Genomic DNA, 45,599 nt, shown 5'->3' with positions numbered 1-45,599 from the left:
CAGCTTATTCCTTCAGGCTATCGGGTCGGGCATGAGCCTGCATCCCTGCAGGCCACGCCCTCTCGGCGCATCCCTGCGCCTCGCCCCGGCCTTCCGGAAACGCTTCGGCGATTTACAGCCGGACCGGGGCATCGCTGTAAGGCATTTATAACCCTGATGGCACATACATTGCTTTAGGTTTGAAAATTACTGGGGATTTCTCAGCCCACGGGGAGAGGGAGAAAACATTAAAAAAGGCAACTTACGTTGCCTTTTTGCTTTTATTTTGCGTCGGTCGCCGTGCCGTTAGCATGCCAGTCAAACACGCCGAACTCGAAGCCCTTCAGGTCGCCCTTCTCATCCCAGGACAGCGGCCCCATGACGGTATCCACCTTATTCGCTTTCAGCCATTTGGCAATTTCCGCCGGATCGGCTGACTGGTTCAGGCCCGCCTGCAGCGACTGCAGCGCCGCGTAGGTGGTCCAGACGAACGCGCCGCTAGGATCCTGTTTCTTCGCCTTGATGGCATCTACGACAGGTTTGTTCGCAGGGACCTGGTCATAGTTCTTCGGCTTGGTCACCAGCAGGCCTTCGGCTGATTCACCCGCAATGTTAGACAGGGACACGTTCGCCACGCCTTCCGGGCCCATAAACTGGGTTTTCAGGCCCGCCGCGCGCGCCTGGCGCAGGATCTGGCCCATTTCCGGGTGGTAGCCACCGTAGTATACGAAGTCGATGTTCTCTTTCTTCAGACGCGCCACCAGCGTGGAGAAGTCTTTCTCACCGGCGGTGATCCCGTCGAAGAACACCACGTCGGCATTGGCTTTCTTGAGGTTGTCCTGCACTGAACGCGCCAGACCTTCACCGTACTGCTGCTTGTCATGAACGATGGCAATGCGCTTCGGCTTCACTTTTTCGACGATGTATTTCGCCGCGGTTGGGCCCTGATCGGAGTCCAGACCGGTGGTGCGCAGGGTCAGCTTGTAGCCGCGTGCGGTCAGCTCCGGCGCGGTCGCCGCCGGGGTGATCATCAGGATACCTTCGTCTTCGTAGATGTCAGACGCGGGCTGAGTTGAAGAAGAGCACAGGTGGCCGATAACGTATTTGATCCCGTCGTTCACCACTTTGTTCGCGACCGCGACCGCCTGTTTCGGGTCACAGGCATCATCATATTTTACGATCTGCAGCTTTTCGCCCTTAATACCGCCTTTGGCATTAATGTCTGCAACCGCCTGCTCGGCACCCGTGAACTCCTGGTCACCGTACTGCGCTACCGGACCGGACATGGCGCCAACCACAGCCACCTTAATGTCTGCCTGCGCCATGGTGCTGAATGCCAACGCGATACATCCTGCCAGTAACGCTTTACCCTTCATGTTCATCCTGAGATTCCCCATTATTATGGTTATTACGATTGTTGTGATGTTGTTGTGCAGCGCTTTATGTCAATTATAGGTGTGCTGTTCGCGCTTTTTCAGCATACTCTGCTAAAACATACCCGATTTTTATGATATTGGAATAGCTAATTTGAAATGAATATATGCCAGGCCCGGCCGGGATTTCTGCCGGGCATGTGGCTTTAACGTGTCAGCGAGGCGGAGATAATGTCCAGCGCTTTACGGAACTGCGCTTCAGGAATAGTCAGCGGATAGAGGAAACGAATCACGTTGCCGTAGACGCCGCAGCTCAGCAGAAGCAGCCCTTCCTGCAGCGCCCGCTCCTGCACCTGGCGAGTGAATTCCGGCGAAGGATGCCCCGTTTGCGGGTCGTTAAACTCCACCGCCACCATCGAGCCCTGCGCGCGAATATCCGCGATATACGGGCAGTGTTCCTTCGCCTTGTTCAGCACCTCCACAAGGTGATGGCCAAGATGCGCCGAGCGCGTGCAGAGATCCTCTTCTTCAATCACGTCGAGCACGGCATGCGCTGCGGCAATCGCCAGCGGGTTCCCGGCGTAGGTCCCGCCCAGCCCGCCCGGCGCGGGCGCATCCATCACCTCAGCACGGCCCGACACCGCCGAGAGCGGCATCCCGCCCGCCAGGCTTTTTGCCATGGTGATCAGATCGGGCTTCACGCAGTGGTGCTCCATCGAGAACAGCTTGCCGGTACGGGCAAAGCCGCTTTGCACCTCGTCGGCAATCAGCAAAATGCCGTGGGTATCGCACAGGCTGCGCAGCGCCTGCATAAAATCAGCGGGCGCGATGTTGAAACCGCCCTCTCCCTGCACCGGTTCGAGAATAATCGCCGCAACCTGGTCCGGCGCGATATCCGCCTTAAAGATGCGCTCCAGGCTTTTTAGCGCTTCCGCCGTGCTGACGCCGTGCAGTTCATTGGGGTACTGCGCGTGATACACCGAGCCGGGGAACGGGCCGAAGCCGATCTTGTACGGCGCAACCTTGCCGGTCAGCGCCATGGTCATAAAGGTGCGGCCGTGGAACGCGCCGCCAAAGGTGATAAGGCCGGGACGGTGGGTATACGCCCGGGCAATTTTGACGGCGTTTTCAACCGCTTCTGCTCCCGTTGAGAAAAAGGCCGTTTTCGCCGGGCCGTCAATTGGCACGCGTGCGTTGATGCGTTCGGCAAGCGAGACATAGCCTTCATAGGGGACAATCTGGTAGGCCGTATGGGTAAAGGCGTGGAGTTGTTTTTCGATGGCGGAAATGACTCTGGGATGGCGATGGCCGGTATTCAGCACCGCGATCCCCGCGGCGAAGTCGATGTACTCGTTGCCCTCGACGTCCCACACCGTGGCGTTGTCGGCTTTATCGGCATAGAAGTTACACATCACGCCGATGCCTCGCGGCGTCGCCTGTAAACGCCGGTCGTTGAGTTCGTTGTTTTTCACCCTGTCCCCCTGAGAAAGTCGCCTGCTTAGCGCATCAGTAAGTGTTTGCCAGGGGGAAGGAATTCGCCAGAGCGGGGGATAAAAAAACAAAACCCCCGGACTCTCATCCAGGGGTTCTCGATGTACTTCGCGAAAATTACGCTTCGATAGCGGCGCGAAGTTTTTTCATGGCGTTCTTTTCAAGCTGACGAACGCGTTCCGCAGAGACGCCGTAGCGGTCGGCCAGCTCCTGCAGCGTGGACTTGTTGTCTTCGTCCAGCCAGCGGGCGCGGATAATATCCTGGCTACGTTCGTCGAGGCCTTCCATCGCATGGGTCAGCTTGTTCGCGGCCTGATCTTCCCAGTTGTCCTCTTCAATGCCGTCGGCAAAGTTAGAGGTTTTATCCTGCAGATACAGAACCGGTGCCATAGGCTGGCTGTCAGATGCGTCGTCGTCGGAGGACATATCAAAGGTCATGTCCTGCGCGGCCATACGGGATTCCATCTCACGCACGTCTTTGCTGGAAACACCCAGCTCGCGCGCCACCATTTCCACTTCATCCTGATTGAACCAGCCCAGACGCTGCTTGGTTTTACGCAGGTTGAAGAACAGCTTGCGTTGCGCTTTTGTCGTGGCGACCTTCACGATACGCCAGTTGCGCAGCACGTATTCATGAATTTCTGCTTTGATCCAGTGCACGGCGAAGGAGACGAGTCGCACACCCACTTCCGGGTTAAAGCGACGCACAGCCTTCATCAGGCCGATGTTACCTTCCTGAATCAAGTCCGCCTGCGGCAGGCCATAGCCCGCGTAATTACGAGCAATGTGAACAACAAAGCGCAGGTGAGACAGGATCAGCTTTTTCGCTGCTTCCAGATCGCCCTGGTAATGCAGCTTTTCAGCAAGCTCCTTTTCTTCCTCGGCCGTCAACATCGGCCAGGTGTTCGCAGCCCGGATGTAAGATTCCAGGTTACCAACAGGGGCTAAAGCTAAAGTTTGCATTTCTTTGGTCATTCATTCCTCTCAATGTTTCTTCTGGTCCAGGCTGTCCCCGTCAGGCAACAACCATGCCAAAGCGTTTGAGCAACGAGATTAGCATTCACTCTTTTATCAGACAGTGATTTTATCCACAAGTTCCAGGTGCAACGGTGAATAAATTACGCACAAAATGTGACATGAAGATGATACTGCGGGAAAGAGAAACAGGGACATCTTTCCCTGCAGAGCAAACACCTCGGTGCAGGGAAAGATTATATCACGCTTTTATTAGTCGGGAGTAAAGTGACGTAAATGTTGAACGGTTGCCAGCCAGGCTGCCACCCACCCAATCATCGAGCACACCAGCAGCAGTAACAGGCACTCGTCGAACCCTAAGCCGCTGATATTAAACTTGGTTCCGAAAACCTGCGCCACTTCCGTTACGGCAGACGAAAGCCGCATCACCAAAATTTCTGATAATATCAGTGAAAGAAATGCGCCGGAAAAACCGAGCAACGCGCCGCCATAGAGGAACGGACGGAGGATGAAGCCATCCGTCGCACCAATCAGTTTCTGCACGTTGATGGTATCGCGGCGGGCGAAGATGCTCAGACGCACGCTGTTACCAATGACGAGGAAGACCGCCGCCACCATCAGCACGCCAATCATCGCCGCGACGCGGCCTACCAGCCCTGTCAGAGCAGAGAGACGCGCAAACCAGCTGTCATCCATGCGCACTTCATCAATGCCCTTAATGCGCGTGATGCGATCGCGCAGGGTGTTAAGCGAATCGGTCCCCTGGAAATCCAACTTCGGGATCACCACCGCCACGGCGGGCAGCGGGTTCTCTTCGAGCATGTCCAGCGCGCCGCCAAAGCCAGACCAGTTGCGGAACTCGCCCAGCGCGTCTTCACGGGAGAGATAGTTGACCTTCTCCACCCCCTGCTCGGCCTGAATTTGCCCAACCACCTGCGCCGCCGCGTTATCGTCGAGCGCTTTATCGAGATAGACCGTGATCTGCGGGGACGGATAATACTGTGAGGCCGCCTGGTTGACGTTTTTATAGACCATATAGCAGACGCTTGGCAGCGTCAGAGAGATGGCAATCACCATCACCGTCAGGAACGTCGCCAGCGGTTTGCTTTTCAGGTCCTGCAGCGCGCCGTGGAACGCGTAGCGCACCTGCTCGTTAAACACGTTGGTTTTGCGGGAAGCAGGTTTTGGCGCGGCCTTCTGGCGCTTCGGCGCATTACGATTGCCGTCACCGCCGCCCTGCGGCTTACGGAAGCGGTCAAACCGGTTCCCGAACTGCCGAATCTGGTTTATTGCATCACGCTTATTCACCGTGGCCTCCGTGCAAATGACCGTCGCTCAGGGTCAGCATGCGGTACGAACGACGGGAAATGAGTCCGATGTCGTGCGTCGCCATCAATACGGTGACCCCCACGCGGTTAAACTCCTCAAACAGACGCAAAATCCCTTCTGACAGGGCATCGTCCAGGTTACCGGTCGGTTCATCCGCCAGCAGCACGGCAGGCTTGTTCACCACCGCGCGAGCGATGCCCACGCGCTGCTGTTCACCGCCGGAGAGCTGGATCGGGAAGTTCTTCGCTTTGTCCAGCAGCCCGACCTTATCCAGCGCCGCGGAGACGCGACGGCGGATATCGTCATAGCTGGCACCGGCAATAATCAGCGGAATGGCCACGTTATCGAAAACGGTGCGATCCATCAGCAGGTGGTGATCCTGGAAAATCATGCCGATCTGACGACGCAGGAACGGCACTTCGCGGTTTTTCAGGCGGCTGATCTCATGGCCGCCGAAAAAGATTTTCCCGGCGCTTGGCCGCTCGATCCCACAGATAAGCTTGAGCAGGGTACTTTTCCCCGCGCCGGAATGGCCGGTCAGGAATGCCATCTCGCCCGGCTGCAGGTGGAAAGTGACCCCCTGCAGCGCTTGTCTCCCACCGAGATAGGCCTTGCTGACGTGTTCAAAGCGAATCATTGTTAGTCCTCTCGGGCAAATAATGCCTCAATAAAGTCGTCCGCCTTAAACGGACGTAAATCCTCAATACGCTCGCCCACACCGATGTAGCGGATTGGAATGCCGAACTGGTCGGCCACGGAGAAGATCACCCCGCCTTTCGCGGTGCCGTCCAGTTTGGTCAGCGCAATCCCCGTCAGTCCTACCGCTTCATGGAACAGCTTCGCCTGGCTGATGGCGTTCTGTCCGGTGCTGGCATCAATGGTCAGCATAATTTCATGCGGTGCGTCTTCGTCCAGCTTCTTCATGACGCGAACGATTTTCTTCAGCTCTTCCATCAGGTGCGATTTGTTCTGCAAACGCCCTGCGGTATCGGCAATCAGCACGTCCACGTTGCGCGCCTTCGCCGCCTGGATGGCGTCGAAGATCACGGATGCGGAATCCGCGCCGGTGTGCTGGGCAATCACCGGAATATTGTTGCGCTGGCCCCAAACCTGCAGCTGCTCAACCGCCGCCGCGCGGAAGGTATCCCCCGCCGCCAGCATCACCGATTTACCCTGCTGCTCGAACTGACGCGCCAGCTTGCCGATGGTGGTGGTTTTACCCACGCCGTTCACGCCGACCATCAGAATAACAAATGGCGTTTTGCCTTCAATATTAAGCGGTTCGTCAACTTTTGCGAGAATTTCACCCATCTCGTCTTTCAGCAGGCCGTACAGCGCTTCGGCGTCGCGCAGCTGTTTGCGGCTCGCTCCTTCTGTCAGGTTGGCGATGATCTTACGGGTGGTGTCCACGCCGACGTCCGCAATCAGCAGCTGTTCTTCCAGCTCTTCAAAGAGATCGTCGTCGATCTTCTTGCCGCGGAACAGGCTGATAAATCCGGAACCTAAGTTTTCTTTGGTTTTCAGCAGGCTGCGCTTCAGGCGGGCGAAGAAACCTTCTTTGGTCGGTTTTTCCTGCTCCTGAACGCTCTCTTCTTCCGGTTCTTCTTCCACCGGCACGACGATGACCGCGTCTTCCGCGGCTTCCGCCGCCAGCGCCTGGGCTTCTAGCTCTTCGTCGGTCAGCTCTGGCTCAAGCGCCGCCTCTTCTTCCACCGCCTCAACAATTTCAACGGTTTCCGCTTCGGCCTGCCACTCTTCGGCTGACACCTCTTCGGCCTTCACCTCTTCCGGCAGCGGCAGCTCTTCGTGTTCAATAACGGCCTGCGGCGCGTCGGCAACGTCTTCAACGACAACCGGTTCTGGCTTCTCGCTCTCCTGAACCTGCTCCGTGACTTCAACCACCTCTTGTGCAAAGGATTCAATCTCTTCTTTGCTGTGCGCCGTTTCTTCCGCTTCGACTACCGCGGCGGTTTCTACAGGCGTTTCAGGCTGCGACGGCTCTTCAACGGCTTGTTGCTCTTCGGTTTTCTGTTCTGTTTCTTGCTCTTTTTCACCGAAGCCCAGCCAGGAAAAGAAGCCACGTTTTTTTTGTTTTGCCATCTGCGACTACACTCCTCGCGGCGCTATATACATGGAAGCTAAAAAAATGATGAAATAGTCTAACACTTTACTTAATTGACATCACCGCCCGCAATCGCAGGCCAATTGTTAACAGAGCTTTCCTGAGATGAAGAAACCCAACCGCGCCCCGGCCGGTCAAATTCGTATTATCGGCGGTCAGTGGCGAGGCCGGAAATTACCGGTGCCGGATAGCCCCGGTTTACGCCCTACTACCGACCGCGTGCGCGAGACGCTGTTTAACTGGCTGGCCCCGTCAATGGTAGACGCCCGCTGCCTGGACTGCTTCGCCGGAAGCGGCGCGCTCGGGCTGGAAGCGCTGTCGCGCTATGCCGCCAGCGCGACGCTGCTGGAGATGGAGCGCGGCGTGGCGCAGACGCTGCAGCAAAATCTGGCGACGCTGAAGGCGAGCAACGCGAAAGTAGTGAACACCAACACGCTGAGTTTTCTTACGCAGAAAGGCACGCCGCATAACGTGGTGTTTGTCGACCCGCCGTTCCGCAAGGGGCTGCTGGAAGAGACGTTATCCCTGCTGGAGCAAAACGGCTGGCTGGCGGATGATGCATTAATTTACGTTGAAAGCGAGGTGGAAAACGGTTTACCGCCGGTTCCCGCTCACTGGGATCTGCACCGCGAAAAGGTCGCCGGTCAGGTTGCCTATCGTCTTTATCACCGTCAGGCACAAGGAGGCCCCGATGCCGGTACTGATTAACCTGGGACGTTTGCTGATGCTGGGCGTCTGGGCATTTTTACTGCTCAATCTGGTGCACCCGTTCCCGCGCCCGATGAACATTTTCGTTAACGTGGCGCTGATTTTCACCTCGTTCATGCACGCCCTGCAGATGGTGATGCTGAAAAACGGCCTGCCGAAAGACGGCCCGCAGATGACCGGCTGGCAGCAGCTGCGCGTGTTTATCTTCGGCGTGTTTGAGCTGCTGGTGTGGATGAAGAAGTTTAAGGCGCAGGTGAAGAAGTAAGGTGCGCGCTATCGCCCGGTGGCGCTTCGCTTACCGGGCCTACGGAACCCTGCAGGCCGGGCAAACGCAGTGCCGCCCGGCGTTACCGCTCCGGTGCAAACCCTTCAAATCGCGACCCTTTGTAGCTCAGCGCCCCTTTCTCCCCCACCGTCAGCTGATGGTACTGCTGCGCCTCCAGGCGGAAGGTCATCTCGAGGCCGCCCGTTTCCGGCTTAAAGCTCGCCTCATAGCGCATTGCCGCGCCCGCAGGCTTCACCTGCTGCTGGCGCGAGCGGCGGTCGTTGAGCGGTTTCTCGCGTTTGTTCGTCACTACCACGCGCTTTTGCACCAGCGGTGCGGCATCGTTATGCGCCTTTTCGCGGCGCTGCTGCACGAAACGGAACGAGGCGGCAATGACGATAATCGCCACCACGATAATGAAAAACAGCGGCATCTTGCTCATTGAAAAATCCCATCAGATTATGCGGAATTCAGGATACCTTGCCTTCCCCGCCATTGCCAAACGCCCGCCCGCGTCACTACACTGGATCAGAAACTGATTATTCAGACTTAACAGATACAGGGAGTTAATATGCTTTGGTCATTTATCGCTGTCTGTTTTTCCGCATGGCTTTATGTCGATGCGTCGTACCGTGGTCCCACCTGGCAGCGCTGGCTGTTTAAACCCGTCACGCTACTGCTGCTCCTGCTGCTTGCCTGGCAAGCACCGATGTTTAACGCCGTCAGCTACCTGGTCCTCGCCGGGCTGTGCGCGTCCCTGATTGGCGATGCCTTGACCCTGCTGCCGCGCCAGCGCCTGCTGTACGCCGTTGGGGCATTTTTCCTGTCGCATCTGCTGTATACCATCTACTTTGCCAGCCAGATGACGCTCTCCTTCTTCTGGCCGCTGCCGCTGGTCCTGCTGGTAATTGGCGCCCTGCTGATCGCGGTGATCTGGTCACGGCTGGAAGAGATGCGTTTGCCGGTCTGCACGTTTATCGCCATGACCCTGGTAATGGTATGGCTGGCCGGTGAACTGTGGTTCTTCCGTCCGACCGCCCCGGCGATGTCCGCGTTTTTCGGCGCCGCGCTGCTGCTGGTCGGCAATATCGTGTGGCTGGGCAGCCACTATCGCCGCCGCTTCCGGGCGGATAACGCGATAGCCGCCGCCTGTTACTTTGCCGGGCACTTCCTGATTGTGCGTTCGCTGTATATTTAAATAGCGCTTGACTCTGGAGTCGACTCCAGAGTGTATGCTGCGGTTAATGAGAAAATTATCATTGCCGGAGACTGCCATGTCGACTCCAGAAATACCTAAAAAAGTCCCTCAATTCTCGGCGCTTAAGCTCAGCCCGGCTCCGTCGAAGGACGACTGCTGCTGCGAAGGCGCGTGCGAAACGCCCACTCAACCCCTCCCAGAAAGCGGCAACCGCTACAGCTGGGTCGTCAACGGCATGGACTGCGCGGCCTGCGCCCGTAAAGTGGAAAACGCGGTGAAGCAGGTGCCGGGCGTGAGCCACGTTCAGGTGCTGTTCGCTACCGAAAAGCTGCTGGTCAGCGCCGATAACGACGTCAGCAAGCAGGTGGAAGCGGCCGTCAGCAAGGCGGGCTATACCCTTCGTAGCGAAACGGCACCCGTTGAAAAAGCCTCCTCGCTGAAAGAAAACCTGCCGCTTATTACCCTCATCATCATGATGGCCCTGAGCTGGGGGCTGGAACAGATTAACCATCCGTTCGGCAACCTGGCGTTTATCGCCACCACGCTGGTCGGGCTGTTCCCGATTGCCCGTCAGGCGCTGCGCCTGATGAAAAGCGGCAGCTGGTTCGCCATCGAAACGCTGATGAGCGTGGCGGCGATCGGCGCGCTGTTCATTGGCGCGACGGCGGAAGCGGCGATGGTGCTGCTGCTGTTCTTAATCGGCGAACGTCTTGAGGGCTGGGCGGCGAGCCGGGCGCGTAAAGGGGTCAGCGCGCTGATGGCGCTGAAGCCGGAAACCGCCACGCGCGTGATTAACGGCGCGCGTGAAACGGTTGCCATCGCGGCGCTGCGCCCGGGTGACGTGATTGAAGTGGCCGCCGGGGGGCGACTGCCTGCCGACGGCGCGCTGCTCACCGCCACCGCAAGCTTTGATGAAAGCGCCCTGACCGGGGAATCCATTCCGATTGAGCGTGCCGCAGGTGAAAAAGTGCCGGCTGGCACCACCAGCGTCGACCGGCTGGTGCAGCTCACCGTGCTTTCCGAGCCGGGCGACAGCGCCATCGACCGTATCCTGAAGCTGATTGAAGAGGCCGAAGAGCGCCGCGCTCCGGTCGAACGCTTTATTGACCGCTTCAGCCGGATCTACACGCCCGCCATCATGCTGGTGGCCCTGCTGGTGACCGTCGTCCCACCGCTGCTCTTCGGCGCGCCGTGGGAGGGCTGGATTTATAAAGGGCTGACGCTGCTGCTGATTGGCTGCCCGTGCGCGCTGGTGATTTCCACCCCGGCGGCGATTACCTCAGGACTGGCAGCTGCGGCACGTCGCGGGGCGCTGATTAAGGGCGGCGCGGCGCTGGAACAGCTGAGCCAGGTCCAGCATATCGCCTTCGACAAAACCGGGACGCTGACCGTCGGCAAGCCGCAGGTGACCGGCGTGTATCCGCAGGACATCAGTGAAGACGAGCTGCTGACGCTGGCCGCCGCCGTCGAGCAGGGCTCCACCCACCCGCTGGCGCAGGCGATTGTGCGCGAAGCGCAGTCGCGCGGGCTGAGCATCCCTCCGGCAACCGCCCAGCGGGCGCTGGTCGGGTCAGGGATTGAGGCCGTCGTTGACGGTAAAAAGGTGCTGATCGTTGCGGCCGGCAAGTCTTCCCATCCTAAGGTTGAGGCGTTAGAACAGACCGGGCAAACCGTCGTGACCGTTATGCAGGACGGCGTGGCGAAGGGAATGCTGGCCCTGCGCGATACCCTGCGCGAAGACGCAAAAGAGGCCGTGGCGGCGCTGCATCAGCTGGGCGTGCAGGGCGTGATCCTCACCGGCGATAACCCTCGCGCGGCGGCGGCCATTGCCGGAGAGCTGGGGCTGGAGTTTAAGGCCGGGCTGCTGCCAGCCGATAAGGTCAGCGCGGTCACGGAGCTGAACGCACGCGCCCCGCTGGCGATGGTCGGTGACGGGATTAACGATGCCCCGGCGATGAAAGCGTCCACCATCGGTATTGCGATGGGCAGCGGTACCGACGTGGCGCTGGAAACAGCCGATGCCGCATTGACGCACAACCGGCTGACCGGCCTGGCACAGATGATTAGCCTGGCGCGCGCGACGCGGGCCAATATCCGGCAGAACATCGGCATCGCGCTCGGGCTGAAGGGGATTTTCCTGGTGACCACCCTGCTGGGCATGACCGGGCTGTGGCTGGCGGTACTGGCGGATACCGGCGCGACGGTGCTGGTGACGGCGAACGCGCTGCGGCTGCTGCGCCGCCGGTAAAAAAGCCGGGTGGCGGCTACGCCTTACCCGGCCTACAATTCGGCACAACACGTAGGCCCGGTAAGCGTCAGCGCCACCGGGCTATTTTTCAGGCGAAGTAGCTCATCGCCAGGCCTAAAAACAGCACCAGACCGACGTAGTTATTATTCATAAACGCCTTGAAGCAGGCGTCGCGCTCGCGCTTCGCAATCAGCTTTTGCTGGTACGCAAACAGCAGACCTGCCACCAGCACGGACCAGTAGAACTCCCAGTTCAGCCCGTTCAGACGGCCAATCGCGACCATCAGCGCCAGTACCGCGACCTGCAGGATACCGATAATCAGCTTGTCCTGACGGCCAAAAAGGATGGCGGTGGATTTAATGCCAATCTTAAGGTCGTCATCGCGGTCGACCATCGCGTACTGCGTGTCGTACGCCACGGCCCAAAGTATGTTCGCCAGGAACATCAGCCAGCAGCTAAGGGGTAAGGACTCACTCACCGCCGCAAACGCCATCGGAATCGACCAGCCGAACGCCGCGCCCAGCACCACCTGAGGCAGGTGGGTGTAGCGCTTCATAAACGGATAGATCCAGGCCAGCGCCAGCGCCGCAACGGAAAGCAGAATGGTCATGGTGTTGAGGGTTAACACCAGCAGGAAAGAGAGCAGCACCAGAATACTGAACAGCACGCGGGCTTCTTTCCCGGTGACCTGTCCGCTGGGTAACGGACGACCGGCAGTACGCTTAACGTGGCCGTCGAATTTACGATCGGCATAGTCATTCACCACGCAGCCCGCCGCACGCATCAGCCAGACCCCGGCCACGAACACGCCAAGGATCCAAAGCGGCGGCACGCCCGGCGTGGCGAGCCACAGCGCCCACAGGGTCGGCCATAGCAACAGGAAAGTGCCAATCGGTTTATCGGTACGCATCAAGCGGTGATACGCCAGCAGCTTATTCTGCGTCAGGCTCCACTCCATTTTTTCTTCCTCTTAGTACAACGGTGATGCCGGTAAAAAAAGCTCCGTCAGAATTAACGGCTTACCGCTCAGGCGAAGGCGGGAACGACGCCCCCAGAGTTCGGCATCACGACCAATCTCAATAAAATCCCGGGTCAGCTCAGACGAGGTGAAAAGGTAACGCCCCAGCGGCGTTTTCCCCAGACGCTGCAGCGCCAGCTCTGGCCCGGAAAGGGTGGACTCAGGCACCACCGTCCGCCCGGCAAGCCACGGCTCACCGTCTGCGCAGAGTAAAATTTCGCGCAGCCAGTAACGAGGCTCTTGCGGCAGCAGCGGCAGCTCGCTGGCGATCTCCTCGCCAGAGACAAACCCTTCCTGAATCAGGGTCACCGTGACCGTTTTATCCTGCTGCTCAAAACGTTTCGTCATGGAATCTTCCAGCAACAACCAGTCCAGTTGCTGAGGATCAAGCGCAGGTATTTGGTCGAAATAGCGCAGTGCACGCAGGCGCAAAAGCGCGGGGTGTGACATGCCAGACTCTCCGATACATAACGTAATGGCATTGTATCGCAGAAACGCGGATTGAGGGGGGCCAAACGTTATTTAACGATCACGATCGCAACATGGATGTAACAGCCTGGCCGAGACGAAAAAAAGTGCGCCCACTCAGGCGCACTAAACTACTGACAAATCAGCACTGTGGGGAAACGGTTACCCCTTGCCTTTTACACTGCTGATAAAGGTGGAACGGGCAGTGGTTGAACCTAAACGTTCGGCTTCATCAAGCAGTTTCAGCGCTTTATCGACATCGCCACGCTTCACCGCCTGCTTAATGGCGTTGTTGAAGTACTCTTCGGTGTCGTTCAGTACCGGCTCCGCCTTCTTCGCCGGGGCAGGCGCTGCGGTCGCTGCCGGTACGGCTGCCGTGGCGGCTGGCGCGGTATAGGCAGGTGCAGCGGTGTTGCCTACGGTGACCGGGCCGTTACCTGAGGAGCCAAACAGCGGGCCGACCAGGACGCTGGACGCGTTGTTCGTTGAGACTTTCAGCTTAAGCAGGCCGTCGGTGACGTGGCGCGCTAACGGATCCGGAATGTCCGGAACAGAGTTACCCGTTCCTTTGGCGTAGGCTTTTGCCGGATCGATAAGCTTCGTGGTCTGCTGCAGATCTTTTTCGGTCGTGAAAACCAGAACATAAATCTTCTGCTGTCCCAGAGCAGGCGTCAGGCGCATTTTGCCTTCCAGACGGTCGGCGCTCATGACGCCAGGCTCCTGGTAACTAAAATACTCGCTTGGGAAGAAGGCAGATGGCGTCAAGTTTTGATCCAGAATCAGCACGTTCGGCGCAAAGACGCTGGTTTGCTTGTTCACTTCGCTGGTTAACGTCAGGGTCAACTCACCAATGTTGGCCGGCACGCTGTAGGCGGCAACCGGTCCGGTGATCCCCGGCACGTTTAGCTGCTGGCCACCCGTCGAAAGCTGTGTCGACTGCGTTTTAGATTGATCGACAGGCGTCCATGTCAGCTGCTGGAGCGCCGCCGCCGGGATAGCCGGCGCAGCGCTGGTATTTTGTGGTACGAAATTCACGTCTGCAAAGGAGACCGCCGGAACACAGGCCATCAGCCCCGCAGAGAGGCACAGCGCGACGAGACTTTTCTTCATTTTCATTGTTATTACCTCTGATAGCAGTGAGCACTGCGGTGGCCAGGCAATAGCGCGCAGTACCCTAAGGAGAGAGGGGCTTGCGCCCCTCTTTCAGGTCATTACGTCAGGTCTAACGAATTACCACCAGATTTCCATCTGGGCACCGAAGGTCCACTCGTCAGAGTCGCCGCGGCTGAAGGTTTTTGCGGAAGTATCGCTGTACGCAACACCAGAGTCATAGCCAGCACCGGAGTTGCTGTTCGCGTAGCCCCATTTCTCATCCCATTTCGCATAGGTTGCGAAGACACGGATCGCCGGACGGGACCAGATGCTGTCGCCAGCCTGCCATTGCTGTGCCAGGGTAATTTTGTACTGGTTGTTGGTGTCGTTAGTTTTCTGAGACTTAACGTTGTCGTAGCCCACTTCAAGCAGGGTACTCATGATTGGCGTCCATTTGTACATAGGACGGACACCCACGGTCCACCATTTAGTACCGTTGTTGTTGTCCAGGTTGATGTCCTGGTACATACCCACGTACATCAGATCCCAGGAGTCGCCCAGAGAGATCGCACCGTGGTCCAGCACGCGCCACATGTCGCCGTTGTTGTTGATGCTGCCGCCTTCCGGACGGCCCTTGCCGTTGGAGGTCATAGAGTCAGTTGCGTACTGCAGCACAAACTTGTTAAAGCCCTTCAGCATGCTCTGGGTGTGTTCAGCCGTGAACATCCAGCCGTCTTTAGACGCGCCAGGCTGCAGGTAGTAGTCATCTGGAATATTGGTGTGACCATAATCAACACCGAACTCCAGCGTACCGCCTTCGTTGACCTGCATCTGCGCTAAACGGACGTCGAAGACATCGTTCGGTACCAGGTTGTCGTAAATACGGTTACCCAGCGCATCACGATCGGCAAAGGTCGCTGAGCCGCCAGCTTCAGAAGAGCGGGTTGCAGCCAGAGAGAGCTTACCGAAGCCCAGGTCGATGTTTTCGATACCCGCACCAGGACCTGAAATATCCCAGTAGTAGAAGTCGATCATGTGAACGTCATGACGCTGATAGAAGCGCTTACCGGCCCAGATGGTGGAACCTGGCAGTGCGTCAATGAGGTTTTTACCCTGCACGTTAGCTTCACGGAAGGCTGGGCTGGTGGATTCCCAGTCGTTCTGCTGAGAGACGGAATACGCAACGTTGGTGTCGAAGTAGAAGCTCTTATCGCCCTCTTTCCACACTTCCTGGCCCAGCTTCAGTTCGGCGTAGGTTTCACATTCGTTACCAAGACGGTATTTACTTTGAGCACCTGTTGCCTGGAAGCACTGCTGTTCACCGCCACTCCCGGTCCAGCCGATGCCGGAACGAGCATAACCTTTAAAGTCCACGGCGCCCGCCTGGGCAGACAGGATGCCTGCCGCAATGGCGATTGCCAGAGGGACTTGTTTGCGCAGAGTAATCATCATTCTATCTCCTGAGATCATTGCTTTTCTTTGAACACTTCACCTGTCGGCTTCGTGTCTTCTTTTGGGATTGCTTAAACGCCTGGCTCTTTATGCAACCGACGACATGCAGTGCCATCCTCACGGAACAGATGGCAGCGCTCTGGCGGCAAACCGATAGCGAATGTGGCACCCTCTTCTACCAACACCACGTCGTTCTGGCGGTAGACCAGGTTCTGACGGATGGCGGGGATCTGGATATGAATCTGTGTTTCGTGACCAAGCTGTTCGACGACCTGAACCTCACCTTCCAGGGTCACATCGGCGATGTGGCTCGGCAGCAGGTGCTCAGGACGAATACCGAGGGACATGTTTGCCCCCACCTGTACGTTGGCGCTGTCGACCGGCAGCCAGACCTGCTGACGGTTTGGCAGCTCCACCTGTACCTGTTCAATGGCTGTCGCGGTCACTTTGACCGGCAGGAAGTTCATCTTTGGCGAGCCAATAAAGCCCGCAACAAAGCGGTCTGCCGGGTAGTGGTACAGCTCCAGCGGTTTACCCACCTGCGCCACGCGACCGGCATCCAGCACCACGATTTTGTCGGCGAGGGTCATCGCTTCGACCTGATCGTGGGTGACGTAAATCATCGTGCGGCCAAGACGCTTGTGCAGACGGGAGATTTCGATACGCATCTGGACGCGCAGGGCGGCATCCAGGTTAGAGAGAGGCTCATCAAGCAGGAACACGCGCGGTTCGGCCACCAGCGTACGGCCAATCGCCACGCGCTGACGCTGACCGCCGGAAAGCGCTTTTGGCTTACGCTCCAGCAGGTGCGCCAGCTGCAGCACTTCTGCCACCTGCGTCACGCGCTGGTTAATCACCTCTTTCTTCGCGCCGGCCAGCTTCAGGCCAAAGGACATATTTTCGGCAACGGAAAGGTGGGGATAGAGTGCATAAGACTGGAATACCATACCGACGCCGCGTTCGGCAGGCGGGATGTCATTCATTCGGGTATCACCGATCAGCAGGTCGCCGCTGGTGATGGTTTCAAGACCGGCAATCATACGCAGCAGGGTTGATTTACCACAGCCTGATGGGCCAACAAACACCACGAATTCGCCTTCGTGGATGTCCAGATTGATGTCTTTCGACACCACAACGTCACCCCAGGCTTTCGTTACATTACGCAGCTGTACGCTCGCCATGCCCTTCTCCCTTCGTTACAACCTGTCGCCGACAGAAACATTCAAGATAAGTTCACTATGGGGTATCCATTACTTTCCTGAATCCTCCACCCCCCGGCTTTTTTATGGGGGAGGAGGCGGGAGGATGAGAGAGCAGGCTCTGCGACCGCCGTGGGCGGGCTAAGGCAAAATTCGTGAAGCCGCCTGCAAAATTCGGTGGGTTTTTATGTGCGCCAGCACTCATAACTTAAATTTATGCAACGGAGATCACACAAACGGGGGGTGGGGCGTAGGGGTTGGGAGGATGGAAAGAGGATGTCAAATAAGGAGACTGAAACACGTTGAACCACTGAAGTCATACCACGAGACATCACCAAAAAGGATGGCAGCTATGAATATCAAGACTGGCGCACGCGTTTTCGCATTGTCCGCCCTCGCAGCAATGATGATTTCCGCACCGGCGCTCGCCAAAATTGAAGAAGGCAAACTGGTTATCTGGATTAACGGCGACAAAGGCTATAACGGCCTGGCCGAAGTGGGCAAAAAATTCGAGAAAGATACCGGCATCAAAGTGACCGTAGAACACCCGGACAAACTGGAAGAGAAATTCCCGCAGGTTGCAGCAACCGGCGATGGCCCGGACATCATCTTCTGGGCGCATGACCGTTTCGGTGGCTACGCGCAGTCTGGCCTGCTGGCTGAAGTGACGCCAGACAAAGCGTTCCAGGACAAGCTGTTCCCGTTCACCTGGGACGCCGTGCGCTACAACGGCAAGCTGATCGCTTACCCTATCGCGGTTGAAGCGCTGTCTCTGATTTACAACAAAGACCTGGTGCCAAACCCACCGAAAACCTGGGAAGAGATCCCGAAACTGGATAAAGAGCTGAAGGCGAAAGGTAAATCCGCACTGATGTTCAACCTGCAAGAGCCGTACTTCACCTGGCCGCTGATTGCTGCCGACGGCGGTTACGCGTTCAAGTTTGAAAACGGCAAGTATGACGTGAAAGACGTGGGCGTAGACAATGCGGGCGCGAAAGCGGGTCTGACCTTCCTGATCGATCTGATCAAGAACAAACACATGAACGCGGATACCGACTACTCCATCGCGGAAGCGGCGTTCAACAAAGGCGAAACGGCGATGACCATCAACGGTCCGTGGGCGTGGACCAACATCGACAAGAGCAAAATCAACTATGGCGTAACGCTGCTGCCAACCTTCAAAGACAAGCCGTCTAAACCGTTCGTTGGCGTGCTGAGCGCAGGCATCAACGCCGCCAGCCCGAACAAAGAGCTGGCGAAAGAGTTCCTGGAAAACTACCTGCTGACCGATCAGGGTCTGGATGAAGTGAACAAGGACAAACCGCTGGGCGCCGTCGCGCTGAAATCCTTCCAGGATCAGCTGGCGAAAGACCCGCGTATCGCGGCCACCATGGATAACGCCCAGAAAGGCGAAATCATGCCGAACATCCCACAGATGTCCGCATTCTGGTATGCCACCCGTACCGCGGTTATCAACGCAGCAAGCGGTCGTCAGACTGTCGATGCCGCGCTGAAAGATGCGCAGGGCCGTATTGCTAAGTAAGTCTGATAAACGGCGGGTGGCGCGTGCGCTAACCCGCCTTACGACTACGGCACGATCCGTAGGTCAGGTAAGCGCAGCGCCACCTGACGAAAAGTTTCCACCGTTGTAGAGGAATAACCCCATGGATGTCATTAAAAAGAAGCACTGGTGGCAAAGCGACGCGCTGAAGTGGTCAGCGATCGGCCTGCTGTGTCTGCTGGTGGGTTACCTTGTTGTTTTAATGTACGTACAAGGGGAATATCTGTTCGCCATCATGACGCTGATCCTGAGCTCTGCTGGCCTGTATATTTTCGCCAACCGTAAAGCCTATGCCTGGCGCTACGTCTATCCGGGCGTGGCCGGGATGGGGCTGTTTGTCCTGTTCCCGCTGATTTGCACCATCGCCATTGCGTTTACCAACTACAGCAGCACCAACCAGCTTGCGCAAGAGCGCGCGCAGCAGGTTCTGCTGGACCGCTCATACCAGGCAGGCAAGACCTTTAACTTCGGCCTGTATCCTGCCGGCAACGATTGGAAGTTAGCGCTTACTGACGATGCAAGCGGGAAATACTATGTCTCCGACGCCTTCAAATTTGGCGGCGAGCAGAAGCTGGCCTTAAAAGAAGCGCAAGCCCTGCCGGAAGGCGAACGCGCCAACCTGCGCGTGATTACCCAGAACCGTCAGGCGCTGACCCAGCTCACCGCCGTGCTGCCAGATGAGAGCAAAGTGACCATGAGCTCGCTGCGCCAGTTCTCCGGCACGCAGCCGCTCTATACCCTGGAAAATGACGGCACGCTGACGAATAACCAGAGCGGCGTGAAGTATCGCCCGAACAACGACATCGGTTTCTATCAGTCCATTACCGCCGACGGCAAATGGGGTGATGACAAGCTCAGCCCGGGCTACACCGTGACCATCGGCTGGGACAACTTTACCCGCGTATTTACCGACGAAGGCATCCAGAAACCGTTCTTCGCCATCTTCGTCTGGACGGTGGTCTTCTCGGTGCTGACCGTGATCCTGACCGTGGCCGTGGGCATGGTGCTGGCCTGTCTGGTGCAGTGGGAATCCCTGAAGGGCAAAGCGATTTACCGCGTGCTGCTGATTCTGCCGTATGCCGTACCGTCATTTATCTCGATACTGATTTTCAAAGGGCTGTTCAACCAGAGCTTCGGTGAAATCAACATGATGCTGAGCGCGCTGTTCGGTATCAAGCCGGCCTGGTTCAGCGACCCGACCACCGCCCGCTCGATGATCATCATCGTCAACACCTGGCTGGGCTATCCGTACATGATGATCCTGTGCATGGGGCTGCTGAAGGCTATTCCGGACGACCTGTACGAAGCTTCGGCAATGGACGGCGCGGGTCCGTTCCAGAACTTCTTCAAGATTACGCTGCCGCTGCTCATTAAGCCGCTGACGCCGCTGATGATTGCCAGCTTCGCCTTTAACTTTAATAACTTCGTGCTGATTCAGCTGTTGACCAACGGCGGCCCGGACCGCCTTGGCACCACCACGCCAGCGGGCTATACCGACCTGCTCGTGAGCTACACCTACCGTATCGCCTTCGAAGGCGGCGGCGGTCAGGACTTCGGTCTGGCGGCGGCGATTGCCACCCTGATCTTCCTGCTGGTGGGCGCCCTGGCGATTGTGAACCTGAAAGCTACGCGCATGAAATTTGATTAAGGGAGATAACGATAATGGCTATGGTCCAACCCAAATCTCAGAAGCTGCGCCTCCTGGCGACGCACTTAGGCCTGCTGATTTTTATCGCGGCGATCATGTTCCCGCTGCTGATGGTTATCGCCATCTCCCTGCGTTCCGGTAACTTCGCTACCGGGAGCCTGATCCCGGACGAAATCTCCTGGGAGCACTGGAAGCTGGCGCTGGGCTTCAGCGTGGAACACGCGGATGGCCGCGTCACGCCGCCGCCGTTCCCGGTGCTGCTGTGGCTGTGGAACTCGGTGAAAATTGCAGGCATTACCGCCGTGGGTATCGTCGCGCTGTCCACCACCTGCGCTTACGCCTTCGCCCGCATGCGCTTCCCGGGCAAAGCGACGCTGCTGAAAGGGATGCTGATTTTCCAGATGTTCCCGGCCGTGCTGTCGCTGGTGGCGCTGTATGCCTTATTTGACCGTCTGGGCCAGTACGTGCCGTTTATCGGTCTGAACACCCATGGCGGCGTGATCTTCGCCTATCTTGGCGGCATCGCGCTGCACGTATGGACCATTAAAGGCTATTTCGAAACCATTGACGGTTCGCTGGAAGAAGCGGCCGCGCTGGATGGTGCAACGCCGTGGCAGGCGTTCCGCCTCGTACTTCTGCCGCTGTCGGTGCCGATTCTGGCGGTGGTGTTTATCCTGTCGTTTATCGCCGCCATCACCGAAGTGCCCGTCGCGTCGCTGCTGCTGCGCGATGTGAACAGCTACACCCTGGCCGTGGGTATGCAGCAATACCTCAACCCGCAAAACTACCTGTGGGGCGACTTTGCCGCGGCGGCCGTACTCTCTGCCATCCCGATTACCGTGGTGTTCCTGCTGGCGCAGCGCTGGCTGGTTAACGGCCTGACGGCGGGCGGTGTGAAAGGTTAAGTTTCATTTTGTTATGCCACTGCAACCCTCAACTTTAGACGTATTGTATTGACCCAATACTCAAAATATTTTGCGGTGCTGGAAGGCGGCAAGTGAGTGAATCCCCAGGAGCTTACTAAAGTAAGTGACTGGGGTGAGCGAACGCAGCCAACGCATCAGCAGCGTAAAATATGAAGAGTAAACTTGTGACTGTTGTTAGGCGGCCTTCGGGCCGCCATTTTTTTATTCGCGTTTCAGCCGCTTCGAATTGCACAGCCAGAGCGTGATCACCAGCAGCAGGATCGCCGCCGAGTAGATCAGGACGTCGAGGGGAGATTTATGATCGACGATGATCAGCCGCACAATCGCGGTGATCCCGATGTAGACAAAATAGCGCAGCGGGAAGTGAAAGCCGGACTGAAAATACTTCACAATCAGGGCGATAAATTCAAAGTAGAGAAAGTAGACCACCAGGCCTTCCACCAGCGCATATTTGCTGGTTTGTTCAGGGGCAAACAGCACATCCGCCAGATGCACCGTCTCTTTACCCAAAAAGACGACCAATATCAGGCCAAGGCTCAACAGACCGAGGTTCAGCACGGTCTGGAGGACAGTTGAGATAAACTCAACGCGCGGGCGAGTCAGGGATGTCATACAGCACCTCATTCTCCAGGGCGAGGTTTCTGTATAACGCAAAAATGTGACGGAGATCTATATTTTTTAATTATGTTTTATGTAGGGAGGTAACCGATGGATCGTAAACCAACCGGGGTACGCAACGTAACCTGTGGTGAAAATGTCACCCTTTACGAACCCGCCAATCTTTATGACTGCGTGCTCGGCAACCGCGTGTTCGTCGGCCCGTTTGTTTAAATCCAGGGCAATACCTGCATTGGTGACGACAGCAAAATTCAGTCGCACACCTTCATCTGTGAGTATGTGACCATCGGTAAGCGTTGCTTTGTTGGCCATGGCGTGATGTTTGCCAACGATATGTTCCGCGAAGGCAAACCCAATGCTGACCGGAACAGCTGGGGACGCATTACCGTGGGGAATGACGTATCGATAGGCAGCGGTGCCACCATCCTTGCGGTCTCCATCTGCGATGGCGCGGTGATTGGCGCGGGAAGCGTGGTGACCAAATCGATCGTCGATAAAGGTGTCTATGCCGGTAACCCGGCGAGGCTGCTGCGCCGCTTGTGATTCGCCCGGTGGCGCTGCGCTTACCGGGCCTACAAAAACCGTAGGCCGGGCAAACGCAGTGCCGCCCGGCGTGAAGCATTAGCGGAAGTTAATATTCTTATCGCTCGTCATGTCATACAGCTGGAACTTGCGTCCAAGCTGCTGACCGCCGTCACGCGTCAGCGGCGTCCAGCCAACCGCCGCACGGCTGCGGGTTGGGCCTGAGGAGAACAGATCCAGCGGAATCGACACGTAGACCCCTTTGGTGAAGTCCCCTTCCCCGTATTCGTCCGGCGAGACGTTGGTGATGGTGGCATAGCCGCCCACCACAACGCCGCTGTCGAAGTGTTTAGAGATATCCAGCGTGCCGCCCTTATCGCCCGCCAGGTACTGGCCGACGCTGGCTTTTACCAGCACGTCAGGGGCGAACGACGGCGTCCAGTAGGCGGTCAGATGGCCCGTTTTGACGCTGTAGTCGGTGAACTTCATCATATCCTGCGCGCTGCGCCAGTCGCGCTGCTTGACGTAGTTGGCGTCAATCCCGAACGCCCAGTTGCTGTCGACAGGGCGATAAAGCACTTCCGCCCCCGCGCCGCCGTACATGGTTTCCAGATAGCCGCCGTACACCTGGCCGTAGAAGCCATTGCCGAAGTACTGGAAGTAGTTGGCCTGCAGGTTATTCACGTAGGCATCGTTCTGCACGTATTCACGCACGCGGGTACGCACGCGCGGCAGCGTTGAGTCTTTTGGCGGGTTGGTGTAGTTGAACTTGTCGTAGTTGTTGGCAATGTTGCCGAACAGGCTGCCGGTAGTCAGCAGGTGGTCGGTAAGCCACAGATCCGCCGTCGCCATGACGCCCAGCTGATACATGTAGAAGTTTTCCGGCCCGCCGACGGACTGGTTCAGCACCGGATCGATATGGAAATCGAAGCGCGATCTGTCGATATACCAGCCCTGCTCGGTGGTCTCGGGCACCACCGGCTCAACGCGTTTTTGCACCAGCTCGGTTTCATGCCCGAGCGGTTCGCCTTCCAGGTGGCGCTTCAGGCTGGCAACGTCCGTTTCGGTGGTGACCTGTGGCAGGTTGAGGCGGTTTTCCGTCACGCGGATCGTGCGGATCCCCTCCGGCAGATCGTTCATGACGATCCGGTTGGCGCGCTCGATCCCTTCGCGCGAGTCGCGGTATTTCACCTGCTCGCCGGTGACGTAAAGCGTATCGCCTTTGGTCTGAATCTTTGGATCCGCCAGACCGGCATTGTATTTAAGCAGCGTCAGCTGGTTTGCCACCACGGAGTGCTGCAAAATGGCATCCTGCGGCTCCGGCCGGTAGGCAGGCCGCGCGTTATCGTTGTAGTGCGGCCGCATGTCGTTAAAGTTGGTGCGCAGCGTGAAGCCAAACATCACCGTATTGCCGCGCTCGTAGCTGAGGTTAACGTCGGCCCAGTCGGCGACGCGATAAATGGCGCCGACGTTAAACTTGCTCTTTTGCTCAATCTTTCCGGCGAATTCCTGGGAATAGTCATTCCCTTCGTACTCCAGCTTCAGGCGCAGCGGCTGCCACGGCGTCTGGTATTCCACGCCGCCAAACAGCGACGCCGGGCCGTGAAACATCTGATCGCCGTTAATTGAACCGGCTTTTTTATAGCTGTTATCGCGGTAGCAATATTTATCGCTGTAGGAGCATAACGGGTTTTTTACGTTGCCGCTGGTGCCCAGATAGCCCCAGCCCAGCCCGAGCGAGAAATCGAACGGCCCCCAGGCTTTGTTGGCCACAATGTATTCCGCGTCAAACAGGCCGGTCCCGCCGATATCTTTGGCCCCCACGGAGACCTGCGGCATCCAGTAGCTCTCTTCCCACAGGCGCAGCTTAAGGTCGAAGGCTTTATCTTTGTAGGTCTGATCGCCGGAGAACGCCTCCACGCTGCTGTACTGTTTCGTGCGCACGTCGGTATAGCGCAGCGTGGTTTCAAGCCACGGGAACAGCTGCACCGACGCCGAGTAGTAGCGGTACTGGTCGTTATCGCGGTAGTTAAGGCTGATTTCCCCTTCGCGCGCCATCCGCGCGGTGGGGGTTTGCAGTAAACCGACGCCGCCGAAGTCTGACTGAGACGGGCCAACGGGTGCCGGATACGTTTCTGCATGGCAGGCGGCACTCACGCAGAGCGCCAGCATGCTGTAGAGATAGGTTCTTTTCATTATTCCGGTATCCGCTGAATCAGGGAGTGAAGGATATCGGCGTTAAGCCCGTCATACGCCTTCGTCCAGAAATGGTCGGCAAAACCGACAAAAATGATGCTGCCCGGCATAGGTTCGATATGGCGCTTGTTCCAGTAAGCCACCGGCGCTTTTTGCGTATGCCCGTCAGGGTAAACCACCCAGGCGTAGCTGTTATCGGCACCGCTCAGCAGGCTCTGCTCGTCGAGATAGCTCGCCACGTCGCGTCCCGGCGTAAAGGGCTTGTTACCCGGGCTGCTGATAAGCCCCATCACGGTCACCGTCGTCGGCTTCGCCGGAAGCCAGAGCGTATACTCCCCTTCCAGCGTCGGGTTGCCGTTTTCCGTAACGCGCACCTCGTCCGGGTCAAGATTCACCGTCTGACGGCCCGTCACCTTCAGCGCCTGCAGCTGCTGGCGGACGCTGTTAATGGCCGCCGCATCGTCGCCGTCTTCCTGCTCTGCCAGCCCCGTCAGCCTGGCAAGAAGCGCCTTGTGCTGCTGTTCCGCTTCAATAGTCTTCTGCCGTTCGGCGATTACCGCGCCCGGCCACCAGCTGTTGGCAAGCCTTGGCTGCCCGACGAGATCGAGCAGATGCTCGGCGTGGGTCAGCGTTTTCGGTTTTTCACTGTCCGGCGTGTAAACCTTCACCGTCCCTGCGGACCATGCCGCAGGGGTTGCAAGGCTCGCAATTAGCGCAACGCGGATAATTGTTCTCATGATTTTGCGGCCTTGATCAGCGTGGTTTTCACCGGGAAGAATCCGGCACCGAGATACTGCAAGGACTGGCGGATATGCCCTTCCTCGTCGATCCAGAAGCGGTTGTGCCAGGTGGCCTGGTCGGTGGTGACCTCTTCATCCAGCACGCGAACCTGCGTTTCGTCGCTGCCGACCTTCACGCTGTCGGTGCCGTCCCAGCGAAAGGTCGAGCGCGCCGTGGCGTAACGCACCTGCTTGTGTTCGGTCCAGCCCATCGTGCGCGTCCAGCCTGCGCCGTCGACGATCTGGTTCGGCTTGATCAGCGGGTCGTCGGCGACATTATTCACCTCCAGCAGGTTGTCACCGCCGAGCAGCGTTTTCACTATGCGGCCATGCTGCGTCACGATGGTGGCCTGATCCTGCGTCACCCATTTCTGCTGCCCGTTTTCATCGAAAGCGAGCACCACAAACAGCTGCGGGCCATCGTTAAGCTGCATGTACTGGCTGGCATAAGGCATGTTTTGCAGTTCGTCATCGGTCAGATGCACGCCCGGTGTGCCGAACAGGCTTTCCCACAGGGAATGTCCCAGCCCTTTAGTGGTGGCCGAGCACGCCTGCAGCAGCAGGCAAATCAGAATGATTGCAGGTCGCTTCACGACTCTTCTCCGAAGGGGCGAAATAACCACACCGAAGTGTGGTTATGATTAAAACACCCGCTATTACTGGGTGCTGGTTGTCGTGGTGGTCGTGGTTCCGGTGTTGGAGCCATCACCGCCACCGGTTGCCGCCAGCGCGACACCCACGGCTGAACTTACGGTGCTGGTGCTGGCTGCGGTAGAACTTCCCGCAGACGCAGACGTCGCTGCCGACCCTGCTGCTTCCCCGACCTGAACCGGAGCTGCATAGACAGATGTCGCCGCAAGCGCAGATATGGCAAAAATGCCATACAGTACTTTCTTCATAACAATTTCCCTTCAATGAATGAATGGAGATTTGCCCGAAAAGAATTTCAGGCGGAATCGAGTATACACAACTCAAGCCGTGGGTTTGCCGTACGGGGAAATAGGGGTAAGGTTTTCAGATTAATGGATAAAATCGAAATGAAAGGCAAATAATAAAAATAAATAACGCATACAAAACAATGTGTTATAATATAAACATATTATTTATCTTCTGCGTATTTTCTTAAAATAAACCGCAGCAATTAACGGGTTAAGCGTCTTTTTCGGATTAAACTCAGAGCCAGAATTTGAGTTAACTAACAGACATCAGGAATTATCCGATAAAAAAATGCCGGCATTAAGCCGGCACGTTTTCATAGCGTTTTAATTACGCACGCCAGGCTTTATAACGGTTGATCAGACCATTTGTCGAGCTGTCGTGGCTGGTAATCGCTTTATCGTCACCCAGCTCTGGCAGAATACGGTTTGCCAGCTGTTTGCCCAGCTCAACGCCCCACTGGTCAAAGGTGAAGATGTTCAGGATCGCGCCCTGCGTGAAGATTTTGTGCTCGTACAGGGCAATCAGCGCGCCCAGGCTGAACGGCGTGATTTCGCGCAGCAGGATAGAGTTGGTTGGGCGGTTGCCTTCGAACACTTTGAACGGCACAACGTGCTCCAGGGTAGCCGGATCTTTACCCTGGTCACGGTATTCCTGCTCAACGACTTCACGGGATTTACCAAACGCCAGCGCTTCGGTCTGCGCGAAGAAGTTCGACAGCAGCTTCGGATGGTGGTCAGACAGCGGGTTATGGGTGATAGCTGGGGCGATGAAATCGCACGGTACCATTTTGGTGCCCTGGTGGATCAGCTGGTAGAAGGCATGCTGACCGTTGGTGCCCGGCTCGCCCCAGATGATTGGGCCAGTCTGGTAATCCACCGCGTTGCCGTTACGGTCAACGTATTTACCGTTGGATTCCATGTTGCCCTGCTGGAAGTAGGCCGCAAAGCGGTGCATATACTGGTCATACGGCAGGATCGCTTCGGTTTCAGCGCCGAAGAAGTTGTTGTACCAGATACCGATCAGCGCCAGCAGCACCGGCAGGTTTTTCTCTGGTGCGGTCGTGGAGAAGTGTTTATCCATCGCGTGCGCGCCGGAGAGCAGCTCAACGAAGTTGTCGAAGCCCACGGACAGGATGATGGACAGGCCAATCGCAGACCACAGAGAGTAGCGGCCGCCGACCCAGTCCCAGAACTCGAACATGTTCGCGGTATCAATGCCGAACTCGCTGACCGCTTTACCGTTGGTAGACAGCGCCGCGAAGTGTTTCGCCACGTGCTTGTTGTCGCCCGCGGTTTTCAGGAACCAGTCGCGCGCGCTGTGGGCGTTGGTCATGGTTTCCTGGGTGGTGAAGGTTTTGGAGGCAACCAGGAACAGGGTGGTTTCCGGATTCACGTTCTTCAGCACTTCAGCGATGTGGGTACCGTCGACGTTAGACACGAAATGCATATTGAGGTGGTTTTTGTACGGGCGCAGCGCTTCGGTCACCATGAACGGACCGAGGTCAGAACCGCCGATACCGATGTTTACCACGTCGGTGATCGCTTTGCCGGTATAGCCTTTCCAGCTGCCGGAGATGATCGCTTCGGAGAAGGTTTTCATCTTTTCCAGCACCGCGTTCACTTCCGGCATGACGTCTTTGCCGTCAACGATGATTGGCGTATTGCTACGGTTACGCAGGGCCACGTGCAGCACGGCACGGTCTTCGGTGCGGTTAATTTTCTCACCGGAGAACATGGATTTGATGGCGTCCGCCAGCTCGGTTTCTTTCGCCAGATCCTGCAGCTTTGCCAGCGTCTCTTCGGTAATGCGGTTTTTAGAGAAATCCACCAGCATCAGGTCGTCGAAGGTCGCGGAGAACTTAGAGAAACGATCGGCATCTTTCGCGAACAGATCCGCGATGGTGACGTCTTTCATTTCATCAAAATGTTTCTGGAGTGCCTGCCAGGCAGCGGTCTGCGTTGGGTTGATGTTTTTCATTAGCAATACTCTTCTGATTTGAGAATTGTGACTGCGGTCGATTGTAGCGCCTGCAAATAAAAATTGTGATGGTTTTTATGCCATTGCCCTGGCCTGCATCAAACACAGGTGAAAAGACCCGAAAAGTATAGCTGCTGAAGCGCCTTCCCGGGGCGGCGAAATGTCGGTCAAAACAGGGTAAAACGGAGCATAAAATCTGGCGCTGTTATAAGTCCTGTTTCTCAGGGGTACCCCCCCATAAAAAATCCGCATAATCCCAGCATTGACAGGACCTCCCCCGCATTTTATTTATAGGGCCGTATTTTGCGCCTGCACCTGTTTTCGTTTCACTCTTGTGCCAAGGTCGCTTATTCATTCCCTGACACGAGGTTGTTATGACGAGTTTTGTGGTCGCCAAATTTGGCGGCACCAGTGTGGCCGATTACGATGCCATGAACCGCAGCGCCGATGTGGTGCTGGCCGATCCGAATACCCGCCTGGTGGTGCTGTCTGCCTCCGCCGGGGTGACGAACCTGCTGGTTTCTCTGTCTGAAGGACTGGAAGCGACAGAACGTTTCGTGAAGCTGGATGCACTGCGCAAAATTCAGTTCAACATCCTTGAGCGTCTGCAGAACCCGAACGTGATCCGCGAAGAAGTGGAACGCCTGCTGGAAAATATCACTACCCTGGCAGAAGCGGCGTCTCTGGCCACCTCCACCGCCCTGACCGACGAGCTGGTCAGCCACGGCGAGCTGATGTCCACCCTGCTGTTTGTTGAAATCATGCGCGAGCGTAGCGTTCAGGCGCAGTGGTTTGACGTGCGTAAAATCATGCGCACCAGCGACCGCTTTGGCCGCGCCGAGCCGGACGTTGAGGCGCTGGCGGAGCTGACCAGTCAGCAGCTGGCCCCGCGTCTGGCAGACGGCATCGTGATCACCCAGGGCTTTATCGGCAGTGAAGCCAAAGGCCGCACCACCACGCTTGGCCGCGGCGGCAGCGACTACACCGCCGCGCTGCTGGGTGAAGCCCTGCACGCCACGCGCGTGGATATCTGGACTGACGTTCCGGGCATTTACACCACCGACCCGCGCGTCGTTTCCGCGGCGAAACGTATTGATGTGATCGCCTTTGAAGAGGCGGCGGAAATGGCCACCTTCGGCGCGAAGGTGCTGCACCCGGCCACGCTGCTGCCTGCCGTGCGCAGCGATATTCCGGTCTTCGTCGGCTCCAGCAAAGATCCGAAAGCGGGCGGGACGCTGGTCTGCAAGAAAACGGAAAACCCGCCGCTGTTCCGCGCCCTGGCCCTGCGCCGTCGCCAGACGCTGGTGACGCTGCACAGCCACAATATGCTGCACTCTCGCGGCTTCCTGGCGGAAGTGTTTGGCATTCTCGCGCGCCACAATATCTCGGTGGATCTGATCACCACCTCTGAAGTGAGCATTGCGCTGACGCTGGATACCACCGGCTCGACCTCCACCGGCGACACGCTGCTGACCCAGTCGCTGCTGATTGAGCTGTCTGAACTGTGCCGCGTGGAAGTGGAAGAAGACCTGGCGCTGGTTGCCATCATTGGCAACAAGCTGTCGCGCGCCTGCGGCGTGGGCAAAGAGGTGTTTGGCGTGCTCGACCCGTTCAACATCCGCATGATCTGCTACGGCGCATCCAGCTATAACCTCTGCTTCCTGGTCCCGGCCGACCAGGCCGAGCAGGTCGTGCAGAAACTTCATCAGAATTTGTTTGAATAAAATTCGTTAGCACGTTAAACAATATCAATAAGCCGGGCGCAGACCCGGCTTTTTTACAACTAAACAACACGACAATACTGCAAGGAATCCACTATGTTATCCGCCATCACGCGGCTGTTCCCGTTATGGGCGCTGCTGCTCTCCGTACTCGCGTATTACACGCCCACCACGTTCACCGGCATTGGCCCGTGGGTCACCACGCTGCTGATGCTGATCATGTTCGGTATGGGCGTGCATCTGAAAATCGACGACTTTAAACGCGTGCTGTCTCGCCCTGCGCCCGTCGCGGCAGGAATATTTCTGCACTACCTGGTGATGCCGCTCGCGGCGTGGCTGCTGGCGATGGCCTTTAAGATGCCGCCCGACCTCTCCGCCGGGATGGTGCTGGTGGGCAGCGTGGCCAGCGGCACGGCGTCCAACGTCATGATCTATCTGGCGAAAGGTGACGTGGCGCTCTCCGTCACTATTTCATCCGTTTCCACGCTGGTGGGCGTAATTGCCACGCCGCTGTTAACCCGCCTGTACGTGGACGCGCATATACAGGTGGACGTGATGGGCATGCTGCTGAGCATTCTGCAGATTGTGGTGATCCCGATTGCGCTGGGGCTGGTCATTCACCATCTTTTCCCGCGCGTGGTCAAAGGGGTTGAACCGTACCTGCCCGCGTTTTCGATGGTCTGTATTCTGGCGATCATCAGCGCCGTGGTGGCCGGTTCTGCATCGCATATTGCTTCCGTCGGATTTGTGGTGATCGTCGCGGTGGTGCTGCATAACACCATTGGCCTGCTGGGTGGCTACTGGGGCGGGAAGCTGTTCGGCTTTGACGAATCAACCTGCCGCACGCTGGCAATCGAGGTGGGCATGCAGAACTCCGGCCTGGCGGCGGCGCTCGGTAAACTTTACTTCTCCCCGCTGGCGGCCCTGCCTGGCGCGCTGTTCTCCGTCTGGCATAACCTCTCCGGCTCCCTGCTGGCGGGCTACTGGTCCGGCAAACCAATTGATGAGCAAACGAAAAAAGATGCGGTGAAGCAGGGTTAATTGACGCGGCTTGCTTTACACTGAAGCCTCCCTATCAGGAGGCTTCAGCAATGGCGACACCACGTTTGACCCAGAAAGACATGACCGAAGCCGAGCAGCGCGAACTGAAAACGCTTCTCGACCGCACCCGCATCGCGCATGGCCGCACGCTGACGAATGCCGAAACCAATCAGGTTAAAACAGAGTACATCGATAAGCTGATGGCGCAGCGCGACGCCGAGGCGAAGAAAGCCCGCAAGCTGAAAAAAGAGCAGGCTTATAAACCCGATGCAGAGGCCACCTTTTCGTGGTCGGCCAGTACCTCTACCCGTGGAAGGCGCTAATCAGCGCCCTTTCTTTTTGCGTCCCGGCTGGGTAAAACGTTTTCCGTTGCCCGGCTTGCCTCGCCCTTTCTCTTCCGCCTGCGGCGCCTTCACCACCGGGCGTTTAATCGCCTGAGCTTTCGGTTTTGCTTTGGCCTTCGGCTTCGCTTCGGACGAGGAGTTCTCGATAAGCTTGAACAGCTCGATCAGTTCATCATCCGTCAGGTCACGCCATTCGCCCAGCGGAATGCCGGTCAGGCTGACGTTCATGATGCGCGTGCGCTCAAGCTTCGTCACTTCATAACCGAAGTGCTCGCACATGCGGCGAATCTGGCGGTTTAAGCCCTGTACCAGGGTAATGCGAAACGCGAACGGCGCCTCTTTTTTCACCTTACACTTTTTCGTGACGGTACCGAGGATCGGCACGCCGGCGCCCATGCCGCGAATAAAGTCGTCCGTGACCGGCTTATTCACCGTCACAATGTACTCTTTCTCGTGGTCGTTACCGGCTCGTAGGATTTTGTTGACCAGATCGCCGTGGTTGGTGAGGAAAATCAGCCCCTGCGAATCTTTATCCAGACGGCCAATCGGGAAGATACGGCTGCTGTGGTTCACGAAATCAACGATGTTGTCCCGCTCGCCGTCCTCCGTGGTGCTGACAATCCCAACCGGTTTGTTCAACGCGATAAACACCAGGTCTTCGGCATCACGCGGTTCGATGACCTGACCATTCACTTTAACCACGTCGCCAGGCACCACCTGATCGCCGATCGTGGCGCGTTTGCCGTTAAGAAACACGTTACCTTGTTCAATGTAACGGTCAGCCTCGCGACGTGAGCAGATCCCGCTCTCGCTAATGTATTTGTTTAAACGGGTTGATTGAGTTGGCAGCATAGTTTCTCCTGTGAAGGGCGAAATATACCTCACCTTGCGGCTGACAAAAAAGTGTTAGTAACCGTTGATCAAAAAATCGAGTGCATCCCGCAATGAAGCCCGGTTTTGCGTAAGATCGGCGACGCGCTCGCCTAACTCTTTTGGCGATATGCCTGCCATCAAATGCATCATAACCACGCAGGGTTTACCCGCTATCTCAACAACAGGGCACACTTTAGCAGGCGGCTTAATGCCTCCCAGATGGACAAGCTCAACTGCGGGGGCGACCAGGACATGCTTCATCACATTGGCCACGGGATGCTGCATATTGATGAGCCAGGGATAGGCCGTTTTCCCTTTACCTTCATTCTCATAAGCAAAATATTGCTCCATCAGAACGACCTCTGAAAGTCGCCAAAGGCGCCGTTTTCATCAACCCACTGGTTAATAGCCTCGATTGAAGCTTTATTTTCTGCTAACCACTCTGCGCGCTGATGTTCACGAAACTGCTCCTGCAGCGCAGCCGTGAGTACAGCAGAAAGATTAAGTTTTAGCCGTCGCGCCTCTTCGAGAATTTCTGGGGCTAACGACACATTGACTGATTTTTTGATGCCATGAGTAGTGCGCATGAGAACCCCCATCGGAATGCGCATGAATTGGCGAAGTGTAGCGTAATAAACGAGCATTTTCTATTCCCTTCAAAATGTAAGGTCTGAAGAGTAAATGGCGCTTTATAAGGTGTCACGCCCCGCAAAACGCTTTTGCGAGGCGCTTTCAGAGATTAATACTCATCCCGCTCGTCGTCTTCATCCGGCTGTTCCATCACGCTGTACGCCACCGCGCAGAACAACGAGTTGAGACGCTTCATATCCCCCAGCAGTCCCAGATGCAAAGAGCTGGTCTCGATACTTTGTACGTTCTGCTGATGCAGGCGCTCTACGTGGGCGTGCGAGTAGCGGCGGTTCAGAATGCGGAAACGGTGCTTGTTGCGGCGCAGGCGTCGCGCGCTCGGCACGTCGCTGGAGAAGAAGACCAGCATCGCCAGCTTCAGGTTGCTCAGCAGCTGTTCGTGGAGCGCTTCCAGCTCCTTCAGGCCTTCCCCGGAGAACGCCCGGCGTGCGGCCAGCGATTTATCGGCGATCTCGCTGCCCATGCGCTCAACGATATCGGAGGCCTGTTCAAGGTTAAGCGACATCTCAATGATTTCCGCCCAGCGGCGGGACTCCTCCTCCGCCAGCTCGTCCTGCGGCATGCGCGCCAGATAGAGTTTAATGGCGGTATAAAGCACGTTGATATCGTCCGCTAATCGGCGCAGCTCTTTCTCTTCACGCGGCTCGCCGTGCATCACCTTTTGCAGGCCTTCGAGCATGGTTTCCATTGCGTCGCCCATGCGCAGCGTCTCGCGCGCGGCATTCGCCAGCGCCAGCGCCGGGGTATCCAGCGCGGACGTATCCAGATGCTTCGGCTTCAGGCGCGCATCCAGCTCCGGTTCATCCTGAATGAGACGTTCGCAGAAGCGGGCCATCGGCGCCGCAAAAGGCACCATCGCCAGGCAGCGCACCAGGTTGTAGAACACGTGGAAATAGATAACCAGCTCCGCCTTCGGCAGCGGGAGGCTGTCCATCACGTTCGCCAGCGGGTGCACAAAGGGCAGGATTATCAGGCTGCCCACCAGCTTAAACAGCAGGCTGCCGAGCGCCACGCGGCGGGCGGCGGCGTTGGCGGCGCTGTTGTTGAGCATCGCCAGCAGGCCAGAGCCGAGGTTAGCCCCGATCACCAGACACAGCGCGACCGGGAAGGATATTGCTCCGGCGGCGGTTAAGGTCGCCGTCAGCAGGACCGCCGCCAGGCTGGAGTAGCTGACGATGGCAAACACCGCGCCAATAAGCGCGTCGAGCATGATGTCCCCGGTCAGGGAGGCGAAGATGACCTGAACGCCGTTAGCCTGGGTTATCGGGGTCACCGCCTGCACAATCAGTTCGAGCGCCAGCAGGATCAGCCCCAGGCCAATCCCCACGCGCCCAAGCTGCCCGGCGCGGGTCTGCTTGCGGCCAAGGAAGAAAATGACGCCGATAAAAATCAGCAGCGGCGACAGCCAGGAGAGGTCAAACGTCAGGATACGCGCCATCAGCGCGGTACCCACGTCGGCGCCCAGCACAATGACCAGCGCAGGGGCCAGCGCCACCAGATCCTGCGCCACAAAAGAGGTGACGAGCAGGGTTGTGGCGTTGCTGCTCTGAACCAGCGCCGTGACGCCTATGCCCGCGCAGAAGGCGAGCGGCTTCTTCTCAACGCTGCTGCTGAGAACGGTACGTAAGCGCGCGCCAAAGACGCGCATCACGCCGGTACGGACGATATGGGTGCCCCATACGAGCAGTGCGACTGCGGAAAGCAGGTGTAACAACGTCAGCACGGAAAGTGTTCCTCCTTATCGTTATGTGTTTTCCTGAGGTTTACTGCGCGCGGTCTTGCCGGATGGCGGCTACGCCTTATCCGGCCTACGCACAGGACCGGTAAGCGCAGCGCCACCGGGCAAAAGATAAGAACCTTCTTTCAGTATAAGGGTTTAAACGTAAGAAAGAGACAGGGCGCCCAATGAGCGCCCTGTTTGTTGTAAGGAAAAGTGATTTTAGTCGGCGTCGTAGCCGAGATTCGGGGCCAGCCAGCGCTCCACTTCTGACACGCTCATGCCTTTGCGCAGGGCGTAATCTTCGATCTGATCGCGCTGCAGCTGCGCCACGGCAAAGTACTTGCTGTCCGGGTGGCTGAAGTACCAGCCTGACACGGACGCGCCAGGCCACATGGCAAACGACTCGGTGAGCTTCATCCCGGTATGCGCTTCCACGTCCAGCAGTTTCCAGATGGTGCCTTTTTCGGTGTGTTCCGGGCAGGCCGGGTATCCCGGCGCCGGGCGGATGCCCTGGTAATTTTCGCGGATGAGTTCCTCATTGCTGAGGTTCTCGTTCGCCGCGTAGCCCCAGTGCACCTTGCGCACGCGCTCGTGGAGGTACTCGGCAAAGGCTTCCGCCAGGCGGTCGGCAATCGCTTTCACCATGATTTTATTGTAATCATCGTGCTGCGCGTCGAACGCGTCCGCCAGGGCATCTTCTTCCAGACCGCCGGTTACCGCAAAGGCGCCGATATAGTCGGCTTTACCACCCAGCTTCGGCGCGACGAAATCGGCCAGGCAGTAGTTGGCAAAGCCCACTTTCTCGGTTTGCTGGCGCAGATGGCGGCTGACCGCCAGCACGTGGGTGCGGGTCTCATCGCGGTAAATTTCGATGTCGTCACCCACGCGGTTCGCCGGGAACAGGCCCACGACGCCGCGCGGGTTGAGGGTTTTCTCCGCGCTCAGCGTGTCGAGCATCGCGTTGGCGTCTTTAAACAGGCGCTTCGCCTCTTCACCCACCACCTCATCTTCCAGGATGCGCGGGTATTTGCCCGCCAGCGACCAGGTCATAAAGAACGGCGTCCAGTCGATGTAGTTGCGCAGCGTTTCGATGCTGGCGGTGACGTCCTGCACGCCCAGGCGGTGCGCCACCGGCGGCGTATAGCTGGACCAGTCGAACGCCAGATCGTTGTCGCGCGCCGCCTGAAGAGACACGGGTGGCGTACGCGGTTTCTTGCGCCCGTGCTGGATGCGGACGGTTTCGTACTCTTTGCGGGTGCGCGCCACAAACTCGTCGCGTTGGGTATCAGAGAGCAGCGCGGAGACCACGCCCACCGTGCGCGACGCGTTCTGCACGTACACCGTCGGGCCGCTGTAGTTCTGTTCGATCTTCACCGCCGTGTGCGCTTTGGAGGTGGTCGCACCGCCGATCAGCAGCGGAATGGTGAAGCCCTGGCGCTCCATCTCTTTCGCCACGTTGACCATCTCGTCCAGCGACGGCGTGATCAGCCCGGAAAGGCCAATCAGGTCGGCGTTCACCTCGCGCGCGGTCTTAAGGATTTTATCCGCCGGAACCATGACGCCCAGGTCGATAATTTCGTAGTTATTACACTGCAGCACCACGCCGACGATGTTTTTGCCGATGTCGTGCACGTCGCCCTTCACGGTAGCGATGACCATTTTGCCGTTGCTGGAACCTTTCTCCTTGCTGGCCTCGATAAACGGCTCCAGGTACGCCACGGCCTGCTTCATCACGCGGGCGGATTTCACCACCTGCGGCAGGAACATTTTGCCCTCGCCGAACAGATCGCCGACCACGTTCATGCCGTCCATCAGCGGGCCTTCTATCACCTCAATCGGGCGGGCTGACTGCTGGCGCGCCTCTTCGGTGTCCTGCTCGATAAACTCGGTGATGCCTTTTACCAGCGAATATTCCAGACGCTTCTTCACGTCCCAGGAACGCCACTCGGCCTGCTGAACGTTGGCCGATTCATCCGACTTGCTGCCGCGGTATTTCTCCGCCAGGTCCAGCATGCGCTCGGTGGCGTCGTCGCGGCGGTTAAGGATCACGTCTTCTACCGCGTCGCGCAGTTCGGCCGGCAGGTCGTCGTAAATGGCCAGCTGTCCGGCGTTAACGATCCCCATGTCCATCCCGTTACGAATGGCGTAGTAGAGGAACACGGCGTGGATCGCTTCACGCACCGGGTCGTTGCCGCGGAACGAGAATGACACGTTCGACACGCCGCCGGAGATGAGGGCATGCGGCAGCTCGCGCTTGATGTCCTCGCACGCGCCGATAAAGTCCTGAGCATAGTTATTATGCTCTTCGATGCCGGTCGCCACGGCGAAGATGTTTGGGTCAAAGATGATGTCTTCCGGCGGGAAGCCCACCTCTTCGGTCAAAATCTTGTACGCGCGGCGGCAAATTTCTATTTTGCGCTCGCGGGTATCGGCCTGGCCCACTTCGTCAAAGGCCATTACCACCACGGCGGCACCGTAGCGGCGGACCATTTTCGCGTGGTGGATGAAGATATCCACGCCCTCTTTCATCGAGATGGAGTTGACGATGCCTTTACCCTGAATGCACTTCAGCCCCTTTTCGATGACGTCCCACTTGGAGGAGTCGATCATGATCGGCACGCGGGCGATGTCCGGCTCACCGGCAATCAGGTTGAGGAAACGCACCATCGCCGCCTCGGCGTCGAGCATCCCCTCATCCATGTTGATATCGATAATCTGCGCGCCGCTTTCCACCTGCTGGCGGGCAACGTCCAGCGCTTCGCTGTACTTCTCTTCTTTGATCAGGCGTTTGAACTTCGCGGAACCGGTGACGTTAGTACGCTCACCCACGTTCACAAACAGGCTGTCGTCGCCGATGGTTAACGGCTCAAGGCCGGACAGACGACAGGCAACGGGAAGCTCGGGCAGCCTGCGCGGCGGCAGCCCGGCCACGGCGTTGCTCATGGCGGCGATGTGCTCCGGCGTGGTGCCGCAGCAGCCGCCGACGATGTTCAGGAAGCCAGACTCGGCCCACTCGCGGATTTGCGCCGCCATGGTGTCGGCGTCGAGATCGTATTCACCAAAGGCGTTCGGCAGACCGGCATTCGGGTGCGCGGTGACGTAGCATTCCGCAATGCGCGACAGCTCCTGCACGTACTGGCGCAGTTCATCCGGCCCCAGCGCGCAGTTCAGGCCGAAGGAGAGCGCGTCGGCGTGGCGCAGAGAGTTATAGAACGCTTCGGTCGTCTGGCCGGACAGGGTACGGCCGGAAGCGTCGGTGATGGTGCCGGAAATCATGATCGGCAGGTCAACGCCCAGCGCCTCGAACGCTTCTTTTACCGCATAGATAGCGGCTTTGGCGTTGAGGGTGTCGAAAACCGTTTCAATCAGGATCAGATCGGAACCGCCTTCCACCAGCGCTTTGGTCGATTCACGGTAGGCCGTAACCAGCTGGTCAAAGGTGATATTACGATATGCCGGGTCGTTGACGTCCGGTGAGATTGAGGCGGTGCGGTTGGTTGGGCCAAGCACCCCGGCAACGTAGCGCGGTTTTTCCGGCGTGCGGGCCGTCCATTCGTCGGCACAGGCGCGCGCCAGCTTCGCGGCTTCCAGGTTGATTTCCGCCGACAGGGATTCCATCTGGTAATCCGCCATGGCGATGGTTGTCGAGTTAAAGGTGTTGGTTTCAATAATATCCGCACCCGCTTCGAAGTAGGCGTTGTGGATATCCTTAATAACGGACGGCTTGCTGAGCACCAGCAGGTCGTTGTTCCCTTTCAGGTCGCACGGCCAGTCGGCAAAGCGTTCGCCGCGGAAATCGTCTTCACTGAGACGATAGCCCTGGATCATGGTGCCCATGCCGCCGTCCAGCACCAGAATTCGTTCATTTAACTGCGCACGCAGTTGATCTACTTTGCTGCTCACACTTGCTCCCGACAACGCTCAACAAGGCCAAAAGGCTGCGCTCCATACTGGCACAATCTCAGAGGGTGGAAAAGTCGCGCAGCGGTAACATGAGACATGTTCACCATCACTCCTCCGATCAGTCAGGATACGGTTGCAAATTCACCAAATAAAACGAAAATGATTTCCACGATACAGAAAAAGGAGATCGTCATGGTCGCGACCGTTCCCGCTAAACGCGGCAGAAAACCTGCTGCCACACCCGCCGCACCGCAGGGCGGACAGGTTCAATCGCTCACGCGCGGTTTGAAGCTGCTGGAGTGGATAGCCGAGTCGCACAGCAGCGTGGCCCTGACGGAGCTGGCCCAGCAGGCAGGCCTGCCGAACTCCACGACGCACCGCCTGCTGACCACCATGCAGCAGCTGGGTTTTGTCCGCCAGGTTGGCGAGCTGGGGCACTGGGCGGTGGGCGCGCATGCGTTTATCGTCGGCAGCAGCTTCCTGCAGAGCCGCAACCTGCTGGCGATTGTGCACCCGATACTGCGCAAGTTGATGGAGGAGTCCGGCGAGACCGTAAACCTGGCGGTACTGGACCAGAGCGACCATCAGGCCATCATTATCGACCAGGTGCAGTGCACGCAGCTGATGCGCATGTCCGCACCGATTGGCGGCAAGCTGCCGATGCACGCGTCCGGGGCGGGGAAAGCGTTTCTCTCGCAGCTGAGCGAGGAGCAGGTGACGGGGCTGCTGCACCGTAAAGGTCTACACGCCTATACCCACGCCACGCTGGTATCGCCCGTGCATCTGAAAGAAGATCTGGCTCTGACCCGCAAGCGAGGCTATTCGTTTGATGATGAAGAACATGCCCTGGGGCTGCGCTGCCTGGCGTCCTGTATTTTTGACGAGCACCGCGAACCGTTTGCCGCTATCTCCATCTCCGGGCCGATTTCGCGCATGACCGACGACCGCGTGACTGAGTTAGGTGCGCTGGTGATTAAGGCGGCGAAAGAGGTTACGCTGGCGTACGGTGGGATGCGTTAAGAGGGTTTTGCCGGGTGGCGGCTACGCCTTACCCGGCCTACATGATGCCCTCTGAAAACCTAATGCAAAACCGCTGCTTGCGGCGGTATGCATACACATCTTCGACGTGCCCATTTTTGATCCGCGTTTGCAGTCCGCGCCAGTAGCTGGCGCGAAACAGATCGGCATGCATCTCTTCGAACAGCGGCCCGATGCGCGGGTCGGCGCACAGCCAGTGGCGAAACTCTTCCGGAAACACATCGCCCGGAGAAACGCTGTACCACGGCTCGCTGGAAAGCTCATCTTCCGGGTAGCGCGGCGGTGGTATATCGCGAAAATTCACCTCGGTCATGTAGCAGATTTCATCGTAATCGTAGAACACTACCCGCCCGTGACGGGTGACGCCGAAGTTTTTAAACAGCATATCGCCCGGGAAAATATTGGCGGCGGCAAGCTGGCGAATCGCGTTGCCGTATTCTTCTATGGCATCTCGCAGCGCTTGCCCTTCAGACTGCTCCAGCCAGATATTCAGCGGCACCATGCGGCGCTCAATGTAGAGATGACTAATCGCGATTTTGTCGCCAAGATCGGTGATTTTCGCAGGCGCTTCCTGCATGAGTAGCGCCATGAGCGCCGGGTCGATCTGCTGTTTGTCCAGCACAAAGTTTTCGAATTCCTGGGTATCCGCCATGCGTCCGACGCGGTCATGCTCTTTGACCAGCTGGTAGCAGGCGCGGACGTGCGCGGCGGTCATCTCTTTCTGCGGTGCGAACCGGTCTTTAATCACCTTAAACACCCGGTCGAAGCCCGGCAGCGTAAAGACCAGCATCACCATGCCGCGAATGCCGGGCGCTTCAATAAACTGCTCATCGGCCGCGGTGACATAGCGCAGGTATTCGCGATAGCTTTCCGTTTTGGCGTGCTTCTGGCAGCCAATCGCCATATACAGCTCGGCGGTGGTTTTACCCGGCAGGATCTCGCGCAGCCACTCCACCAGCGCGGCAGGCAGCGGGGCGTATACCATGAAATAGGAGCGGGCGAAGCCAAATACGATGCTGGCCTCGGCGCTGGTAGTCAGGCAGGTATCGACAAACAGTTCCCCGTCGTCGGTACGGTGGATCGGTAACAGAAACGGTACGATGGCGGTCGGCGTAACCAGTTTGCCTACCAGCCAGGCGGCTTTATTGCGGTAGAAAAGCTCGTTAGCCACCTGCAGATGGCTGCGGCCGAGCGCCTCCGCACCGAAGGTTTCGCTAAGATGCGCGTGAATATACCTGATATCCCGGCTTTTATTCTCCCAGGGCAGGCGCAGCGGCAGATCCGTTAGCACGCGGTGCAGGAGCTTTTCCCACCCGCGATCGGGAAAGAAATCTTTCGCCAGCGGACGGGGAATGGTTCGAAAGCGTCGTTCGGGCTGGGAACTGAAGATAAATAACCGCTCAGGAGATAACGAGCGGTGGTCAAATAACCGGCAATAGACGGAGTTGAAAAAGCTCTCCGCAATCTCGAAGCGCGGGTAGTCGGGTAACAAATGGGTGTAGTGCTCCTTCACGCGCAGTAAAAAATCCGCATCCGGACTTTTACCGTCGGTAATACAGCGCAGCTGCTCCACCACCAGACCCACATGGTGGTCGTAGAGGTGGATACGCTGCTTCATGGCCTGCTGAACCGCATGCCAGTCAGCATGTTCGAAGCGCTGCTGCGCGCCGGAGGTCACTTCAAGAAAACGACCATACTGGGCATCGAAGCCCTGCAAAATAGTTTGGGCAATCAGTAATTCCAGGCCACGCGACATAAATTCCCCTTACCCCTCACCCTAACCCTCTCCCCAAAGGGGAGAGGGGGAAAACATCAGAACTGTGCTTCTTCCGTTGAACCCGTTAAGGCGGTGACGGAGGAGGTGCCGCCCTGAATAATGGTGGTCACGTTATCAAAGTAGCCGGTGCCCACCTCCTGCTGGTGAGACACGAAGGTATAACCGTCTTTGCCTGCCGCAAACTCCGGCTGCTGCACCTTCTCGACGTAGTGCTTCATGCCCTCACCCTGCGCATAGGCATGGGCCAGGTCGAACATGTTGAACCACATGCTGTGGATGCCCGCCAGGGTGATGAACTGGTATTTGTAGCCCATGTCGGACAGCTGCTGCTGGAAGCTGGCGATGGTTTTGTCATCCAGCTTTTTCTGCCAGTTAAAGGACGGCGAGCAGTTGTAGGCCAGCAGTTTGCCCGGGTATTTCGCGTGAATAGCATCCGCGAAGCGTTTTGCCAGCGCCAGATCCGGCGTGGAGGTTTCGCACCAGACCAGGTCAGCGTAAGACGCGTACGCCAGCCCGCGGCTGATCGCCTGTTCGATACCCGCATGGGTGCGATAGAACCCTTCGCTGGTGCGCTCGCCGGTGATGAACTCGCTGTCGTACGGGTCGCAGTCAGAGGTGATCAGGTCCGCCGCATCCGCATCGGTACGGGCAATGACCAGCGTCGGCACGCCGAGCACGTCAGCCGCCAGACGCGCGGCAACCAGCTTCTGGACCGCTTCCTGTGTTGGAACGAGTACTTTACCGCCCATGTGTCCACATTTCTTCACTGACGCCAGCTGATCTTCGAAGTGAACGGCCGCTGCACCGGCCTCAATCATCGATTTCATCAGCTCAAAGGCGTTCAGCACGCCGCCGAAGCCCGCTTCCGCATCCGCGACGATCGGCAGGAAGTAGTCGATGAAGCGCGGATCGTCAGGTTCGATACCGGCGGCCCACTGGATCTGATCCGCACGGCGGAAGGTGTTGTTGATCCGATCCACCACCGACGGCACGGAGTTAGCCGGATAGAGCGACTGATCCGGATACATGCTGGAGGCCAGGTTGGCGTCCGCCGCGACCTGCCAGCCGGAGAGGTAGATAGCCTCAATACCGGCCTTCGCCTGCTGCAGCGCCTGACCGCCGGTCAGCGCCCCGAGGCTGTTGATATAGCCCTTTTTGGAACCACCGTGCAGCAGCTTCCACATTTTCGCCGCACCGTTCTGCGCCAGCGTACATTCCGGGTTAACCGAGCCGCGTAATTTCACCACTTCCTCCGCGCTGTAAGGACGGCGGATGCCTTCCCAGCGAGGTTGTGTCCATTCTTTCTTCAGTTCTTCGATTTGTTGGGTACGGGTTTTCATGTGCAGATGCTCCATATTGTTATGTGGTGGATTACGCCAGGAAGCGGTAGCCCGGCAGGGTCAGGAAGTCAATTAAGTCATCGGATGTGGTGATTTGCTCCATCAGGCGCGCAGCGTCGTCAAAGCGTCCGCTGCTGAAGCGGTGTTCGCCGAGCTCGTCCTGAATCACCCGCATCTCTTCGGCCAGCATCTGGCGGAACAGGGATTTAGTCACCGGCTTGCCGTTGCTGAGGGTTTTTTGATGGTGGATCCACTGCCAGATAGAGGTGCGAGAAATCTCCGCCGTTGCGGCATCTTCCATCAGGCCGTAGATCGGCACGCAGCCGTTACCGGAGATCCAGGCTTCGATGTACTGCACGGCGACGCGAATGTTGGCGCGCATGCCCTCTTCGGTACGCTCGCCCGCGCACGGCGCCAGCAGCTGTTCTTCAGCCGTTGGGGCATCGTCTTCACGCGTGACAAACAGCTGGTTTTTGTTGTCGCCGAGGACGCGGTTAAAGACGTCCATTGCCGTATCGGCCAGGCCAGGGTGGGCAATCCACGTCCCGTCGTGACCGTTACGGGCTTCAAGCTCTTTGTCGGCTTTCACCTTGTTGAGCACCTGATTGTTGCGCTCTGCGTCTTTGCTCGGGATAAACGCCGCCATGCCGCCCATCGCAAAGGCACCGCGCTTGTGGCAGGTTTTGATCAGCAGACGCGAATAGGCGCTCAGGAACGGTTTATCCATGGTCACGACCTGGCGATCCGGCAGGACGCGATCGGGATAATTTTTCAGGGTTTTGATGTAGCTGAAAATATAGTCCCAGCGCCCGCAGTTCAGGCCGACAATGTGGTCGCGCAGGGCGTGCAGAATTTCATTCATCTGGAACACGGCAGGCAGCGTTTCAATCAGCAGCGTGGCCTTGATGGTGCCGCGCGGCAGGTTGAAGCGATCTTCCGCATAGCTGAAGACCTCGCTCCACCAGGCCGCTTCCTGCCAGGCCTGCGTTTTTGGCAGATAGAAATAGGGGCCGCTGCCTTTTGCCAGCAGATTTTTGTAGTTGTGGAAGAAATAGAGTGCGAAATCAAACAGGCTGCCTGGAATGGCTTCCCCACGCCAGGTAACGTGTTTTTCAGGCAAATGCAGACCGCGTACGCGGCAGATCAGCACCGCCGGGTTCGGTTTGAGCTGGTAGATTTTTCCGGCTTCGTTGGTATAGCTTATGGTGCCGTTCACGGCATCGCGCAGGTTGATCTGCCCTTCTATGACCTTACGCCAGTCAGGTGCCAGCGAGTCCTCAAAGTCGGCCATAAAGACCTTCACGTTCGCGTTCATGGCGTTGATCACCATTTTGCGCTCTACCGGACCGGTGATCTCGACGCGACGATCCTGTAAATCCTCAGGAATTCCGCGAATTTTCCACTCGCCACGACGAATGGAAGCGGTTTCCGAAATAAAACCAGGCAACTTGCCATCGTCAATTTCCTGCTGCTGGTGAATGCGTGCCGCCAGCAGCTTGTTGCGCTGCGGCGTAAAGCGGGTCACCAGCTCAGTCAGAAACTCTACCGCTTCTGGCGTCAAAACCTGCTGTTCTTGCTCGCCGTACGGCTGGGTAAAGGTCAGTTCATCGACCGTCGTTGCCTGTTGAGTCATTACTCTGCTCCTCATCAAAGATCCAAAATCACGCTCCCGATGCGAACGAAAGATCGTTGGGTAGTTTTCGCTCAGCAGAATTAAGACTATCTATATTTTTTCTAAAATCAAAAACAATTTCCATTTTAATTACATAATGCAATTAATTATATGATTTTATTGGAATTAAAGTTTTATTGAATGATGAGTGGTATTTCGGAAATAAAAAAGGCACCCGAAGGTGCCTGATTTGAATAGCTGAAACGCTTTAGGATCGTTTGGTGCAGAAGATTACTCCAGCGTCGGGTTCATGTGACGCAGATCGTATGGCGTTATCTGGTAGACGTAATAGTTGAGCCAGTTAGTGAAAAGCAAATTCCCGTGGCTGCGCCAGGTTGCTCTCGGTTTGTTTTGCGGATCGTTTTTCGGGAAATAGTTGTACGGTACATCCGGATTCAGACCCGCTTCAACATCACGAAAATACTCTGACGCGAGAGTATGCGGATCGTACTCAGGGTGTCCGGTCACAAAAGCAATACGCTTGTCCTTGCTGGCAAACAGATAAGCATCGCCATCTTCCGTTTCGGCCAGGATCTCGAGATCGGTGTAATCACGAATCAGCTGGGCCGGGAAATCGGCATAGCGAGAATGCGGGGCCAGGAAAGAGTCATCAAACCCACGCGTCAGCAACGCATGTGGATGGAGAATGTAGTGTTCGTATACGCCGGAGAGCTTTTCAGTGCGGGTTTGCTTGGGGATGCCATAGAGAATATTGAGTGCGGCTTGTACCGCCCAACAGACAAACAGCGTGGACGTGACGTGATCTTTTGCCCACTCCAGAACCTGTTTGATCTGCGGCCAGTAGGCGACATCGTTAAATTCAACCAGACCGAGCGGGGCGCCGGTTACAATCAGGCCGTCGAAGTTTTCCCCCTGAATGTCATCGAAGTTACAGTAGAAGTTGTTCAGGTGCTCAGAAGGCGTATTGCGTGATTCGCGGGCATCAATTCGCAGCAGTTGAATATCGACCTGCAGCGGAGAGTTCGACAGAAGACGCAGGAACTGGTTTTCTGTTTCGATCTTCTTTGGCATCAGATTGAGAATAAGCACCTTCAGCGGGCGAATTTCCTGACCTGTCGCACGCGAAGTCGTCATGACGAAGACGTTTTCTTCACGCAAGAAATTGACGGCTGGTAGCTCGTCCTGCACCCGAATCGGCATAGCTTTGTATCCTCACAGCATACGTATAAACGTTTAGACATCCAGATAGCTAACGATACCCAGAAACGGGAATAATGTCGAGTCTGCAAGCGGAAGGTGAGAAAGTTTCAAGGAGGGGTGCGGCCTGTAAAGCCATCCACCCTGATTTTATGACGCACAAAGCAAAAAACCCCGCACCTTTCGGTACGGGGTTCTTCTTAATTGATGCCTGGCAGTTCCCTACTCTCACATGGGGAGACCCCACACTACCATCGGCGCTACGGCGTTTCACTTCTGAG

39 protein-coding genes and 1 pseudogene are annotated in these 45,599 nt (G+C 57.3%); 13 read left to right on the top strand and 27 right to left on the bottom strand.

Annotation, left to right across the window (positions count from 1 at the left end):
• Positions 1 to 260 precede the first annotated feature (260 nt).
• The 6 genes from livJ to ftsY all read right to left on the bottom strand — a co-directional run bounded on the left by livJ (position 261) and on the right by ftsY (position 7,247).
• On the bottom strand, positions 261 to 1,361 hold the full coding sequence (livJ, locus tag ACMWKK_RS21480) for a branched chain amino acid ABC transporter substrate-binding protein LivJ (RefSeq protein WP_072265651.1): 1,101 nt from the start codon (positions 1,359 to 1,361) through the stop codon (positions 261 to 263).
• 197 nt (positions 1,362 to 1,558) lie between these two features.
• On the bottom strand, positions 1,559 to 2,824 hold the full coding sequence (locus ACMWKK_RS21475) for a 4-aminobutyrate--2-oxoglutarate transaminase (protein ID WP_112780393.1): 1,266 nt from the start codon (positions 2,822 to 2,824) through the stop codon (positions 1,559 to 1,561).
• A 136-nt stretch (positions 2,825 to 2,960) separates the two neighbouring features.
• On the bottom strand, positions 2,961 to 3,818 hold the full coding sequence (gene rpoH, locus ACMWKK_RS21470; RefSeq protein WP_028015143.1) for an RNA polymerase sigma factor RpoH: 858 nt from the start codon (positions 3,816 to 3,818) through the stop codon (positions 2,961 to 2,963).
• A gap of 252 nt (positions 3,819 to 4,070) precedes the next feature.
• The gene (ftsX, locus tag ACMWKK_RS21465; protein ID WP_045328907.1) at positions 4,071 to 5,126 is read right to left on the bottom strand and encodes a permease-like cell division protein FtsX; all 1,056 of its coding nucleotides are present in this window, start codon (positions 5,124 to 5,126) and stop codon (positions 4,071 to 4,073) included.
• Complete coding sequence (gene ftsE, locus ACMWKK_RS21460; RefSeq protein WP_025758973.1) at positions 5,119 to 5,784, bottom strand: cell division ATP-binding protein FtsE; 666 nt, start codon at positions 5,782 to 5,784, stop codon at positions 5,119 to 5,121. Before ftsE ends, ftsX begins: the two co-directional genes overlap by 8 nt.
• Positions 5,785 to 5,786: 2 nt before the next feature.
• Complete coding sequence (gene ftsY, locus ACMWKK_RS21455; protein WP_045328910.1) at positions 5,787 to 7,247, bottom strand: signal recognition particle-docking protein FtsY; 1,461 nt, start codon at positions 7,245 to 7,247, stop codon at positions 5,787 to 5,789.
• A gap of 127 nt (positions 7,248 to 7,374) precedes the next feature.
• Here ftsY and rsmD point away from each other — a divergent pair, with 127 nt between their 5' ends.
• Positions 7,375 to 7,977, top strand: a complete 603-nt coding sequence (gene rsmD / locus ACMWKK_RS21450; RefSeq protein WP_112780392.1) for a 16S rRNA (guanine(966)-N(2))-methyltransferase — start codon at positions 7,375 to 7,377, stop codon at positions 7,975 to 7,977.
• A complete protein-coding gene (locus ACMWKK_RS21445) occupies positions 7,961 to 8,242 on the top strand; it encodes a DUF1145 family protein (RefSeq protein ID WP_008500088.1) in 282 nt (93 codons plus the stop codon). Before rsmD ends, ACMWKK_RS21445 begins: the two co-directional genes overlap by 17 nt.
• Positions 8,243 to 8,324: 82 nt before the next feature.
• Here ACMWKK_RS21445 and ACMWKK_RS21440 read toward each other — a convergent pair whose 3' ends face one another.
• Positions 8,325 to 8,684 (bottom strand): DUF2500 domain-containing protein, encoded by a 360-nt coding sequence (locus tag ACMWKK_RS21440; RefSeq protein WP_112780391.1) that lies wholly within the window; start codon positions 8,682 to 8,684, stop codon positions 8,325 to 8,327.
• Between the two features lie 129 nt (positions 8,685 to 8,813).
• Here ACMWKK_RS21440 and ACMWKK_RS21435 point away from each other — a divergent pair, with 129 nt between their 5' ends.
• Together ACMWKK_RS21435 and zntA are read left to right on the top strand one after the other, a co-directional pair.
• Complete coding sequence (locus tag ACMWKK_RS21435) at positions 8,814 to 9,440, top strand: lysoplasmalogenase (protein WP_112780390.1); 627 nt, start codon at positions 8,814 to 8,816, stop codon at positions 9,438 to 9,440.
• A 76-nt stretch (positions 9,441 to 9,516) separates the two neighbouring features.
• Complete coding sequence (gene zntA, locus ACMWKK_RS21430) at positions 9,517 to 11,688, top strand: Zn(II)/Cd(II)/Pb(II) translocating P-type ATPase ZntA (protein ID WP_112780389.1); 2,172 nt, start codon at positions 9,517 to 9,519, stop codon at positions 11,686 to 11,688.
• A gap of 88 nt (positions 11,689 to 11,776) precedes the next feature.
• Here zntA and ubiA read toward each other — a convergent pair whose 3' ends face one another.
• The 5 genes from ubiA to malK all read right to left on the bottom strand — a co-directional run bounded on the left by ubiA (position 11,777) and on the right by malK (position 16,899).
• A complete protein-coding gene (ubiA, locus tag ACMWKK_RS21425; RefSeq protein WP_112780388.1) occupies positions 11,777 to 12,646 on the bottom strand; it encodes a 4-hydroxybenzoate octaprenyltransferase in 870 nt (289 codons plus the stop codon).
• Between the two features lie 12 nt (positions 12,647 to 12,658).
• Entirely contained in the window at positions 12,659 to 13,156 is a 498-nt protein-coding gene (gene ubiC / locus ACMWKK_RS21420) for a chorismate lyase (RefSeq protein WP_112780387.1), read from the bottom strand.
• A 180-nt stretch (positions 13,157 to 13,336) separates the two neighbouring features.
• Positions 13,337 to 14,290 carry a maltose operon protein MalM gene (malM, locus tag ACMWKK_RS21415; RefSeq protein WP_112780386.1) on the bottom strand — a complete coding sequence of 318 codons (954 nt, stop codon included), beginning with the start codon at positions 14,288 to 14,290 and terminating at the stop codon, positions 13,337 to 13,339.
• A gap of 114 nt (positions 14,291 to 14,404) precedes the next feature.
• Entirely contained in the window at positions 14,405 to 15,718 is a 1,314-nt protein-coding gene (locus ACMWKK_RS21410) for a maltoporin (protein ID WP_045328924.1), read from the bottom strand.
• A 71-nt stretch (positions 15,719 to 15,789) separates the two neighbouring features.
• Positions 15,790 to 16,899 (bottom strand): maltose/maltodextrin ABC transporter ATP-binding protein MalK, encoded by a 1,110-nt coding sequence (gene malK, locus ACMWKK_RS21405; protein ID WP_008500080.1) that lies wholly within the window; start codon positions 16,897 to 16,899, stop codon positions 15,790 to 15,792.
• A gap of 370 nt (positions 16,900 to 17,269) precedes the next feature.
• On the opposite strand from malK, the gene malE reads away from it, so the two are divergent.
• From malE to malG, 3 genes are all read left to right on the top strand, one after another.
• The gene (gene malE, locus ACMWKK_RS21400) at positions 17,270 to 18,460 is read left to right on the top strand and encodes a maltose/maltodextrin ABC transporter substrate-binding protein MalE (protein WP_112780385.1); all 1,191 of its coding nucleotides are present in this window, start codon (positions 17,270 to 17,272) and stop codon (positions 18,458 to 18,460) included.
• Positions 18,461 to 18,581: 121 nt separating this feature from the next.
• Entirely contained in the window at positions 18,582 to 20,126 is a 1,545-nt protein-coding gene (gene malF, locus ACMWKK_RS21395) for a maltose ABC transporter permease MalF (RefSeq protein ID WP_112780384.1), read from the top strand.
• Positions 20,127 to 20,140: 14 nt separating this feature from the next.
• On the top strand, positions 20,141 to 21,031 hold the full coding sequence (gene malG / locus ACMWKK_RS21390; protein WP_045328928.1) for a maltose ABC transporter permease MalG: 891 nt from the start codon (positions 20,141 to 20,143) through the stop codon (positions 21,029 to 21,031).
• A 222-nt stretch (positions 21,032 to 21,253) separates the two neighbouring features.
• On the opposite strand, the gene psiE is transcribed toward malG, so the two are convergent.
• Positions 21,254 to 21,664 (bottom strand): phosphate-starvation-inducible protein PsiE, encoded by a 411-nt coding sequence (gene psiE / locus ACMWKK_RS21385; protein ID WP_021242727.1) that lies wholly within the window; start codon positions 21,662 to 21,664, stop codon positions 21,254 to 21,256.
• 96 nt (positions 21,665 to 21,760) lie between these two features.
• Here psiE and ACMWKK_RS21380 point away from each other — a divergent pair.
• Positions 21,761 to 22,213 (top strand): annotated as a pseudogene (locus ACMWKK_RS21380) (acyltransferase).
• A 78-nt stretch (positions 22,214 to 22,291) separates the two neighbouring features.
• Here the strand turns inward: ACMWKK_RS21380 and ACMWKK_RS21375 are convergent.
• The 5 genes from ACMWKK_RS21375 to pgi all read right to left on the bottom strand — a co-directional run bounded on the left by ACMWKK_RS21375 (position 22,292) and on the right by pgi (position 28,083).
• Positions 22,292 to 24,388 carry a YjbH domain-containing protein gene (locus tag ACMWKK_RS21375; RefSeq protein ID WP_045328932.1) on the bottom strand — a complete coding sequence of 699 codons (2,097 nt, stop codon included), beginning with the start codon at positions 24,386 to 24,388 and terminating at the stop codon, positions 22,292 to 22,294.
• Positions 24,388 to 25,125, bottom strand: a complete 738-nt coding sequence (locus tag ACMWKK_RS21370) for a capsule biosynthesis GfcC D2 domain-containing protein (protein WP_112780383.1) — start codon at positions 25,123 to 25,125, stop codon at positions 24,388 to 24,390. The genes ACMWKK_RS21375 and ACMWKK_RS21370 overlap by 1 nt, the downstream gene beginning before the upstream one ends.
• Positions 25,122 to 25,760: a YjbF family lipoprotein gene (locus ACMWKK_RS21365; RefSeq protein WP_045328936.1), complete on the bottom strand. Its 639-nt coding sequence runs from the start codon at positions 25,758 to 25,760 to the stop codon at positions 25,122 to 25,124. The genes ACMWKK_RS21370 and ACMWKK_RS21365 overlap by 4 nt, the downstream gene beginning before the upstream one ends.
• Before the next feature lie 63 nt (positions 25,761 to 25,823).
• Positions 25,824 to 26,066 (bottom strand): exopolysaccharide production protein YjbE, encoded by a 243-nt coding sequence (gene yjbE / locus ACMWKK_RS21360; RefSeq protein ID WP_013095034.1) that lies wholly within the window; start codon positions 26,064 to 26,066, stop codon positions 25,824 to 25,826.
• A 367-nt stretch (positions 26,067 to 26,433) separates the two neighbouring features.
• Positions 26,434 to 28,083: a glucose-6-phosphate isomerase gene (gene pgi / locus ACMWKK_RS21355; protein ID WP_045328938.1), complete on the bottom strand. Its 1,650-nt coding sequence runs from the start codon at positions 28,081 to 28,083 to the stop codon at positions 26,434 to 26,436.
• A gap of 374 nt (positions 28,084 to 28,457) precedes the next feature.
• Between pgi and lysC the strand changes: the two genes are divergently transcribed.
• The 3 genes from lysC (at position 28,458) to ACMWKK_RS21340 (ending at position 31,168) form a co-directional block, all read left to right on the top strand.
• Positions 28,458 to 29,807 carry a lysine-sensitive aspartokinase 3 gene (lysC, locus tag ACMWKK_RS21350; RefSeq protein ID WP_045328939.1) on the top strand — a complete coding sequence of 450 codons (1,350 nt, stop codon included), beginning with the start codon at positions 28,458 to 28,460 and terminating at the stop codon, positions 29,805 to 29,807.
• A gap of 93 nt (positions 29,808 to 29,900) precedes the next feature.
• Complete coding sequence (gene panS / locus ACMWKK_RS21345; protein WP_112780382.1) at positions 29,901 to 30,845, top strand: ketopantoate/pantoate/pantothenate transporter PanS; 945 nt, start codon at positions 29,901 to 29,903, stop codon at positions 30,843 to 30,845.
• 50 nt (positions 30,846 to 30,895) lie between these two features.
• The gene (locus ACMWKK_RS21340; protein ID WP_112780381.1) at positions 30,896 to 31,168 is read left to right on the top strand and encodes a DUF3811 domain-containing protein; all 273 of its coding nucleotides are present in this window, start codon (positions 30,896 to 30,898) and stop codon (positions 31,166 to 31,168) included.
• Here ACMWKK_RS21340 and rluF read toward each other — a convergent pair whose 3' ends face one another.
• From rluF to metH, 5 genes are all read right to left on the bottom strand, one after another.
• Positions 31,169 to 32,041: a 23S rRNA pseudouridine(2604) synthase RluF gene (gene rluF / locus ACMWKK_RS21335; protein WP_161656554.1), complete on the bottom strand. Its 873-nt coding sequence runs from the start codon at positions 32,039 to 32,041 to the stop codon at positions 31,169 to 31,171. It lies immediately after the preceding gene.
• A gap of 54 nt (positions 32,042 to 32,095) precedes the next feature.
• Positions 32,096 to 32,413 (bottom strand): CcdB family protein, encoded by a 318-nt coding sequence (locus ACMWKK_RS21330; protein WP_112780379.1) that lies wholly within the window; start codon positions 32,411 to 32,413, stop codon positions 32,096 to 32,098.
• Positions 32,413 to 32,706, bottom strand: coding sequence for a type II toxin-antitoxin system CcdA family antitoxin (locus ACMWKK_RS21325; RefSeq protein ID WP_112780378.1), 294 nt, complete (start codon positions 32,704 to 32,706; stop codon positions 32,413 to 32,415). Before ACMWKK_RS21325 ends, ACMWKK_RS21330 begins: the two co-directional genes overlap by 1 nt.
• Before the next feature lie 95 nt (positions 32,707 to 32,801).
• Positions 32,802 to 34,433, bottom strand: coding sequence for a Na/Pi cotransporter family protein (locus ACMWKK_RS21320; RefSeq protein WP_045328947.1), 1,632 nt, complete (start codon positions 34,431 to 34,433; stop codon positions 32,802 to 32,804).
• Positions 34,434 to 34,649: 216 nt separating this feature from the next.
• Entirely contained in the window at positions 34,650 to 38,333 is a 3,684-nt protein-coding gene (gene metH / locus ACMWKK_RS21315; protein WP_112780377.1) for a methionine synthase, read from the bottom strand.
• 192 nt (positions 38,334 to 38,525) lie between these two features.
• Here metH and iclR point away from each other — a divergent pair, with 192 nt between their 5' ends.
• Positions 38,526 to 39,353, top strand: coding sequence for a glyoxylate bypass operon transcriptional repressor IclR (iclR, locus tag ACMWKK_RS21310; protein ID WP_139156886.1), 828 nt, complete (start codon positions 38,526 to 38,528; stop codon positions 39,351 to 39,353).
• 37 nt (positions 39,354 to 39,390) lie between these two features.
• Here iclR and aceK read toward each other — a convergent pair whose 3' ends face one another.
• The 4 genes from aceK to metA form a co-directional block, all read right to left on the bottom strand.
• Entirely contained in the window at positions 39,391 to 41,127 is a 1,737-nt protein-coding gene (aceK, locus tag ACMWKK_RS21305) for a bifunctional isocitrate dehydrogenase kinase/phosphatase (protein ID WP_112780376.1), read from the bottom strand.
• A gap of 56 nt (positions 41,128 to 41,183) precedes the next feature.
• On the bottom strand, positions 41,184 to 42,488 hold the full coding sequence (gene aceA, locus ACMWKK_RS21300) for an isocitrate lyase (RefSeq protein ID WP_112780375.1): 1,305 nt from the start codon (positions 42,486 to 42,488) through the stop codon (positions 41,184 to 41,186).
• A 31-nt stretch (positions 42,489 to 42,519) separates the two neighbouring features.
• Positions 42,520 to 44,121, bottom strand: a complete 1,602-nt coding sequence (gene aceB / locus ACMWKK_RS21295; RefSeq protein ID WP_045328958.1) for a malate synthase A — start codon at positions 44,119 to 44,121, stop codon at positions 42,520 to 42,522.
• A 270-nt stretch (positions 44,122 to 44,391) separates the two neighbouring features.
• On the bottom strand, positions 44,392 to 45,321 hold the full coding sequence (gene metA / locus ACMWKK_RS21290) for a homoserine O-acetyltransferase MetA (protein WP_045328960.1): 930 nt from the start codon (positions 45,319 to 45,321) through the stop codon (positions 44,392 to 44,394).
• A gap of 74 nt (positions 45,322 to 45,395) precedes the next feature.
• Between metA and ACMWKK_RS21285 the strand changes: the two genes are divergently transcribed.
• Positions 45,396 to 45,599: hypothetical protein (locus ACMWKK_RS21285; RefSeq protein WP_406542926.1), on the top strand; the 204-nt coding region annotated here is incomplete at its 3' end.

This window comes from Enterobacter sp. 01-M-03-SI-ECC (assembly GCF_047530215.1).
Classification (GTDB): Bacteria; Pseudomonadota; Gammaproteobacteria; order Enterobacterales; family Enterobacteriaceae; genus Enterobacter; species Enterobacter chengduensis.
The sequence above is the reverse complement of the archived record's forward strand: the minus strand, read 5'-3'. Positions and strand labels throughout refer to the sequence as shown.

Bases quoted from the DNA above. Each gene is read 5' to 3' on its own strand.
- livJ (WP_072265651.1), bottom strand. From the start codon at position 1,361: ATGAACATGAAGGGTAAAGCGTTACTGGCAGGATGTATCGCGTTGGCA.
- rpoH (WP_028015143.1), bottom strand. From the start codon at position 3,818: ATGACCAAAGAAATGCAAACTTTAGCTTTAGCCCCTGTTGGTAACCTG.
- ftsE (WP_025758973.1), bottom strand. From the start codon at position 5,784: ATGATTCGCTTTGAACACGTCAGCAAGGCCTATCTCGGTGGGAGACAA.
- ftsY (WP_045328910.1), bottom strand. From the start codon at position 7,247: ATGGCAAAACAAAAAAAACGTGGCTTCTTTTCCTGGCTGGGCTTCGGT.
- rsmD (WP_112780392.1), top strand. From the start codon at position 7,375: ATGAAGAAACCCAACCGCGCCCCGGCCGGTCAAATTCGTATTATCGGC.
- ACMWKK_RS21445 (WP_008500088.1), top strand. From the start codon at position 7,961: ATGCCGGTACTGATTAACCTGGGACGTTTGCTGATGCTGGGCGTCTGG.
- ACMWKK_RS21440 (WP_112780391.1), bottom strand. From the start codon at position 8,684: ATGAGCAAGATGCCGCTGTTTTTCATTATCGTGGTGGCGATTATCGTC.
- ACMWKK_RS21435 (WP_112780390.1), top strand. From the start codon at position 8,814: ATGCTTTGGTCATTTATCGCTGTCTGTTTTTCCGCATGGCTTTATGTC.
- zntA (WP_112780389.1), top strand. From the start codon at position 9,517: ATGTCGACTCCAGAAATACCTAAAAAAGTCCCTCAATTCTCGGCGCTT.
- ubiA (WP_112780388.1), bottom strand. From the start codon at position 12,646: ATGGAGTGGAGCCTGACGCAGAATAAGCTGCTGGCGTATCACCGCTTG.
- ubiC (WP_112780387.1), bottom strand. From the start codon at position 13,156: ATGTCACACCCCGCGCTTTTGCGCCTGCGTGCACTGCGCTATTTCGAC.
- malM (WP_112780386.1), bottom strand. From the start codon at position 14,290: ATGAAAATGAAGAAAAGTCTCGTCGCGCTGTGCCTCTCTGCGGGGCTG.
- ACMWKK_RS21410 (WP_045328924.1), bottom strand. From the start codon at position 15,718: ATGATGATTACTCTGCGCAAACAAGTCCCTCTGGCAATCGCCATTGCG.
- malK (WP_008500080.1), bottom strand. From the start codon at position 16,899: ATGGCGAGCGTACAGCTGCGTAATGTAACGAAAGCCTGGGGTGACGTT.
- malE (WP_112780385.1), top strand. From the start codon at position 17,270: ATGAATATCAAGACTGGCGCACGCGTTTTCGCATTGTCCGCCCTCGCA.
- malF (WP_112780384.1), top strand. From the start codon at position 18,582: ATGGATGTCATTAAAAAGAAGCACTGGTGGCAAAGCGACGCGCTGAAG.
- malG (WP_045328928.1), top strand. From the start codon at position 20,141: ATGGCTATGGTCCAACCCAAATCTCAGAAGCTGCGCCTCCTGGCGACG.
- psiE (WP_021242727.1), bottom strand. From the start codon at position 21,664: ATGACATCCCTGACTCGCCCGCGCGTTGAGTTTATCTCAACTGTCCTC.
- ACMWKK_RS21375 (WP_045328932.1), bottom strand. From the start codon at position 24,388: ATGAAAAGAACCTATCTCTACAGCATGCTGGCGCTCTGCGTGAGTGCC.
- ACMWKK_RS21370 (WP_112780383.1), bottom strand. From the start codon at position 25,125: ATGAGAACAATTATCCGCGTTGCGCTAATTGCGAGCCTTGCAACCCCT.
- yjbE (WP_013095034.1), bottom strand. From the start codon at position 26,066: ATGAAGAAAGTACTGTATGGCATTTTTGCCATATCTGCGCTTGCGGCG.
- pgi (WP_045328938.1), bottom strand. From the start codon at position 28,083: ATGAAAAACATCAACCCAACGCAGACCGCTGCCTGGCAGGCACTCCAG.
- lysC (WP_045328939.1), top strand. From the start codon at position 28,458: ATGACGAGTTTTGTGGTCGCCAAATTTGGCGGCACCAGTGTGGCCGAT.
- panS (WP_112780382.1), top strand. From the start codon at position 29,901: ATGTTATCCGCCATCACGCGGCTGTTCCCGTTATGGGCGCTGCTGCTC.
- ACMWKK_RS21340 (WP_112780381.1), top strand. From the start codon at position 30,896: ATGGCGACACCACGTTTGACCCAGAAAGACATGACCGAAGCCGAGCAG.
- rluF (WP_161656554.1), bottom strand. From the start codon at position 32,041: ATGCTGCCAACTCAATCAACCCGTTTAAACAAATACATTAGCGAGAGC.
- ACMWKK_RS21330 (WP_112780379.1), bottom strand. From the start codon at position 32,413: ATGGAGCAATATTTTGCTTATGAGAATGAAGGTAAAGGGAAAACGGCC.
- ACMWKK_RS21325 (WP_112780378.1), bottom strand. From the start codon at position 32,706: ATGCTCGTTTATTACGCTACACTTCGCCAATTCATGCGCATTCCGATG.
- iclR (WP_139156886.1), top strand. From the start codon at position 38,526: ATGGTCGCGACCGTTCCCGCTAAACGCGGCAGAAAACCTGCTGCCACA.
- aceK (WP_112780376.1), bottom strand. From the start codon at position 41,127: ATGTCGCGTGGCCTGGAATTACTGATTGCCCAAACTATTTTGCAGGGC.
- aceA (WP_112780375.1), bottom strand. From the start codon at position 42,488: ATGAAAACCCGTACCCAACAAATCGAAGAACTGAAGAAAGAATGGACA.
- aceB (WP_045328958.1), bottom strand. From the start codon at position 44,121: ATGACTCAACAGGCAACGACGGTCGATGAACTGACCTTTACCCAGCCG.
- metA (WP_045328960.1), bottom strand. From the start codon at position 45,321: ATGCCGATTCGGGTGCAGGACGAGCTACCAGCCGTCAATTTCTTGCGT.